The following is a 57671-nucleotide window of genomic DNA, read 5'->3' on the forward strand; positions in this document are numbered from 1 at the left end:
GTGCGGCGGGCGGCGGGCGGCGGGCGGCGGGCGGCGGGCGCGCAGCGCGGCGGGCGGCGCGGCGGGAGTGGGTGGCGGACCGGGGCGGACGGTGGGCGGCGTGGCGGTGTCGGCGGGTGAGTGGCGGGCGGACCGGAAAGCGGCGATGTGGGTGAAGCGGAGTGGCGGTGGGGTGTGTGCGGCGGGTGGTGGTGAGGGGTTGGGAGGGGCTGAGCGGGGTCGGGGGGGTGACCCCGCTCAGCTTGGGTGGGGGTCAGGCTGCTGTGGGTAGGGGTTCGGTGGCGTGGGCCGGGGCCAGGGATTCCCGGGTCGGTTCCGTGGGCAGGTCCTTCGCCAGTTTGCGGATGTTGCGGGCGTTGGCTTCCAGGATGTCGATCGGCTCCAGGGTCGATCCCAGCACGATCGGGTTCGTGTGGGCCGCCGCGTCGATGTTGGCCAGTGCGGTCGGCAGGCAGCGCGGGAACAGGGAGCGGATGAAGCCGGCGCGCCGGCGGGCTCGGCGGGTGCTCGACAGCGGGTGCTTCCAGTCGACCTCGGCCAGTCGCACGCGGTTCGCGCGGATCAGGTCGCGGCGGAACGTGCGCCACGGCACCGTTTCCAGGTCGAACCTCGTCGCCAGCTCCGCGTTCGTCACCGGGGTCACCGGGTAGGTGATGGCGCGCGGAGCCTCGGAGAGGGCGTTGTCCAGGACCGTGCGGGCCAGGACGTCACCGGCGACCATCGGGATCCTCGCGTCGGACTCCCACGTCCGGCCCTGCTGCACCATGTGGCCGATCATGTTCCAGAACGAGTACTCCATGCCGGGGTCCTTGAACGACGTCAGCGGACCGCCCAGCGCGAACGGCGCCTGGTACAGGTGGATCGGCACGCCGTCGCGGTTCGCGCGCAGCGCCAGGTGCTTCACCACGTACTTCATCCGGCTGTACCCCTGGAAGAAGAAGCTGCGGCGCAGGAAGTCGCGCCGCTGCCGGTACACCTCGCTGCCCACCGAACCGATCACGTGCAGCGTCTTGAACCGCTTGGTCAGGCAGAACTCGGCCAACGCGACCGTCGGCACCACCTTCTCCGCCCGGTACCGGGAGTACGGGTACTCGTGCGTCGTCGCGCCGGCACCGTCGACCACCACGTCCACCGACGTCCGCAGCTCCTCGTACCGCGCGTCGTCCAGGCCCAACCGCGGCTCGACGTAACCGGCCTCGAAGACGACCAGCTTGTCCATCGAGGGCAGTGCCATCTTGTACTTGCGGGCCGTGCGGGCTATGCGGGCCTCCCCGGTCTGGTCGCCCTTCGGGCGCACCAGCGCGTACACCTTGCCGACGCGCGCGTCCAGCAGCAGCTCGCGCAGCAGGTGCATGCCGATGAACCCGTTGGCCCCCAGCAGGAGCACGGTCTTGCGCTCACCGGCCGTGCGGCGCGGCAGGGACCGGGCGACGTCCGCCGGGTCCGCCGAGTAGTCGAGGGCGATCTTCGTCGGGTCGCCGGTCCGCAGGGCGTGGTAGTCGCTGTTGTGTCGCAGGGAGATGCGCATGGGCTCCGCCTGTCGTGGGAAGTGTCGGTAAGGGCTTTCCGCAGGCGGCTAGGCCACGCGGCGGTCGAGGTGCTGCCAGAACCGCTCCCTCAGGTCGCGGCGCAGGACCTTGCCGCTGGGGTTGCGGGGCAGCGCGTCGAGCAGCTCGTAGCTCGACGGGAGCTTGAAATCGGCGATTCGGCCGCGCAGGAACGCCGTCAGCGCGCGGGTTTCCGGGGCCGCGCCGGCGCGCGGCACCACGAAGCAGTGCACGACCTCGCCCCAGTGCGCGCTGGGCACGCCGACCGCGGCGACCTCCAGCACGTCCGGGTGCGCGGCCAGCGCGTTCTCGATCTCCGCCGGGTAGACGTTCTCCCCGGCCACGATGATCGTGTCCTTGATCCGGTCCTGGATGAACAGGTAGCCGTCGTCCAGGAAACCCGCGTCACCGGTGTGCAGCCAGCCGTCCACGAGCGTCTCGGCGGTCGCGTCGGGCAGGCCCCAGTACTCCAGCATCGCGGCCGGCGACCGCAGGCACACCTCGCCGACCGCGCCGGGCGGCAGGACGTCCCCGTCCTCGTCCACGACCTTGATGTCCACCCCGGGGTACGGGCGGCCGGCGGCGCGCATCCGGGGGCTGCCCACGACGTGCTCGGCCGGCGGCAGGCACACCGCGGTGTTGCCGCTCTCGGACAGCCCGTAGATCTGGGCCAGCTCGCAGTCGAACGTGTCCAGGCACCGCGCCAGCAGCGCCTCGGAGATCGGCGACCCGCCGTAGACGACCTTGCGCAGCGTGGCGAAGTCCTCGCGCCGGGGCCGCGGCGGGGCGAGCATCATCTGCATCTGCGCCGGCACCACGCACGCCGTGGTGATCCCCAGTTCGCGCACCTGCCGCACGGCCTGGTTGCCGGCGAACACCGGCACCGACACCATCGTGATGCCCGCGCCGAACCCCTGGATCGCCCACCACAGCCCGCCGATGTGGAAGCCGGGGATGCCGATGAGGCTGATGTCGTCGGCGCGCCAGTCGATCCAGTCCAGCCCGGCCGACGCCAGCGCGGCCTTCACGGCGAAGAAGCTGCGGTGCGCCAGCACGACACCCTTGGGGTTGCCGGTGGTGCCGCTCGTGTAGACCTGTGCGACCGGGTGGTCCGGGCTCCACGTGGGGTCGCTGTCGGTGTCGTCCGCGCCGCGCCACCCGGGCACCGACGCGATCGGCACGACGTGCCGCAGCCGCGGCAACCCGTGCAGCCCGTCGGCCACCGCGGCGTCGTCGGCGAACAGGACGACCGAGCCGGAGTCCGACAGGACGTGGTGGATCTCGGCGGGCGTCAGCCGCCAGTTGATCGGCACGACGACCGCGCCGGCGATGGCGCACGCGAACAGCACCTCGTAGTACCGCTCGGACTCCTTGCCCAGGTAGGCGACCCGGTCGCCGGGCCGGACGCCGTGCGCGACCAGGGCGTTGGCCAGGCGGTTGCTCCACGTCGCCAGCTCGCCGTAGGTGACCCGGCGGTCCTCGCAGACCACGGCCACGTGGTCGGGCCGCTGCCACCCGTGGAACCCGATGACGTCGTAGACGGTGCGCAGGTTCGCGTAGAACGTCCCGTTCATGCCGCCGCCTCCGCCAACATCTCGACTATCGCCCGCTCGGACACCAGGTCCGGGACGAGCGTCGGGTCCACCTCGACGCCGAACTCCTGTTCCAGCGCCAGCACCAGCTGGACCTGGCGCAGGGAGGTCCACCCCGGCAGGGTGTCCGGGTCGAGCCGCGCAGGCAGCTCGTCCGGGTGGACCGAGAACACCGATGCGATCACGTCGCGGACGCGCCCCTCGATCATGTGGACTCCATTCACGCCTGATTTCCCGCTGTGCCGTCGCGGCGATCCAAACAGGCCCGGGTAATCGCGGAGGAAGTCGATCGCGACCGGATGCGCCCATTTTCCGGTAATCGGACGGGACAACGCGGGACGCGGGGTGTTGAGCGGCCGGGTCGGCGAATGCACGATGGCGGTGTGGGGCATGGCGAAAGCGACTCCGGGTGGGCGGCGGGGGGCGTCGGCGATCCCGAGCGCGTGCGCGACGCGGTGCGCGCCACCCCGGGCGCGTGGCCGTTGGCGCAGGTCGCGGCGGTGGTGGGGCGGACGTGCCGGATCGCGGACCTCGCCGAGCTGACCGGGCAGCGGGTCGCCCAGCTCCTGGGCGCGGTGGACGCGCTGCTCGCCGCGGACGTCCTCGAATGGGCCGGTGACGACCTGCGGTTCCGGGACGAGCGGGTGTGGACGGCGGTGCTGGACGGCATGCCCCGGGCGCTGCGGGACGCGCTGGCCGCCGACTGCGCGCGGCTGCCCGCGGGACGGGTCGCGGCGGACCGGTCGGCCGACGAGCTGACCCGGGCGTTGGCCCTGGTGCGCGGCGCGCTGGCCCGCCCCGGCGCCGCCCGGCACGCCGACGACCTGCACGGGCTGCTCGCGAACCTGCTCCTGCTCCAGGGCGACGCGACCGCCGCGCGAGCCGCCGCCGAGCGGGTCCTGGCCGCACCGGGCCGGCCGGCCGACGAGGCGACCGGCACCCGGCTCGCCGCCCTGGCCCTGGCCGGCGACCGCCGCGCGGAGGCGCTGGCCGAGGCGCTGCTGACCGCCGACGAGGGCGCCGGGGCAGGGGTGTCGGCCAGTGTGGCGGCGTTGGTGTTGTCCGATCTGCGGTGGCGGCGCGGGCGGGTCGCCGAGTCGCTGCGGCTGGCCCGGGCCCAGGAGAGCCCGGCGCCGCACTGGCGGTTGTGGCAGCGGCTCGCGCTCGCCGACAAGCTGGGCAGCCTGCGCCGCCTGGACGAGGCCCACGCCCTGCTCCGCGCCACCCGCGACGACCTCGACCCCCGGCGACGCGACTGCTACGAGGGCTGCGTCGACATCGCGGAGGCGGCCGTCCTGCTCGTCGCGGGCCGCCTGGACGACGCCGCCGCCCTCGCCGAACGCGGGCTCGCCGCCACCCGCGAAGCCGGCGTCCTGCTGCTCGTCCCGCACGCCCTGGCGGTCCTGGCGGCGGTGGCGTTGCGGACCGGGGACGTCGACCGCGCCGCGACCCTGCTGGCCGGGACCGTCCCCGGCCACGCGCTCCGCTCGACCTTGCACGACTGGGTGTCCCTGCTGGTCACCGCCCGCCGGTACGGGCCGGAGCGCACGGCCGCCGCGGCGGCGTCGGCCGGGTCGGTCCTGCTGCTCGCCGAACCGGCCGCCGCCGCGTGGCTGGTCCGCACCGCCACCGCCGCCGACGACCCGGACCTGGCCCGCCGCGTGGTGACCGCGACCGAACGGCTGGCCGCCGCGAACCCGGCCGTGCCCACGGTCGTCGCCGCCGCCGCGCACGCCCGGGCGCTGCTGGACCGGGACGCCGCCGGCCTGGCGGCGGTCGCGCACACCGACCCGTGGGCGGCGGCCCTGGCCCGCCGGGACCTCGCCGACCTGGGCGAACCGGCCGAGTCGCCCCAGGCGTGGGACTCGTTCAGCGGTGTCGAGCGGGCCATCGCGCGGCTGGTCGCCGAGGGCATGACCAACCGGCAGATCGCGACCCGCGTCCGGCTGTCCCCGCACACGGTGAACTACCACCTGCGCGGCCTGTTCCGGCGGCTGGGCATCTCCTCGCGCGCCGAACTCGTCCGGCACGTCCCCGCGGTGGCCTGAGGGTTCCGAGGGAAATCGCCGCGCCGGCCGCGCTCAAGGGCGATTCCAGTGGAATTCCACAACGCCCCGGCGACTACTCCCATGAGTAGTGGCCGGCCCGGGAACCGGACCTGAGCGTGGCTCATTCTGGTAGTCGGGGGAACCGGCCCCCGTCGCTAATGTCGAGGTCATCGAGAATTCGGCGGCACCCCGAGGGAACCCATGAACATCCGTAGGCAACCGCGTGTCCACGAACTGTTCGCCACCCGTGCCGCGTCCCAGCCCGACCGGACCGCGGTCGTCCACGGCGACGCGACGATCACCTACGCGGAACTGGAGCGCCGTGCGAACGGCCTCGCCCGCTTCCTCGTCGGCCAGGGCACGGGCCCCGACTCCGTGGTCATGGTCCACCTGGAGCGCTCGGTCGACGCCATCGTGAGCCTGCTGGCCATCTGGAAGGCCGGCGCGGCGTACCTGCCGGTCGAGCCGAGCGCGCCGGACGGCCGCGTCGAGGCGTTCGTGAAGGAGACCGGCTGCGGCGTCGTGCTGACCCACGACGTCGCCCGCTTCACCGACCTGCCCGTCACGGCGGTCACCCCGGGCTCCGCGCCGGCGGCCGGCGCGCTGCCGGTGGCGGTGCACGGCGCCGACGCCGCGTACATCATCTACACCTCCGGTTCGACGGGCACGCCCAAGGGCGTCGTGGTCGAGCACGAGTCGTTGAGCTACCTGTGCGCGGAACTGGAGGGCCGCTACGGGATCACGCCCGACGACCACGTCCTCCAGTTCGGCGCGCTGTCCTTCGACACCTCCATCGAGCAGATCACGACCGCGCTGCTGGCCGGCGCGACCCTGGTGCTGCCCGAGACCGTGTGGGCGCCGAGCGAGCTGCCCGAACGCCTGCGCCACCACGGGATCACCGTCATGGACCTGACCCCGGCCTACTGGCGGCGGTTCCTGTCCGAGGTCGAGCGCGGCGCGGGCGACCTGCCGGTGCGCCTGGTCATCGTGGGCGGCGAGGCGGTCAACGCCGAGGACTGCCGCCTGGCGCTGGAGCTCATGCCGGGCGTGCGGCTGGTCAACGCCTACGGCCTCACCGAGACCACGATCACCTCGTGCGTCGCGGACCTGACCGCCGACGTCCTGCCCGAGCGCGGCGCGGCCCCGGTCGGCGCGCCGCTGCCCGGCACCGTCGTGCAGATCCTGGACGAGCACGGCGACCCCGCGCGGCGCGGCGAGATCCACATCGGCGGGCGGGGTGTGGCGCGCGGCTACCTCACCGAGGACGCCGACCACCGGTTCCGGTCCACCCCGCACGGGCGGGTGTTCCGCACCGGCGACCTGGGCGCGTGGACCGCGGACGGCCAGGTCGAGGTGCTGGGCCGCATCGACCGGCAGCTCAAGATCCGGGGCTTTAGGGTGGAGCCGGGCGAGGTGGAGACGACGCTGGCCGCGCACGACGCCGTGGACACCGTCGCCGTCACCGCCTACGAGAGCAACGGCCAGAAGCGCCTCGCCGCCTACTTCACCTCCTCCCGGCCGGTGGACGCCAAGGAGCTGCGCGAGTTCACCGGCCGCCACCTGCCCGACTACATGGTGCCCACGGCGTTCGTCGCGCTGCCCGAGCTGCCGTTGAAGACCAACGGCAAGGTGGACCTCGCCGCCCTGCCCGCCCCCGAGACCACCCGGACGACCTCGGACGACGGCCCGGTGGACCTGGTGGAGCGCGGCGTCGCCCGGCTGTGGCGGCAGGTGCTCAAGGTGGACCGGGTCGGCGCCGACGACAACTTCTTCGAGCTGGGCGGCAACTCGATCCTCGCCGCCGAGCTGATGGCGAAGGTCCGCGGCTCGCTGGGCGTGCTGATCACGCAGGTCCGCCCGCTGATCCGGCTGCTGCTGGAGGACGCCACCCTGCGCAGCTTCGCCCGCGCCGTGCGGGCCGCCCGCGAGGGCACCCTGGCCGGTGACGACACCCGCCGCAAGGTCGACTTCGCGGCCGAGTCGGAGCTGGACGTCGAGGTCCGCCGGGAGGTCGAGGACCCCGCGGACTGGCAGGACCCCCGGCACGTGTTCCTCACCGGCGCGACCGGGTTCCTCGGTGTCTACCTGCTGCGGGAGCTGCTGGAGAAGACCGACGCGACCGTGCACTGCCTGGTCCGCGCCGACGACCCCGGGCACGGGCTGTCCCGGCTGCAGGCCGGCGCCGCGCACTACTTCGGCGACGACCTCGGCCGGTTCCGGTCCCGGATCGTGGCCGTCCCCGGCGACCTCGGCGACCCCGGCCTGGGACTGTCCGAAGAGGACTTCGACCGGCTGGCCCGCACGGTGGACGTCATCCACCACCCCGGCGGCCGGGTCAACTTCATCTACCCGTACTCGCACATGAAGCCCGCCAACGTCGACGGCACCCGCGAGATCATCCGGATGGCCGCGCGGCACCGCAACATCCCGGTGCACTACACGTCCACCATGGCGGTCATCGCGGGCTTCGGCACCGCCGGTGTCCGACACGTCACCGAGACCACCCCGTTGGGCTACGCCGACCACCTGTCCGTGGGGTACGTGGAGAGCAAGTGGGTCGCGGAGGCGTTGCTGTTCCAGGCCGCCGAACGCGGTCTGCCGGTCGCGGTGTACCGGGCGGCCGACATCTCCGGCGACCGCGTCAACGGGGCGTGGAACATCGCCACCGAGATGTGCGCGATGAAGAAGTTCGTGGTGGACACCGGAACCGCGCCCATCGCCGAACTGCCGCTGGACTACACCCCGGTGGACGTGTTCGCCGCCGCCGTCGCGCACATCGCCGCCACGCGGCGGCCCTCCGGCGAGGTCTACCACCTCACCAACGCGGGCAAGGTCAACATCTCCGTGCTGGTGGACCGGCTGCGGGCGCACGGGCACGACGTGCGCGAGGTGTCGTGGAGCGAGTGGCTGGACGAGATGGTGCGCGTCGCCGTCGAGCAGCCCGACCACCCGATGACCCCGTTCGCGCCGCTGTTCATCGACCGGTGCGCGGCCGGGTCGATGAGCGTGGCGGAGATGTACCTGGAGACGACGTTCCCGGTGTTCACCCAGACCAACGTGACCGAGGCGCTGCGCGGCAGCGGCATCGAGATCCCGCCGGTGGACGAGGCCATGCTGGACCGCTACATCGGCTACCTGACCGCCATCGAGTTCCTCGGGGCGGCGTGATGTCCTGGGACTTCCTGGACCTCGCGGACGCGCCCGCGGACGGGCCGGTGGCCTTCCGCGACGACCTGTCGCCGCGGACCCTCCTGGACGCCTACCGGCACGGGCTCTACCCGTTCCCGGCGGACACCGAGGAGCAGAAGATCGTCAACGAGCTCGCCCACGGCGAGGTGCCCGCGCTGGGCGAGGACCCGTACGCGGTCGCCTGGTGCTCGCCCGACCCGCGCCCGGTGATCTTCGTCGACCGGCTGCGCGTGCAACGCAGCCTGCGCCAGCAACTGCGCAACAAGGTCGAGTGGACGACCACCGTCAACGCGTGCTTCGAGCAGGTCGTCCAGCACTGCCGGGTCGGCCGCGAGCCGCGGTGGCTCACCGACCGGCTGGTGCGCGGCCTGGTCGCCCTGCACGAGGCCGGGTACGCGCACAGCGTCGAGGTGTGGGAGGGCGACGAGCTGGTCGGCGGCACGTTCGGCGTCCGCATCGGCGGCGTGTTCAGCGCGGACTCCCAGTTCACCAAGCGCAGCGGCGCGGCGAAGGTCGCCGTGGCGTGCCTGGTGCGCCGGGTCGCGGAGAGCGGCGGCGTGGCGGTGGACGTCCAGCACGACGGCGACCACGCGAAGCTCATCGGCGCGGTCCCCGTGCCGCGCGCGGAGTACCTGGCGCTGTTGCGCTCGCACGCCGCCCACAACGGCGACATGCCCACCCGACCGCTGCCCGCGCGCAGCCTGGCCGCGTGAGGGAGGCGGACATGCGTGTCGTGACGCTGAAAGAACGCCCGGACCTCACGGACGCCATGCTGCACATGGAAGCCGAGTGGCCCGCTTACATCGCGCCCGAGCCGATGCTGATCGGGTGGGCGTTCGACCGGTACCCGCAGCACCAGATCGTCGTGGTGGACGACGACGACACCGTGGTGGCACGGGCGGCCGGCGTGCCGTTCTCGTGGGACGGCTCGGTGGACTCGTTGCCGGACAACGGGTGGGACGCCTCGCTCAAGCTCAGCATGATGGACACCTACGACGGCCGTCCTCTCACGACGCTGTGCGCGTTGGAAGTCGCCGTGGTTCCGGGCAAGCGCGCGCAGAACCTGTCCGCGTTCACCCTGGCCGCGGTCGCCGACAACGCCCGCGACCACGGCTACCGGGACGTCGTCGTGCCGGTCCGGCCCAGCGCCAAGCACCACGAGCCGCACGTGCCGATGACCGAGTACGCGGCCCGCACCCGGGACGACGGCCTGCCGACCGACCCGTGGCTGCGCGTCCACGTCCGGGCGGGCGCGGAGGTCCTCAAGGTGTGCCCCGTGTCCATGACCATCTCCGGCAGCCTCGCGCGGTGGCGCGAGTGGACCGGACTCCCCTTCGACACCAGCGGACCGGTCGTCGTGCCGGGCGCGCTGACCCCGGTCCGGGCGGACGTCGTCCACGACCACGCCGTCTACCTGGAACCCAACGTGTGGGTCCGACACCCCCTCACCGAAAGGCATGCCCGATGACCAGCACCCTGCCCGCCCGGATCGACCAGACCCGCATCGCCAACCGCGCCGCGCTGATCGAGGTCATCGGCGGTTACATGGCCTCGCAGGCCCTGGCCCTGGCCGCCGAGCTGAAGATCGCCGACCACGTCCACGCGGGCGTGACCGCGAGCGCGGACCTGGCGTCGGCCACCGCCACCCACGCCCCGTCCCTGCACCGCCTGCTGCGCACCCTGGTGGCCATCGGCCTGCTCGCCGAGCCCGAGCCGGACCGGTTCGCGCTGACCGAGGTCGGCGAGCAGCTGCGCACGGACTCGCCGAACTCGTTGTGGGCGTTCACGCGGTTCTTCACCAACCCGACGCTGTTCTCGTCGTGGCAGGAGGTGAAGCACACGATCACCACGGGCGAGTGCGCGTTCGACCACGTGCACGGCAAGAACATCTACGTGCACCTGGCGGAGAACCCCGAGCTGTCGGCGTTGTTCAACGTGGCGATGGGCCAGGAGTCGCGGGTCTCGGCGGAACTGGTCGCCGACGGGTACGACTACGCGGACGTCCGGCGGGTCGTCGACGTGGGTGGCGGTGACGGCACCCTGCTGTCGGCGATCCTCGGCGCCCACCCGCACCTGTCGGGCGTGTGCTTCGACAGCGCGGCGGGCGTGGCCGAGGCGGCGGGCGTGCTCGCGGCGGCCGGCGTGTCGGAGCGCTGCGAGGTCGTGGCCGGCGACTTCTTCGAGTCCGTGCCCGGCGGCGGTGACCTCTACATCATCAAGAGCGTCTTCCAGGACTGGGACGACGACAACGCGCGCAAGCTGCTGCGCACGGTGCGCGCGTCGATGCCGGCGGACGCGACGCTGCTCATCGTGGGGTCCGTGCTACCGGACCGGGCGAACACCGACAACCCGGTGATGTTCTACACCGACATCAACATGCTGGTGACCGCTGGTGGGCGGGAGCGGACCGAGGGGCAGTTCCGGGCGCTGCTGGCGGACACCGGGTTCGCCGTGGAGTCGGTGGGGCACGGCGCGGCTGGGCCGTTGTCGCTGATCACGGCGCGTTCGGCGGGGTGAGGCGGGGTGGGCGGCGGCCTCCGGCCCCCGGTTCGAGTGTCTCACGGGGGTACGACAGTTCCGGGCTGACCGGCTGAGGTGACTGGTCGGGGTGGCGGCTCGGGGCATCGGCCGCTTGCGCGGTGGCTGGTTCGGGTGGCGGTTCGGGATGGCGGTTCGCGGGTGGCAAGTGTCGAAGCGTCCGCCCGCCTTCCCACCGCCGCGCTCCCCGCCTGCCTTCCCACCGCCGCGCTCCCTGTCCGCGTTCCCAGCCCCGCCCTCGGGGTTCGTGAAATGCCGCCGGCCGCCGCCAGCCGCCGCCAGCCGCAGCCGCCGGCCGCCAGCCGCTCGCCGCAGCCGCCGGCCACTGGCCGCTACAGCCCCGGTGTGCTGGGGCTCCAGCGTGGAGTTACCGCCGGATTGCCGCCGAATGGTGGTCACCGGGTGCGACGGCATACCCCCTCCCTGTATGGTCAGGAACACTCACCGATACCCCCACCCGGTATCACCGCCGACGGAAGGGATGGGTCATGTCCACCGCGAACCAAGCACCACCACGAGCCGGACGACGGGAGTGGCTGGGACTGGGCCTGCTGGTGCTCCCGTCCCTCCTGCTCTTCATGATGCTGACGATCCTGTTCCTCGCGATCCCGCACATCTCCGCGAGCCTGCGCCCCGACGGCACGCAGATGCTGTGGATCGTCGACATCTACGGCTTCCTGATGGCGGGCTTCCTCGTCGCCATGGGCACGCTCGGCGACCGGGTCGGCCGCCGCAAGCTGCTCGCGCTCGGGTCGGCGGTGTTCGCGATCGTCTCGGTCGTCGCCGCCTACACCAGCGACCCGTCCATGATGATCTTCTGGCGGGCCGTGCTCGGCGTCGCCGCCGCGGCGGTCATGCCGGCCACGCTCGGGCTGATCTTCTCGATGTTCCTCGACCCCAAGCAGCGCGGCGTGGCGATCGGCGCGTGGGCGGCGGGCATCTCGGTCGGTGTCGCGCTCGGACCGCTGCTGTCCGGGTTGCTGCTGGAGGTCTTCACCTGGCGGGCGACGTTCCTGGTGGCCGTGCCGGTCATGGCGTTGGTGGCCATCGCGGCTCCGTTCGTCCTGCCCGAACACAAGGACGCGAACGCGGGCAAGCTCGACGTGCTCAGCGTGGGACTCCTGCTGGTGACCCTGCTGCCGCTGATCTACGGCGTGAAGGCGTTGGCGAAGGACGACTCGCTGGTCGAGGCGTTGGGCGCGATCGTCGTCGGTGTCGCGTTCGGCGTGTGGTTCGTGGTGCGGCAGTTGCGGATCGACGCGCCCCTGCTCGACATCCGGTTGTTCGCCAACCGCACGGTGTCGGGCGCGCTGTCCGTCTACGTCCTGGCGGCGCTGGCCATGGGTGGCATGTACCTGATGTTCACGCAGTACCTGCAACTGGTGGCGGAGCTGTCGCCGCTGCAGACGGGTCTCGCGATCCTGCCCGCCGCGCTCGTCCTGGTGGGGGTCTCGATGTCCACGCCGATCCTGGCGCGACGCGTCCGGCCCGGGTTCATCATCGCGGGCGGGTTGGCGATCCAGGTCGTCGGCTACCTGATGCTCACGCAGGTCGAGAGCACCGCCGGCCTGCCGCTGCTGATCGCGGGCTTCATCGTGCTCTACCCGGCGGTCAACCCGGCGATGGCGCTGACCACCGGCCTCGTCGTCGGCTCGGTGCCGCCGGAGAAGGCGGGCGCGGCGTCCGGCCTGAGCACCACGGCGAACGACCTCGGCCTGTCGCTGGGCGTGGCGCTGATCGGCAGCATCGGCGTCGCGGTCTACCGGGGCGGCGTCACCCTGCCCGGCGGCCTGACCGACGAGGACGCCGCGGCGGCGCGCGACAGCCTCGACGGCGCGGTGGCGGTCGCCGGGCGCGTGTCCGGTGACCTGGGCGGACAGGTGCTGGAGACCGCGCGTGCCGCGTTCACCAGCGGGCTCAACACCGGTGCCCTGATCGCGGCCGTGATCGCGGCGGTGGGTGCGGTGCTGGCGGCGACCCAACTCCGCCACGTGCCCCCGACCAGCGGCAACGACTGGGGCGGCGGCGCGGATGAGTCGGCCGATGAGGCCGCGCCCGCGGACGGGGCCAAGGCGGCTGAGGCGGCTGAGGCGGCGAGTCCGAAGTAGACGGATGCGGGCGGGCGTCCTCGCCGGTCTGACCGGCCGGCGAGAACGCTCCGGTCGCACAAGACAGCCGCTCCGGTCGCACAAGACAGCCGCACCGGTCCAGAGCGGCTCGGCGCGTGCCGGGCGGCAGCGCGGGTGCGGGGAGCCGCTGGGCAGGCGCGGCGGTGACTGCGGCGTGGTGGCGCTGGCGGTGCTTTGGCGTCGGCGGTGTGGCGGCGGCGTTCGGGTCGGCTTTGAGCGGTTTGAAGTAGGCGAAGGTTGGGGGAGGCGACGGTGTCCAGTCCGAGTTTCGGCAGGGAGCTCTTCCGCGGCCGGCTGCGGCTCGACCTGGTCGAGCCCCCGCCCGGCAGCGGTCTCACCACCGAGGAGAAAATTTTCCTTCAGTCAATTGAAAATTTCTGTCGGCTGAAGGTGTCGGGGGTCGTGATCGAGCGGGAGGATCGGATTCCGGACGACGTGGTGGACGGGCTGCGTGACCTCGGGGCGTTCGCCGTCAAGTTGCCGCGTGAGTACGGCGGGCTCGGGCTGTCGAACCTCTGCTACCTCCGCACGCTCATGCTCGTCGGCTCCGCGCACTCCTCGCTGGCCGAGCTGCTCGCCGCGCACCAGGCCATCGGGCTCACCCAACCCCTCCTCCTGTTCGGCACCGACGAGCAGAAACGCGAATTCCTGCCCCGCTGCGCCCGCGAGATCTCCGCGTTCACGCTCACCGAACCGGACATCGGCAACGACCCGTTCCGCATGCGCACCACCGCCACCCCCATCGCCGACGGCTACCTGCTCGACGGCCTCAAGCTCTGGGTCACCAACGGGACCATCGCCGACCTGCTGGTGGTCATGGCGATGGTCCCACCCGCACCCGGCCGGCCCGGCGGGATGTCGGCGTTCGTGGTCGAAGCGGACGCGCCCGGGGTCACCGTCGAGCACCGCAGTGCGTTCCTCGGGCTCAAAGGCCTCGAAAACGGGGTCGTGCGGCTGCACAACGTCCTCGTCCCCGAGAACCGGCGGATCGGGCCCGAAGGCCAGGGGCTGGAAGTCGCACTCGCCGCGCAGGACACCGGCCGCCTCTCGCTGCCGTCGGTGTGCGCGGCGTCGGCGAAGTGGAGCTTGAAGATCGCCCGCGAGTGGTCGCGGGTGCGGGTGCAGTGGGACAAGCCGATCGGGGCGCACGAAGCCGTCGCCGCCAAGGTCGCGTTCATCGCCGCCACCGCGTTCGCGCTGGAGGCCGTCGTGGAGGTGTCCGGGCGGCGGTCGGACGCGGGTGTGGACACGCGGGCCGAGGCGGAGTTGGCGAAGCTGTTCGCGTCCGAGCAGGTCTGGCGGGTCGCGGACGAGTTGTTGCAGGTGCGCGGCGGACGCGGGTACGAGACCGCCGAGTCCGCCGCCGCGCGCGGGGAACGCGGTGTGCCGGTCGAGCAGCTGCTCCGCGACGTCCGGATCGGGCGGATCTTCGACGGGTCCACCGAGGCGTTGCGCGTGTTCATCGCCTCCGACGCCCTGGCCGACGACGACGCGCCCGACTGGGCGCCGGCCGCCGAGCCGGACTTCGGCGACCTCACCGGGCACGTGGTGTTCGCCGCGAACACCGCCCGCGAACTGGCCCGGCACCTCGACCGCGGGCGCAAGCGGTGGGGCGACGCGGTGCTGGAGCGGCAGCTGTTCGTGGGGCGCGTCGTGGACATCGCCGCCGAGCTGTACGCGATGACCGTGAGCTGCGTGCACGCCCGGTCGCTGGGCGGGTCGGCGGTCGAGCTGGCCGACGCGTTCTGCGGGCAGTCGCGGCGGCGCGTCGCGCGGCTGTGGGACCGGCTGTGGGTCAACACCGACGAGCGGGACGTGGCGCTCGCCGCGCGCGTCTTGGACGACGCCTACACGTGGCTGGAGGACGGCGTCCTCGACCCGTCGATCGAAGGACCGTGGATCGCCGAGGTGGCGCCGGGGCCGTCGGCCCGGGCGTCCGTGCGGCGCGAGAGGGGATGAGGGTGGACGTCGCGGACTTGGTGGCGCGGGGCCGGCGGTCGCTGGTCAAGGCGCCGAACCGGTTCCTGGAACTGGTGGAGGGCGGCCCGGTGGAGACCGCGCGGCTGCGCGGGCTGGCCGGGGAGCTGTACCACCTGGTGGCGAGCGACCGGCAGAGCTTCGCCCTGCTGGCGGCCCGGTTCCCGGAGCCGCTGTTCCTGGCCATGGCCGGCGCGGAGGACGAGGCGCTGGCGCTGCTGCTCGACTTCGGCGCGGCGGTCGGCGCGGGCGAGGACGACCTGCGGGCGCACGAGCCCCGGCCGCTCGCCCAGGCCTACCCGGCGTTCCTCGCGCGGACGGCCGTGTTCGGGCCGCGCGGGGCGGTGCCGTTGGCGCTGCTGGTCAACGTCGAGGCGTCCGGCGGCACCTACGCGCGGCTCGCGGACGCGTTGCGGGCCCAGGGCTTCTCCGACGAGGCCGTGGCGCACTTCCGGTTCTTCGCCGAGACGCCGCGGGAGGTGCTGGACCAGGCCGCGGAGGTGGTGGCCAAGGGGCTGGCGGCCGGTGACGACCCGGTGGAGCTGCTGCGGGCGGCCCGCATGGTCGACGCCTACGAAGCGGCGTTCTGGTCCGTCATAGCCGAGTGAGACCCCGCGCCGCCCGGTGCGGGGCGGGGAGGGGAGCGCGGACATGGCCGGATTCTTCGTGGACCCGCCGTCGGTGGCGGGTCTGGGACGGCTCGTCACGCGCAACGGCGAGGCGGTCGGGCGGTTCGTCCAGGAACTCGAACACCGGCGGCCCGACGGCTACCAGGAAGGGCTGCTGGGCCTGCTCAACGAGCCGTTGAACGAGGTCCAGCGGGTCGGCGAGGCCAACACCCGGCACGCCGCCCACCTGGCCCGGACGTCCGGCGCGGAGATCACCGCGCTGGCCGCCCACTACGTCCGGACGGACCTGGCCAAGGCGCGTGACCTGGACGCGGTCCACCCCGGCCCGACGCCCACCCGCCTCGCCGCCGCCGACGTCGTCACCCCGGACGCGGGCTTCGACGGCGGTCGCGACCCGGCCGCCGACCCGGCGAACCCCGCCCGGCCCTACCCGGGCGTGCCGCCGCACCCCGACGAGAAGGCCGTCGCCGAGGGCTGGAACGTCGACTTCGAGAAGGGCGTGGACGAGCTGCTGGCCCGGTGCTCGGTCGCGCAGCACGTCCGCGACCTCATGCGCGCCCTGACCGGCCGGGACGTCTTCGAGGAGCTGACCCGGCTGGTCGGCGGCGACTGGAGCAACCTCTACCGGCAGGGACAGGCGTTCGAGGACACGGCCTACGCGTGCACGATCGTGGTGGAGAACGTCGACCGCGGGCGCTACCTGGTGCAGGACAAGTGGGACGGCAACGCCGCGAACGCGGCCGAGAGCTGGCTCGCCGAGTACGCCGCCGCCTGCCGCGGGCACGTCGAGTTCATGACCGGGGTCAGCGGCCGGATCAAGAAGTTCGCGAGCGCGGCCTACCACGCCGTCGCGGCCCTGACGATCCTGGTGGACACCCTGCTCGACGCCCTGGTGGACCTGCTCACCCGCAACGCCGGGGCGTTCATCGGCGGGGCGATCAGCGTCCTGCGCGGGCAGAACCCGCTGCACGGCGTCGTGTCGGTGCTGTTCGCGGTGTCGAAGATCTCCAGCGCCATCGACGCGCTCCGGGCGGCGGCGCACGTCGCGGTGTCGGGGTTGCAGGTGCTCGTCGCCAACGGCGAGGTCGTGGCCAAGCAGTGGCCGTGCACGCCCTACGACCGCAAGGAGGTCTAGCCGTGGAGAACCCGTGGAGCACGCCGGCCGGTCGGCGGGCGCAGGAGCTGCGGACGACGGCCCTGGCCGCCGGGTCGGGGGAGGTGGCGGAGTTCGCGCGCGAGGTGGTGGCGGGGCGGGCGTCGAGCCGTGACCTGCTGTTCACGTCGGCGTTGAGCGACCGGGCGTTGCAGCCGGTGCGCGACCTGGTCGAGCGGTGGCACCGGCTGCCGCCCGCCGACCGGGCCCGGCTGGAGGCGGAGGCGGCGAACGCCACGGCGGACCGCATCGCCGCCCTGAACACCCTGCCCACCGACCCGGCCGAGACACCGCCCGCCGACCAGCCCCACGCCGGCGAGCGACCGCCCGCCGACCAGCCCCACACCGGCGAGCGACCGCCCGCCGACCAGCCCCACGCCGCCGAGCAGCCCCATGCCGGCGGGCCGCCGACCTCCGCCGGTCGGTCTTCGCGGCCCCGGGCGGCGCGGCGGGCGGACGACACCGATCCGGACGAAGGGCGCACTTTCCTCTCCGACGCCTGGTGAGGGCCCCGCCGCGGGGCATCGGCCGTGTGAACTTCGGATTGGCCCTTGTGCTGGAGTGCACTCCAGTTCCTAGGCTGGCGGGGTGCGCTTGGGAATCCACGTCATCGAATTCACCGTCCCCGACGGCGCGGCCGGCATCGCGCCCGAGTTGGCGAAGGTCGGCCGAGCGGTCGAGGCCGCGGGTGTCGCCCGCCTCTCCGTGATGGACCACTTCTTCCAGATGGACGGGTTCAAGCCCGCCACGGACCCGATGCTGGAGGGCTACGCGACCCTCGGCTTCCTCGCCGCCCACACCTCCGCCGTGCAGCTCGGCCTGCTGGTCACCGGCGTCACCTACCGCCACCCGGGGCTGCTGGCCAAGACCGTGTCCACTGTGGACGTGCTGTCCGGCGGCCGGGTCGAGCTGGGCATCGGCGCGGCCTGGTACGAGCGCGAGCACCTCGGCCTGGGCGTGCCGTTCCCGCCGCTGTCGGAGCGGTTCGAGCGGCTGGAGGAGGCGATCCGGATCTGCCTGCAGATGTGGGACCCGGACGACAACGGCGGGTTCGAGGGCAAGCACTACCAGCTCGCCGAGACCCTGTGCTCGCCGCAGCCGATCCGCCGGCCCCCGATCATGATCGGCGGCGGTGGCGAGAAGAAGACGCTGCGGATGGTCGCCCAGTACGCCGACGCCTGCAACCTGTTCGCCGGCGACAAGGACCAGGTCCGGCACAAGCTGGACGTGCTGCGCGGCCACTGCGACAAGTTCGGCCGCGACCTGTCGTCCATCGACAAGACCCTGACCTACCGCGCGGCGCCCACGGTGGACACCATCGACGAGTTCCTGCGGGACATCGCCGACTACGCCGAACTGGGCATCGACACGGTCATCCTGGTCCCGCCGGGCGACGCGCCGGCGGCGTGGATCGAAGAGGTGGCCGCGCCCCTCGTGCCGCGCCTCGCGGAGCTGTAGCTCGACGCCGCCCGGCGGGCTGGACGACGTCCGGCCCGCCGGGCGGGTGCGCTACCCTGCTTGGCGCTCGAAGACCTTGGGGGGTTGGCGGGAAGTGCTGTACTTCGGTGGTCTCTTCGGACTGCTCACGTTCGGCCTGTGGCTGTTCTGCCTGGTCGACGTGATCACCTCGGACGAGGGCGACATCCGGCACCTGCCCAAGGTGACGTGGCTGTTGGTCGTCCTGTTCTTCCCGCTGGTCGGGTCGATCGCGTGGCTGGTCGCGGGCCGGCCGGCGCGGGCGCACGCCCGGCCGCGCGCGTTCGAGCGGAACACGCCCGCGTACCCCGAGTACGACCGGCCCGGGCGCTTCGCCGCCACCGACCCCGCCGCGGACGAGGAGTTCCTGCGCCGCTGCCGGGAGCGGGCCGAACAGCAGCGGCGCAAGGCCCGCGAGGACTAGGGCAACGGCACTTCCACGCGGCGGTCGATGCGGTCCTCGATCCACGTCGTCGTGTCGATGAGCCAGATCCGCTCGACCGCCACCTGGTAGATCCGGTGCTCGGCGGGGGCCAGCAGGGCGTCGACCGGCAGGGTGTACTCCCGCCGGGACGCCTCGTCCGGCAGCAGGGCGTCGTAGAACGCGGCGTGGTGCTCGCGCACCTCGTCCTCGGTCAGCTCGCGGCACGTGCCGCTGAACTGCGCCCCGTCCACCTCGGTCAGCGCGCTGCCGGTGACGAACAGGGAACCGCTCACCGCCGGCCGCGCCGCGACGTGCCGGCTGTGCCGCGACCCGGTCGCCGACCCGAACAGCAGGCGCAGCGGATCGCGCAGGACGGCGTACTGCAGCACCGCCGACCAGGGCTCGCCCGCCGCGGACACCGTGGCCAGCGACAGGTACTTGGCCTCGTCCAGCACGCGGGCCAACCGGGAGGCGAGCATCAGCCGGCCTCCGCCAACGGCGCGCCCGCGATGTCCTCGACCCGGGGACGGGCCAGGCGGGCGTAGTCCGCGGTGTCCAGGGCGACCGACACGTCCAGCCGCGCCGCGTTGAAGAACATCTCCGGCTCCTCCAACAGGGTCCGGTCGACCACCAGCTCCAGGTCGTCCCGGAACGTGAACGGGGTGATGGTGCCGCTGACGCACCCGGACAGCTCCTCCGCCGTCTCCCGCGTCGCGAACGACACGTACGTGCCGCCCCACAGCTCGCGCAGCGCCTCCAACGACACCAGGCGGTCGCCGGGCACCACGGCCAGCACGAACCGGTTCACCTTCTTGCCGTGCTTGACCCGCGCCACGATGCACTTCGCCGCCTGGGACAACGGGTGCCCGCGCAACCGGCTCGCCGGTGACGTCACGCCCTCCGGGGCGTGGTGGATCAGGCGGTACCGCGCGCCCCCGGCCGTCAACCGCGCCAGCAGCTCCTCGTACGACGTCATCGCGGGTACTCGTAGAACCCTCGACCGGTCTTCTTGCCGAGCAGGCCGCCCGACACCATGCGCGCCAGCAGCGGCGGCGGCGAGTAGTGCGGCTCGCGGTACTCCCGGTACAGCGACTCGCTGATCGCCGCCACGATGTCCAGCCCGATGAGGTCGATCAGGCTCAGCGGACCCATCGGGTGCGCGCAGCCCAGCGTCATCGCCTTGTCGATGTCGGCGATCGGCGCCATCCCGGACTCCAGCATCCGCACCGCGGACAGCAGGTAGGGGATCAGCAGGGCGTTGACCACGAACCCCGCGCGGTCCTTGGTGCGCACGACCTGCTTGCCCAGCACGTCCACCACGAACGCCTCGGCGCGGTCCACTGTGGACGCGTCGGTCAGCACCGACCCGACGACCTCCACCAGCGGCAGCACCGTGGCCGGGTTGAAGAAGTGGAGGCCGACCACGCTCTCCGGCCGGCTCGTCACCCCGCCCAGCTGCACGATCGGGAACGACGACGTGTTGGACCCGAGGATGGCGTGCTCGTCCTCGACCACCTTGTCCAGGGTGGCGAAGACGTCCAGCTTCACCGACTCCTGCTCCGACACCGCCTCGACGACCAGTTGGCGGTCGGCGAGGTCGCCCAGGTCCGCGGTGAACGAGATCCGCGCCAGCGCCGCGTCCCGCTCCGGCCCGCTGAGCTTCCCCTTGCCCACCAGGCGGTCCAGCGACCCGGCCAACCGCGCCCGCCCCCTGTCCACCGAGGCCGGCCGCGACACCGCGACCACCACGTCCAGCCCGGCGCGGGCGCACAGCTCGGCGACCCCGGCGCCCATGACCCCGCACCCGACCACGCCGACCCGGCTGATGCTCTCCATTGTTCCCAGCTTCCTCACGTGAATGCGTGGAATACGACGAGCAGGACGGGATCACCGCCACGAAAATACTGCCAACCTGTACTGAAAACCCTAGGACACGGCCTCCGTGCACGGCAATGACCTGCACGTTCGCCCAATCGATGCTCAAGCGCGCAATTACCTCGCGATTTCTGCCCAGCGGTAACTTCGTGGACATCCAGTCATCATTTCGGGAGGCGCACGATGATCGACTTCAGCGCTGCCACCACCGCGAAGATCGACAGCCGGGGTGGCAAGTGCCTGTACGCCCAGATGGACGAGTTCCGGGCGGCCGGACCGGCCGTGGCCGTCGAGCTGCCGGAAGGCATGTCGGCCTGGTCGGTCTCCCGCGGCGACGTGGTCCGCACGCTGTTGACGCACCCCGGAGTCTCCCGGAACGTCAAGAAGAACGTGCCGAGCTACTCGCCGGGCGTGGTCCAGTGGCTGTCGCCGTGGGTGGACGTGGAGAGCATGTCCACCGCCGAGGGCCGCGAGCACCAGCGCCTGCGCCAGCTCGTCGCGCCGGCCCTGACCCCCAAGCGCATCGACGCCATGCGCCCCCACCTGGAGGCCATCGCCAAGCGGCTGCTCGACGAGCTGGCCGAGCACCCGGCCGACCAGCCGGTGGACCTGCACACCGCGTACTCGCAGCAACTGCCCACCCGCATGATCTGCGACCTGTTCGGCGTGCCCGACGACCTGCGCCCCGAGGTCCTGCGCATCCTCCGCGTCGTCCTCAACACCGACGACGTGCCGGAGGAGGAGTCGGCCGCGGTCTTCACCGACATGAACGTGGCCATGCGGCAGCTCATCGACCTCAAGCGCCGCGAACCGGCCGACGACCTGACCAGCTTCCTGCTCGCCGCCCGGGTCGTGGGCGAGGAGCCGCTGGCCGAGCAGGAGTTGGTGGACATGCTCCTGCTGCTGATCGGCGGCGGCAGCCAGACCACGGTCTCCCTCATCGACCACACCGTCCGGGAGCTGCTGGCCAACCCCGCGCAGCTCCGGATCGTCCTGGACGACCCGAGCCGCTGGCCGGACGCCGTCGAGGAGTCGCTGCGGGTGCACTGCCCGGTCGGCTCCCTGCCGATGCGCTGGGCCAAGGAGGACATCGACCTGGGCGAGGGCGTGGTGATCCGGGCGGGCGACGCGATCCTGATCAACTACCTGGCCCACGGCCGCGACCCGGGCGTCCACGCGGACCCGCAGACCTTCGACGTGGACCGCGCCGACAAGGACCACCTGGCCTTCGGCCTGGGCCCGCACTTCTGCCCCGGCGCGCGGCTGGCCCGCCTGGAGGCGAACGTGGCCGTGCCGGCCCTGTTCGCGAGCTTCCCCGACCTGGCGCTGGCGGTGGCCCCGGAGGACATCGCCCCGCTGCACTCCTTCATCGCCAACGACGTGGCCGCCCTGCCGGTCCTGCTCAACCACCGCTGAGCCCCCGCACGGACGAGAGGCCCGACCGGACCATCCGGTCGGGCCTCTCGTCGTCGTGCGGTCTCAGGCGATGTCGAGTTCGTTGTCGAGGATGTCGAAGATGTCGTCGGCGGTCGCCGCGTCGAGGTCGGCTTCCTCCGGCTGGGCGGCGGACTTGTCCCGCCACTTCGTCACCAGCCGTTGCAGCGCGGCGGCGACGTCGGTGTCCGCGTTCTCCGCCTCGACCAGTTCCAGCGTCGCCTCCAGCTTGGCGATGCCGTCGACCAGGGCGCGCATCCGCAGGGCCGCCTGGCTGCCGCCCAGCTCCTGGAGCAGGTGCTCGACCAGCGCCACCGGCGACGGGTGGTCGAAGGTCAGGGTCGCGGGCAGGCGCAGGCCGGTCACGGTGTTCAGCCGGTTGCGCAGCTCGACCGCGGTCAGCGAGTCGAAGCCCAGCTGCTTGAACGCCGTGTCCGGCGGGATGGTGTCCACCGAGGCGTGGGCCAGCACCGTCGCCACGTTGGCGCGCACGACGTCCAGCAACACCTCGCGCTGCTCGGGCTCGGCCAGGCCGGCCAGGCGGTCGCGCAGGGCGACGGTCGGCGCGGCGCCGGTCTTGCGGGTCCGGGTGAACCCGCGCAGCGGCGGCGCGACGACGGCGGCGGCGCGCAGGGCCGCCGGGTCCAGCTTGATCGGCACCAGGCACGCCTCGTCGGCCCGCACGGCCGCGTCGAACAGCGCCAACCCCTCGGTCACCGAATGGGCCAGCACGCCGCCCCGGCCGATACGGGCCAGGTCGGCCTCGGTCAGGTGCCCGGCCATCGCGCCGTCCTGCCGCCACAGGCCCCAGGCCAGCGACACCGCCCGCCGGCCCGCCGCTCGCCGCCGCGCGGCGAGAGCGTCCAGGAACGCGTTGGCCGCCGCGTAGTTCGCCTGACCGGCCGTGCCCAGCACGCCCGTGGCCGAGGAGAACAGCGCGAACAGGTCCACGTCCCCGACCAGCTCGTCCAGGTTCAGCGCCGCGTCCACCTTGGCCCGCAGCACCGCGTCCACCCGTTCGGGGGTCAACGACTCGATCGTGCCGTCGTCCAGGACGCCGGCCGCGTGGACCACGCCCGCCAGGTCCGGCAGGGTGTCCAGCAACGCGGCGAGCGCCGCCCGGTCCGCGGCGTCGCACGCCACGACCTCCACCACGGCCCCGGACGCACGCAGCTCCTCGGCCAACTCCACCGCACCGGGCGCGTCCGGACCTCGGCGGGACGTCAGCACCAGGTGCCGGGCACCGTGTCCGGAGACCAGGTGGCGGGCCAGGTCGGCGGCCAGCGCACCCGTGCCGCCGGTGATCAGCACGGCGCCTTCGGGGTCGAACAGGCGCTCGTCCGAAGCGGTCCGGACCTTGCCCAGCCGCGGCACGAACAACGCGCCGCCGCGCACCGCCACCTGCGGCTCCCCGGTCGCCACCGCCGCGCCGACGTGGGCCTCGTCCTCGGTGTCCACCAGCACGAACCGGTCGGGGTGCTCGGTCTGCGCGGACCGCACCAGCCCCCACACCGCCGCCCCGGCCGGGTTGCTCCCGTCGGTCGCGCCGCGGGTGACGAACACCAGCGGCGAGCGGTCGGCGGTCAGCGACTCCCGCACCGCCGCCAGGGCGTGGTGCACGGCCGACCGCACGGCCCCGGCGTCCACGCCGCTGCCGACCTCGACCACCTCCGGGGTGTCCACCGGACCCACCGGCGTGGCGACGGGAACCCAGTCGACCCGGTACAGCGAGTCCACAGTGGACAGGCGATCGACCGGGCGGGCCACCAGCGACCCGACCACCGCCACCGGCGCGCCGGACCCGTCGGCGAGCGACAGCGCGTACGTGTCGGACGGGCCGGGCGTGATCCGCACCCGCAACGCGGACGCGTCCCCGCCGACCACCCGCACACCGTGCCAGCTGAACGGCAGCCGCACGCCCTCGGCGTCGAGGAACAGCGCGTGCAGGGCGGAGTCCAGCAGCACGGGGTGCAGGCCGAACCCGGTCGGCACCCCCTCCGGCAACGCGACCTCGGCGAACAGCTCCTCGCCGGCGCGCCACACCGCCGTCAGGCCGCGGAACGCCGGCCCGTAGTCGACCCCGAGGTCGGCGATCCGCTCGTACAGCTCGTCCACGGCGACCGCGGCGCCGGCGGGCGGCCACTGGGCGGCCCACGCCGTGTCCACCGCCGCGTCACCCGCGCCGAGCAGACCGCTCGCGTGGTGGGTCCACTCGTCGTCGCCCTCGCGGCGGGAGTGCACGCGCACCGGCCGGGCACCCGCGTCGTCGCGGTCGCCCACCTCCACCTGCACCTGCACGGCGCCGTCGGCGGGCAGCACGAGCGGGGCGTGCAGGGTCAGCTCCTCCACGACGTCGAGGTCCACGTGCTCGGCCGCGCGCCGCGCCAGCTCCACCAGCGCGGCCCCGGGCAGCAGGACCGAGCCGAGCACGGCGTGGTCACCCAGCCAGGACTGGTCGCGCGCCGAGATCCGCCCGGTGAGCACCGCGCGCTCCGAGTCGGCCAGCCCGAGGACCGCGCCGAGCAGCGGGTGGTCCGCCGCGCCCAGGCCCAACCCGCTCGGGCTGCCCGTCGCCTCCTCGGCGACCAGCCAGTACCGCTGGTGCTGGAAGGCGTAGGTGGGCAGGTCCACGCGGCCCGCGCCGGCGAAGAAGGCCGGCCAGGCTACCGGCACGCCCCGCGCGTGCAGCCGGCCCAGCGCGCCGACGACCGCGGCGACGTCGTCCCGGTCCCGCCGCGTGGCCGCCACGACTTCGTCGGAGTCCACCATCGCGGTGAGCGCCGCGTCAGGACCGACCTCCAGGAATGTGCGCACTCCGTTGTCCCGCAGCGTTTCCACGGCTTCGGCGAACCGGACCGCTTCGCGTGCTTGGCGTACCCAGTAGTCGGGTGTGGGTGTGAAGGGCTGGCCGGTGACGGTCGAGATGAGCGGGGTGGTGGGGGTGTGGTGGGTGATGCTGTCGGCGACGGCCTTCAGCTCATCCAGCATCGGTTCCATGAGTGGGGAGTGGAAGGCGTGCGAGACGGTGAGCCGTTTGGTCTTGTGTCCCTGTGCTGTCAGGGTTTCGGCGGCTGCGAGGACGGCTTCTTGCGCTCCGGACAGGACCAGGGAGTTGGGGCCGTTGATCGCGCCGATGGCGACCTGGTCGGACAGCAGTCCGGTGACCTGGTCTTCGGTGGCTTGGACGGCGAGCATCGCGCCGCCGGTGGGCAGGGCTTGCATCAGTCGGCCGCGGGCGGCGACCAGACGGGCGGCGTCGTGCAGGGTGAACACACCGGCCGCATAGGCCGCGGCGAATTCGCCGATGGAGTGACCGGCGAGGAGGTCGGGTTTGACGCCCCAGGAGGTGTAGAGGCGGTGGAGGGCGGTTTCGAAGGCGAACAGGGCGGGTTGGGTGTAGCCGGTGTCGTGCAGTTCGTCGGTGTCGAGCACGTCGGTCAGTGGTTTGGGCAGGTGGGGGTCGAGTGCCGCGCAGGCCTCGGCGAAGGCGGACGCGAAGACGGGGAAGGCGTGCAGGTCGCGGCCCATGCCCAGGCGCTGCGAGCCCTGACCCGTGAACAGGAACGCCAGGCCACCGCCGCGCACCGCGTCCACGACGGCACCGGGAGCGTCGTCACCGGAGGCCACGGCGGCGAGCCCGCGCAGCAGGTCCTCCCGTGAGGTCCCCTGGACGACGGCGCGGTGGTCGAACGCGACCCGGGCCGTGGCCAGCGCGTGGCCGACGTCGGCGAGCGGCAGGGCGTCGTGCGCGGTCACGTGGTCGAGCAGGCGGCGGGCCTGGTCGCGCAACGCGGGCTCGGTCCGCCCGGACAGCACCCACGGCACGACCGGTGGTGTCTCGCCGCCCGTGGTCGGGGCCGTCGGCGGCTCCTCGATGATCACGTGCGCGTTGGTCCCGGACACGCCGAACGACGACACGCCGGCCCGCCGCGGGTGCCCGTTGACCGGCCACTCGGCGGCCTCCGTCAGCAGTTCCACAGATCCGGCCGCCCAGTCCACCTTCGGCGACGGCTCCTCGACGTGCAGCGTCTTCGGCAGCACGTTGTGCCGCATGGCGAGCACCATCTTGATCACGCCGCCGACGCCCGCCGCGGCCTGGGTGTGGCCGATGTTGGACTTCAGCGAGCCGAGCTTGAGCGGCACGGCCCGGTCCTGCCCGTAGGTGGCCAGGATGGCCTGCGCCTCGATCGGGTCACCGAGCACCGTGCCGGTGCCGTGCGCCTCGACGGCGTCCACATCGGACGGTTGAAGGCCCGCGTTGGCCAGCGCCTGCCGGATGACCCGTTGCTGCGACGGCCCGTTGGGCGCGGTGAGGCCGTTGGACGCGCCGTCCTGGTTGACCGCCGAACCGCGCAGCACGGCCAGCACGGGGTGGCCGTTGCGCCGGGCGTCGGACAGCCGTTCCACGACCAGCACGCCGACGCCCTCGGCCCACGCCGTGCCGTTCGCGGTGGACGAGAACGCCTTGCAGCGGCCGTCCGGCGCGAGCCCGCGTTGCTTGGAGAACTCCACGTACAGGCCGGGCGTGGCCATCACGGTCACGCCGCCCGCCAGCGCCAGCGAGCACTCGCCGGACCGCAGCGCCTGCGCGGCCAGGTGCAGCGCGACCAGCGACGACGAGCACGCCGTGTCCACGGTGACCGCCGGTCCTTCCAGGCCCAGCGTGTAGGCGACGCGGCCGGAGGCGACGCTGCCCGCCGTGCCGGTGCCCCAGAAGCCCTCGACGCCCTCGGGCACCGCGCTGGAGCGCGCCGCGTAGTCGTGCGTCATCAGGCCGGTGAACACGCCGGTCGCCGAGCCGCGCAGGCCGTCCGGCCGCAGGCCCGCGTTCTCCAGGGCCTCCCAGCAGGTCTCCAGGAACACGCGTTGCTGCGGGTCCATCGCCAGCGCCTCGCGCGGGCTGATGCCGAAGAAGTCCGCGTCGAACCGGGCCGAGTCGAGCAGGAACCCGCCCTCGCTGACGTAGCTGGTGCCGGGGGTGTCCGGGTCGGGGTCGAACAGGGTGTCCAGCCGCCAGCCGCGGTCGGTGGGGAACCCGGTGATGCCGTCGCGGCCGGTGGCGAGCATCCGCCACAGGTCGTCGGGCGACTCGACGCCGCCGGGGTAGCGGCAGGCCATGCCGACGATCGCGATCGGCTCGTCCACGGCCCGCGCCGCCACCGGGCCTGGCTTCGCCTCGACCCGTTCGCCGAACTCGCCCAGCAGGTGCTCGGCGATGGCCTCCGGGGTGGGGTGGTCGAACGTGAGCGTGGCGGGCAGGCGCAGGCCGGTGGCGCTGTTGAGCCGGTTGCGCAGCTCGACGGCCATCAGGGAGTCGAACCCGAGCTGCTTGAACGCGTTCGAGCCGCTGATCGAGGTCGGGTCGGGGTGCGCGAGGACGGTCGCGACCTGCGCGCGCACCAGGTCCAGCAGGATGCGGCGCTGCTCGTCCTCGGCCCGGCCGGCCAGCTCGCGGGCCAGCGCCGACCCGGTCGGCCCGGCGGCGGCCCGGCGGCGGCGGGGGACGCGGGCGAGGCCGTGCAGCGGTGGCGCGGGGTGGGTGGCGGCGCGCACGGCGGCCACGTCGATCGTGACGGGCACCAGGTGCGGCTGCCCGGACCGGCACGCGGCGTCGAACAGGGCCAGGCCGTCGGCGACGCTGTGCGCGAGGAGGCCGCCGCGGGCCAGCCGCGCCAGGTCGGCCTCGCCGAGGCTGTGGGACATCGCGCCGTCCCGGTCCCACAGGCCCCAGGACAGCGCGGTGGCCGCTTGACCGTGCGCGTGGCGGTGGGCGGCGAGGCCGTCGAGGAAGGCGTTGGCCGCCGCGTAGTTCGCCTGGCCGGCCGTGCCGACGATGCCCGCGACGGACGAGAACAGGACGAACAGCTCGACGTCCCCGGCCAGCTCGTGCAGGTTGAGGGCCGCGTCCACCTTGGGGCGCAGGACGGTGTCCAGGCGTTGCGGGGTGAGGGCCGCCAGCACGCCGTCGTCCAGCACGCCCGCCGCGTGGACCACGCCCACCAGGGTCGGCAGGGTGGCCAGCAGGGCGGCCAGGGCGTCCCGGTCGGCGGCGTCGCAGGCCACGACGTCCACGACCGCGCCGGCGGCGCGCAGTTCGTCGGCCAGGTCGAGCGCGCCGGGCGCGTCCGGGCCCCGGCGGGAGGTCAGGACCAGGTGGCGGGCGCCGTGCGCGGACACCAGGTGGCGGGCCAGTTCGGCGCCCAACCCGCCGGTGCCGCCGGTGACCAGCACCGCGCCGGTCGGGTCGAACAGGCGGGCGTCGGAGGCGGCGGGCTCGTACGCGGCCAGTCGGGGCACGGACACCGCGCCCGCGCGGACGGCCAGTTGCGGCTCCCCGGTGCCGATCGCGGCGGCCAGCGCCCGGTCGGACTGCTCGGCGCCGTCGGTCTCGATGAGCACGAACCGGTCCGGTTGCTCGGTCTGCGCCGACCGGACCAGGCCCGCGGTGGCCTGCCCGGCCAGGTCGCCGGTGGTGACGACGGCGAGCCGGCCGTCGGTGGCCTGGAGCTTGGCCAGCGTGGCGGCCAGGGAGGCGCGCACGGCCTCGGCGGTGTCGCCGGGCCGGACGCGGAACACCTCGACGTCGGTGTCGGCGGCGGAGGTCGCGACCGGCACCCACTCGGTCCGGTAGAGCGCGGGCGCCGGCCCGGACACGGCCGTCGCCACCGGCCGCACGGCGACCGCGTTCGCCGACAGCACCGGGCCGCCCTCGTCGTCGTAGGCGGCCACGCGGAACGCGTGCTCGCCCGCCGGGGTGAGGTGGACGCGCAGGGCCGACGTGCCGGCCCGGTGCAGCCGCACCCCGCGCCACGAGAACGGCAGCCAGGCCTGGCCGGGGCCGCCGTCGAGGTCGAGGACCATCGGGTGCAGGGCCGCGTCGAGCAGGGCCGGGTGGACGCCGAAGCGCACCGCGCCGACCTCCTCCTCCGGCCGCAGCGCGACCCGCGCGAACAGCTCGCCGCCGCGCCGCCACACCTCCTGCACGCCCTGGAACGCCGGGCCGTAGCCGAAGCCGCGCGCCAGCAGCCAGCCGTAGAAGTCGTCCACCTCGACGGGTTCCGCGCCGGCCGGCGGCCACTGCCCGACCGGGGCCGGGACCGGGGTCTCGTCGGGGGTCAGCACACCGGAGGCGTGCGAGGTCCACTCCTCGCCCGGGGCGTGGTCGGCGGGCTGGGAGTACACGCCGAACTCGCGCCGGCCGTGCTCGTCGGGCCGGCCGATCCACACCTGGAGGTTGACCGGGCGCCGCGCGAGGACCAGCGGGGCCTGGAGGGTCATCTCCTCGACCACCGCGCACCCGGTGTGCCGCGCGGCCTGGGCGGCCAGTTCGAGGAACGCGGTGCCCGGCAGCAGCACGGAGTCCGCCACGGCGTGGTCCGCCAGCCACGGCTGGGCCTGCGGCGACAGGCGGCCGGTGAGCACCAGCCGGTCGGTGTCGGTCACGCCGAGGACCGCGCCGAGCAGCGGGTGCGCGGCGGAGGTGAGGCCGGCCGCGCCGACGTCCCCGCCGCCCGCCGGGCGCAGCCAGTAGGAGCGGCGCTGGAAGGCGTAGGTGGGCAGCTCGACGGTCCGCGCGCGCGGGAAGAACACCGAACCGTCCACAGCGGACCCGGCGGCGAACAGCCGGCCGAACGCCTCCGCCGCCGTGCGCCGCTCGTCGCGCTTGGCCCGGGTGAGCGGGATCGCGGTGTCCGGCACCAGCGCCGACAGCACCGCGTCCGGCCCGATCTCGACGTAGGTGGTCACACCGGTCACCGCGGCCACGGCGTCGGCGAACCGGACGGCCTCGCGGACCTGGCGCGGCCAGTAGTCGGCGGTCGGGGTGTAGGGCCGGCCGGTGACGGTCGAGACCAGCGGGATCTTCGGCTCGTGGTGGGTGATGCCCTCGGCGACCGTCCGCAGCTCGTCGAGCATCGGTTCCATCAACGGCGAGTGGAAGGCGTGCGACACCGTGAGCCGCTTGGTCTTGTGGCCCTGTGCCGCCAGCTCGTCGGCCGCTTGGAGGACGGCCTCTTCCTCGCCGGACAGGACCAGGGAGGCGCGGGTGTTGACGGCGGCGACGGCGACCCGGTCGGACAGGAAGGGCGCGACCTGGTCCTCGGTGGCCTGGACGGCGACCATCGCGCCGCCCCGCGGCAACGCCTGCATGAGCCGGCCGCGCGCGGCGACCAGCTTCGCGGCGTCTTCGAGGGTGAACACGCCGGCGGCGTGCGCGGCGGCCAGTTCACCGATGGAGTGGCCGATGAGGTGGTCCGGGCGCACACCCCACGAGGTGACCAGGCGGTGGAGGGCGGTCTCGAAGGCGAACAGGGCGGGCTGGGTGTAGCCGGTGTCGTGCAGTTCCTCGGTGTTGAGGACCTCGGCGAGCGGCTTCGGAAGGTGCGGGTCGAGGGCGGCGCAGGCTTCGGCGAACGCCTCGGCGAACACCGGGAAGGCGGACAGCTCGGCCCCCATGCCCAGGCGCTGCGAGCCCTGCCCGGTGAACAGGAAGGCGGTCTTGCCGGGGTTCACGGCGGTCGACGGCTCGCTGCCGGACGCGACCGCGATGAGGGCGGCGACGAGTTCGTCCCGGTTCGCGCCCACGACGGCGGTGCGGTGGTCGAAGGCGACGCGGGTGGTGGCGAGGGAGCGGCCGACGTCGGCGATGTCCAGGTCGGGGCGGGCTTCGACGTGGTCGATGAGCCGGCGGGCCTGGTCGCGGACGGCCGCCTCGCTGCGCGCCGAAAGAACCCACGGCACCACCGCCGGCGAGGCTGCGGCCGGCAGCGCGGTTGCGGCCGGTGCGGCCGGGTCGGCTGCGGCCGGCAGTTCGGCGGTGGCCGGGGGTTCTTCGAGGATCACGTGGGCGTTGGTGCCGCTCATGCCGAACGACGACACGGCGGCCCGGCGCGGCCGGTCGGTCGTCGGCCACCGCACGGCGTCGGTCAGCAGCTCCACCGCGCCCGCCGACCAGTCCACCTTCCGCGTGGGCTCGGCGACGTGCAGGGTCCGGGGCAGGACGCCGTGGCGCAGCGCCATCACCATCTTGATCACGCCGCCGACACCGGCCGCCGCCTGGGTGTGGCCGATGTTGGACTTCAGCGACCCCAGCCACAGCGGGGTCTCGCGGTCGCGGCCGTAGGTGGCCAGGACCGCCTGCGCCTCGATCGGGTCGCCCAGCGTCGTGCCGGTGCCGTGCGCCTCCAGCGCGTCCACCTCGGACGGTCGCAGGCCCGCGTCGGCCAGCGCCTGGCGGATGACCCGTTGCTGCGACGGCCCGTTGGGCGCGGTCAGGCCGTTGGACGCGCCGTCCTGGTTCACGGCCGACCCGCGCAGCACGGCCACGACCGGGTGGCCGTTGCGGCGCGCGTCGGACAGCCGTTCCAGCACGAGCATGCCCGCGCCCTCGGACCAGCCGGTGCCGTCGGCGTCCTCGGAGAACGCCTTGCACCGGCCGTCGGCGGACAGGCCGCCCTGCCGGGAGAACTCGGTGAACGTCTCGGGCCCGGACATCACGGTCACGCCGCCGGCCAGCGCCATCCCGCACTCGCCGGACCGCAGCGCCCGCACCGCCAGGTGCAGCGCGACCAGCGACGACGAGCACGCCGTGTCCACGGTCATCGCCGGACCCTCCAGGCCCAGCGCGTAGGCGATGCGGCCGGACGCGACGCTGCTCGCGATGCCGGTGATCAGGAACCCGTCGACGCCGTCGTCCTCGCTGTGCCCGCCGCGCCCGTAGTCCTGCACCGGCACGCCCGCGAACACGGCGGTGTCGCTGCCGCGCAACGACCCCGGGTCGATGCCCGCCCGCTCCAGCGCCTCCCACGCGGTCTCCATCAGCACGCGCTGCTGGGGGTCCATCGCGAGCGCCTCGCGCGGGCTGATGCCGAAGAACTCCGCGTCGAACTCGGCCGCGTCGTGCAGGAACCCGCCCGCGCCGGCCGCCGACGTGCCCGGACCGTCGCCGGCGAACAACGCGGTGAGGTCCCAGCCGCGGTTGGTGGGGAAGTCGCTGATCGCGTCCACGCCGTCGGCGACCAGCCGCCACAGGTCGTCGGGGGAGGCGACGCCGCCGGGGAAGCGGCAGCCCATGCCGACGACGGCGATCGGCTCGTCGTCGCGCGCGGCGACCGCGACCGGCTCGGCCGGCGCGTCCTCGGGGGCCGCGCCCAGCTCGCGGAGCAGGTGGTCGACGACGGTGTCCGGGGTCGGGTAGTCGAAGACGAGGGTCGCGGGCAGGTCGAGGCCGGTCACGGCGCTCAGCCGCCCGCGCAGCTGCACGGCGGTCAGCGAGTCGAACCCCAGGCGGCGGAACGGGGTCTCGGCGTCCAGCGCCGGCGGGGCCTGGTCGCCCAGCACCTCCGCGGTCTCCGCGCGCACCAGGTCGAGCAGCACGTCCGCGCGCTCGGCCTCGGGCGTCGCGAGCAGGCGCGCGGTGAGGTCGGCGCGGACGGCGCAGGTGTCGGCGGCGGTGTCCTCGACCCGGGCCGCGACCACGCACGGCTCGTCGGCGGCCAGCGCCGCGTCCAGCGCGGCGGCCCGGCGTTCGACGGGCAACGGGGTGTGACCGGGCGCGGACCAGGCCAGGGACAGACCGGGCAGACCACGTTCGCGCCGGCGCAGGACCAGGTCGTCGGCCGCGGGGGAGTGCTCACCCGACAGCACGACGAGCCGGCCGGGGTGGTCGGCCAGCGGCGCGGGATCGGTGTCCACGGCGACCACGACATCGGCATCGCCCGGTTCGGCGCCCGGTGCGACGTGGCGGAACTCGCGGACGTCGTGGGCTTCGGCGAGGTGGCGGGCGAGCGCGTCGTCGTGCCCGACGAACGCGACGGCGCCGGTCAGCGCCGTGCCGGGCACCGCGCGCACCGGGCCGTCGGCCGTGTGCAGGGTGCCGTACTCGGCGGTCGCCACGCCCAGCAGGCGGGCGGGCAGGCCGGCGAGCAGGTGGCGGATCGGCGTGCCGGCGGTGGTGCGCGGGATCGCGGCCACCCGGTGGACCTCGGCGGGCAGCGCCACGCCGGCCGCGCGGCAGGCGTCCACCACCGCCGCGCTGTCCACAGTGGACCCGACGATGTAGGCCACGGGACCCTCGGCGGCAGCCGCGTCCACCACACCGGGCACCGCGCGCAGCACGGCGTCGATCTTGTCCAGCCGGACCCGGAGGTCGCCCACGGTCACCACGTCCGCCAGCCGCCCGGTCACCGCCAGGTAGCCGGACTCGTCGCGCCGCGCCAGGTCGCCGGTGCGCCACCAGCCGCCGCGCAGCGCGTCGGCCGTCTCGGCGGCCAGGTTGTGGTAGCCGCCCGACATCACGTTCGGCCCGGAGACCCAGACCTCGCCCTCCTGGCCCGGACCCAGGTCCGCGCCGGTCACCGGGTCCACGACCCGCACGCTCAACCCGGGCAGCGGCAGGCACCTCCGGCGCGGGTCGCCGTCGGGCCAGCTCACCGCGATCGGCCCGGACGTCTCGGTGGTCGCGTAGACGGTCAGCAGGGGCGCGGAGAACGCCTCCTCGAACACGTCGCGCGCCGCCGCCTCCACCGCGCCGACCACGAGCCCCAGCCGCACGCCCACCGCGCCGGGGCGCGGGGTGTCCAGCAGGGCGGCGTGGCTGAGCGGCGTGCCGGCGACCACGGTGCTGCGGTCGTCGGCCAACGCGCGCCGCAGCTCCTCCGGCCCCAGACCGGACGCCAGCCGCACCGACGCGCCCATGGCCGTCGCCGCCACCAGGAACGAGAACCCGGCGTGCACCGGCAACGGCCAGAACAGCCGGTCGTCCGGCGTCAGCCCCAGCTGCACCGCGTACGCCGTCGCCGCCGGCCACAACGCGTTGCGCTGCGTGGACAGCACGCCCTTGCGCGGCCCGGTCGCCCCCGCCGTGTAGGTCAGGAACGCCAGGTCGTCCAGGGTGAGGTCGTCGCGGGCCGGCGCGGACGGCTCGGTCGCCACCAGGCCCTCGAACGAGTGCGCGCCCGGGAAGTCACCGTCCACCACCAGGTTCAGCGGCGACACCCGCGCGGCGCCGGCCGCGTCGGTGATCACCGTGTCCGCGCCGGCGTCCTCGACCAGGCGGGCCAGCTCGGCGTCGGCCAGCGCCGGGTCCAGCGGCACGGCGATGCCGCCCGCCCGCACCACCGCCAGGACGGCCTCCACGGCCGACACGCCGTCGAGCAGGACCACGACCCGGTCCGACGGCCAGACGCCGAGGTCGGCGAGGTGGCCGGCGAGCCGTGCGGTCCGCACGTCCAGTTCGGCGTGGGTCACGCTGCGCCGGGCGTCGGCGTAGGCGGTCCGGGAGCCGGACCGGCCTGCGTTGGACCGGAGCAGTTCGGGCAGGGGCCGGAGCAGGTCGGTGCGCGGCATTGTTCAACAACCTCTTGTCGACAAGGCGAAGCGGGCCGGGGGACGTCAGACGGTGACGGGGAGGTGCATCACCGCGGGCAGCAGCGGGGAGTTGCGCAGGCGCAACGCCTTCGGGTCCGTGGCGAGCTTGATGTTCGGGAAGCGGGTGAACAGCTTGCGCAGCGCCACGGTGACCTCGATGCGCGCCAGCTCCGAGCCCGAGCAGAAGTGCGCGCCGCCGCCGAAGGCCATGTGGGACTTGTCGGCGCGGTCCAGGTCGAACCGCTGCGGGTCGGGGAACTTCTTCGGGTCGTTGCCCGCGGCGGTCAGGTGCAGGTACACCGTGTCGCCCGCGGCCACCTTCGTGCCGCCGATCTCCAGGTCCTCGGTGGCGAACCGGCGGAACCCGTGGTGCACCGAGCCGTGCATGCGCAGCAGCTCCTCGACGGCCACGTCGAACTCGTCGGGGTTCGCGCGCAGCCGCTCCAACGCCTCGGGGTTGTCCAGCAGGGCCAGCGCGCCCCGGCTGATCATGCCCGCGGTGGTGTCGTAGCCGCCCAGCAGCGTGAGCAGGGCGAGGCTCATCACCTCGAACACGGTCAGCTCCGGCTCGCCGTCGGCGTTCTTGGCGTGCACCCAGTACGACAGCAGGTCGTCGGTCGGGTTCTCCGCCTTCTGCTTGCGCACGTCGTTGACGAACATCGACAGCTTCTCGCGCGTGGTGGCGTTGATCTGCTCGTCGCCGCCGAACGCGAGGTCGCACCAGTGCTTGAGCTCGGCGCGGTAGTTCTCCGGGATGCCCAGCACGTCGCAGATGATCGTGATCGGCAGCACGGCGGCGTAGTCGTTGACCAGGTCGCCGCCGCCGGCCGCCTCGATCGCGTCCAGCCGCGCGTCCACGATCTCGTCGACCCGCGGCCGGAACGTGTCGACGTTGCGGGGCAGGAAGGTGAAGTTCACCATCCGCTTGAGGCGGGTGTGCTGCGGCGGGTCGGTGGTGACGATCGTGCCGGTCGCCTCGCCCTCCGGGAACCGCTTGGTGGTGAAGGTGTCCGGGTTGGCGTACTCGCGCGGCCGGGCCAGGCGCTTGTCGCGCAGGCCGGCGTGCACCTCGTCGTAGCCGGTGACGATCCACGCGGGGTCCTGGTCGTCCAGGCAGATCCGGTGGATCGGACCTTCCCGGTGCAGCGCGGCGTACAGCGCGTAGGGCGCGTACGGGGAGGAGTAGTAGTCGTCGTCGAGCGGCATTTCATGCCCGTGCACGGGGCACTTGTCCGTCATGTCATCCTCGCTAGGGAAGTCTTGGCCGGCGCGGACCGCGCGCGCAGCCCATGCTGCGCGCGACCGCTCCACGGTCGGGTAATCGCCGGGGTGGGCGGGGGCGGTCAGCCCACCAGCGCGGGGACCTGGATCGCGGCGTCGTGCTCCAGGATCCGTTGCTGGAGCTCCTGGAGGCCGCGCCCCGGTTCGAGGCCGAGGCCGTCGATGAGCGCCTCGCGGGTGCGGCGGTAGACGCGCAGCGCGTCCGCCTGCCGCCCGGACCGGTACAGCGCCAGCATGAACTGCAGGCACAGCCGTTCCCGCATGGGCTCGGTCGCGGTCAGCACCTCCAGCTCGGGGGTGATCTCGCGGTGCCGGCCGCAGGCCAGCTCGGCGTCGAGCCGGTCCTCCAGCGCGGAGAGCCGCTCGTCCTCCAGCGCGGTCAGCTCGGACCAGCAGATGCCGGTCTCCACGAGGTCGGCCAGCGCGCGCCCGCGCCACAGCGACAGCGCCTCGCGCAGCCGTTCGGCGCCGAGGGCGTGCGCGCCCTCGGAGATCGCGGAGCGCCCGTCGCGCACCAGCGAGCGGAACACGAACAGGTCCACCGCCTGGACGTCCACCCGCAGCTGGTAGCCGGGGCGGTGGGTGCGCAGGAGGGGTGTGGTGGTCGGATCGGTGTTGGCGGCGAGCATCCGGCGGATGCCCGACACGGCGTTCTGGACCATCTTCCGGGCCGTCGGGGGCGGGTTGCCCTCCCACATGGCCTGGAGGATCTGGCTGGTCGGCACGACCTTGTTCGCGTGCAGCAGGAGGTAACCGAGGATCGCGCGCTGCTTCACGCCGCCCAGTTCGAGCTGGGCGCCGCCGTCGACGACCTCGGTGCTCCCGAGAACGGAGAACTTCATGGACTCACTCCCGAGATAAGCCGGAACCGCGTAAGAAGCACATCGGAGCTTCCCACTTCCGGCAACTGCCGGGACACCCCTAGGTAGGTGGGGGGAATTCCTAGGGGCATGGCACGGGCATTCCGGTCGATCCGGCCGGCACCTGGTCAGCCATTGTGCGCCCACGGTCGGGTGTGACGGTTTCACATAAGCGCGGTGAGCGGGTCACGGTGAACTGGTGAGCGAGGTCCGGAGGGCGTTCGGGTTAATTAACGCGGCCGGTGGGAAGGGGCTTCGCGATAAGGGCTGAGCCGTGCACGCCACGTGCTGCGATGGTGCTCCGAACGGGTTACCGGGAGGTGCCGCGGGTGTCCTGCGGGAGTCCGGTAGGAGGCCGCCCGGGGATCCACGGAAAGTGACCGGGGTGATCGCTGGAGGTGAGTATGAGTATTTCACGGGTGGGCTGTGACGAAACGGCGGGTGATGGATGAGGGGCGGCCTTGTCGCGGAACCCGCCGATCGAGCACCTTTTGTGTCGAACGTCGCCCACCACACCGAGCGAACTTCCCCGCGAGGAGACTTCCCATGCCGATCATCGCGAATGAGATTGTCCGGTCGTTCTTCTTCGAGGGCGCCGAGGCGCCCGCGGCCGGCGCGCTCTCCGTGGACGTGCTGGACAGCTGGACCAACACCGGCATCGCCGCCGTCCGCCCGACCACGATCAGCTGGAGCGAGGGCCAGAGCGGCTCGTGCTACTGACCGCACCTCCCGGGCGCGCCCACCGCATGCCGCCGGTGGGCAGCGCCCCCGCAACGGCCACCCGACCACCACGCGAGCCGACCTCCGGGCGGCCTCGCCGCGACGCCGAGGGCGGCGCGATCCGACACCGCGGAGCAGACCTGATGTCCGAGACCGAGTTGTGGATCCGCCGGTTCCACCCCGCCGACGACGCGGCCACCCGCCTGCTGTGCCTGCCGCACGCCGGGGGCTCGGCCGGCTACTTCTTCCGCGTGGCGCAAGAGCTCTCCCCCGAGATCGACGTGCTCGCCGTGCAGTACCCCGGCCGGCAGGACCGGCAGCGCGAGCCCGGGCTCACCTCCGTCCACGAGCTGGCCGACCGCCTGGTCGCCGCGGTGCTGCCGCTGGTGGACCGGCCGGTCGCGCTGTTCGGCCACAGCATGGGCGCGACGCTCGGCTTCGAGGTCGCGCGCCGGCTGGAGGGGCTGGGCGTCCCGCCCACCGCGTTGTTCGCGTCCGGCCGGCGCGCGCCGCACCGGCGGCGGCTCGAACGCGTCCACCTGCGCGACGACGCCGGGCTGATCGCCGACGTCCGCGCGCTCGCGGGCACCGACTCCGCGCTGCTGGACGACGAGGACGTGGTGCGCATGGTGCTGCCCGCGATCCGTTCCGACTACACCGCGGCCGAGACCTACGAGTACCGGCCCGGCCCGCGGTTGACGTGCCCGGTCGTCGCGCTGGTCGGCGACGCCGACCCGAGGGTGACGCTGGAGGAGGCGGAGGGCTGGCGCGAGCACACCGACGCGTCCTTCGACCTCGCCGTCCACCCCGGCGGCCACTTCTACCTCAACGACTCGATGCCCGGGATCCTGCACCGGATCAGGGCCCACGCCCGTGCCACCGACCGCGAGGCCGTGTGACACCAGTCGCGCCGCCAACACAGGGGGTGAGCGGAGTGCCACTGATCGAGAGAGAACACCTGCTGTCCGAGCTGACCGCGCTCCACGCGACCGCGTCGGCGGGCCACGGCCGGGTCGCGCTCGTCGACGGCGGCGTGGCCAGCGGCAAGACCGAACTGGTCAACGCCCTGGCCGAGCGCGCCGCCGCCGACGGCGCGCTGGTGCTGACCGCGGCGTGCTCGCTCGCGGAGAGCGCCATCCCGCTCGGCGTGGTGAACCAGCTGTGCCACGGGGCGGACCTGCGGCCGGCCCTCGCGGCGCGGGACACCGACGCGCCCACGTTGCGCGACGACGACGCGCGGCTGCTGGAGAGCGTGTGCCGGCTGCTGCTCGACCTCGCCGCCGAACGGCCGCTGGTCGTCCTCGTGGACGACGTCCAGTTCGCCGATCCCCTGTCGCTGCAAGCCCTGCTGTACCTCCAACGGCGCATCCGCGCGGCCCGGGTGCTGCTCGTGCTCAGCGGCTGCGTGACCGCGCGGCCCGCCGGCGCCGCGTTCCACGCCGAGCTGACCCGGCAGCCGCACTGCCGGCACCTGCGGCTGCTGCCGCTGTCGCCCGACGGGGTCGGCCGGCTGCTCGCCGAGCGGTTCCCGCCCGAGGTGGCGCGGCGGCTCGCCGGACCCGCGCACGCCCTCAGCGGCGGCAACCCGATGCTGGTGCACGCGCTGGCCGACGACTCCCGCAGCGCGACGGAGTTCCCGGCGGTCGGGGACGCGTTCGTGCACGCGGCGCTGGCGTGCCTGCACCGCAGCGACCCCCGGCTGCTCGACGTGGCGCGCGCGGTGGCCGTGGCCGGCCCGCGGGCGTCCACCGGGCTGTGCGCCGCGCTCGCCGACGTCACGCCGGCCGCCACCCGCCAGGCCGTGACCGCGCTCGCCGACGCCGGCCTGGTCGACGGCCACGAGTTCCACCACCCCGCCGTGCGCGCGGCGGTCCTGGAGGACTGCCCGCCGGGCGTGCTGAAAGCGTTGCGGCACAAAGCGGCCCTGCTCCTGCACGATGACGCCGCGCCGGCCGTCGAGGTCGCCGAGCACCTGGTCGCCGTGGGCGAGCCGGTCGAGCCGTGGGCCGTGCCGGTGCTCGTCGCGGCGGCGGCCGAAGCCGCCGTGGAGGACGCCACCGCGCACGCCGTGGACTGCCTGGAACTGGCCCTCGCGTCCACCGGCGACCCGCGCGAGCGGGCGGCCGTCGAGGCCGGGCTGGTCCGGCTGCACTGGCGGTCCAAGCCGTCCAGCGTCCTGCGGCACCTGCCGTCCCTGCTGGACGCGGCCCGCGCGGACCTCCTCGACGGGCGGGACGCCCTGCTGCTGGCGCGCTCCCTGGCCTGGCACGGCCGGCCCGACGACGCCGCGGCCGTGCTGGCGGGCCTGGACGAGCTGGCCGAACACCCCGATCCGGAGGTCGCCGCCGACCACCGCGCCACAGCGGACTGGCTCCGCCACTGCGACCCCGACGGCCCCCGGACCCGCGCCGACCACCCGGCCGCCGACCGGTTCGCGTTGGACCGCGCCGAGGAGGTGCTCCAGCGCGCCCGCCCCGGCGACTCGGTGCTGGTCGCCGTCTGGGCCGCCCTGCGCGCCCTGATCACCGCCGACCGGCTCGACCGCGCCGAGGACTGGTGCGAGCGCCTGCACGAGGAAGCCGACCGGCGCGACCTCGCCAGCTGGCGCGCCGTGCTGTCCGACGTCCGGGCCGACACCGCGTTGCGGCGCGGCGACCTCGCGGCGGCCCAGCGGCACGCCCGTCACGCGCTGACGACCCTGTCCGCGGCCTCCTGGGGCGTCGCGATCGGGTCGCCGCTGCACCACCTCGTCCTCGCGGCGACCCTGACCGGCCGGCTCGACCAGGCCGACGAGGCGCTGCGCCACCCGACGCCCCCGGCGCTGCGCCGAAGCCTGTTCTGGCCGCGGTACCTGCGCGCCCGGGGCGTCCACTACGACGCCGCCGACCGGCGGCAAGCCGCCCTCGCCGACTTCCGCGCCGCCGGGGAGCTGGCCGTGCGCTGGGACGCCGACGACCCGGCCGACCTGCCATGGCGGGTGGACCTCGCCCGCGTGCACGTCCGCGCGGGCCGACCGGAGCCGGCGCGGGAACTGGTCACCGAGCACCTCGCCCTGCCCGGCGCGGACAGCCCGCGCGCCAGGGGCATGGGCCTGCGCGCGCTGGCGTCCGCGTGCGCGCCCAAGCAGCGCCAGGCGATGCTGTGCGAGGCGATGGACCTGCTGCACGCCAGCGGCGACCGGCACGAGCTGGCGCACGCGTTCGCCGACCTCAGCCAGACCGGCCAGGCGCTCGGCGAGTTCGGCCGCGCCAAGATGATGGGCAGGCGCGCCCTCCAACTCGCCGAGGGCTGCGCCGCCGGGTTGCTGCGGCAGAAGTTGCAACCGCTCCACGACGCGCTGGACGAGCGCGACGGAGGCGCGGAGGACGGGCTCGCCGCCCTGAGCGACGCCGAGCGGCGCGTCGTGAACCTGGCTGCCCGCGGTCACACCAACCGCGAGATCGGGCACAAGCTGTTCATCACGGTCAGCACCGTCGAGCAGCACCTGACCAGGGCCTACCGGAAGCTGGGGATCAGCAGGCGGACGGACCTGGTGCCGATCGGTCCGACCGAGGAGGTGTTCGCGTGAGGCGGCGCGAACGCGTGCTCGGGCGCGGCGACCCGTTGCCCGACAAGGAAACCACAATGCGATCGGACACGACATGACCGCAGTCGAGTACGAAGGAATCGGCAGGCAGGCGAGTCGACTGGCACACCGGATACTCGCGCTGACCTTCCGGTTCCGCCGCCTCGAACACCCCGACGACCCGTGCGGCGAGCAGCCGTGCGACCAGTGCTACCACACCCACGAGAACCGCGTGCTGCGCTACGTGCTGGCCGGCGAGCCGGTGCACTTCGTGCTGCCCGCGTTCCCCGCCAAGTCGCGCAACCCGGAGAAGGTCGTCGGCTCGCTGCCCGACCTCGGCGAGCGGATCTCCGTGGAGTTCCTTCAGTCGTTCTGCGAGCAGGTGAGCCACTACCACCCGCCGGGCGCGCGCATCCTGATCTGCTCGGACGGCCACGTCTTCTCCGACATCCTGGGCATCCCGGACGACGACGTGACCGCCTACCGCGACGAACTCCAGCGGATCATCGACCAGACCGGCGCCGGTTCGGTGTCGCTGTACTCGCTGGACGACGCGTTCGGCCTGACCGACTACGACCGGATGCGCGGCCTGCTGCTGGAACGGCACGCCACGCCGCTGGACGACCTGCGCGCCGAGGTGCGCATGGATCTCGCCGCGCGGTCGATGTTCAACGGCATGCACCGGTTCATGCTGGAGGACCAGTCGCCGCTGCACCCGGAGATGAGCCGCACCAAGCTGCGCGAGCACTGCAAGGACTTCGCTTACCGGATGATCCAGCGCAGCCGCGCCTGGGGCGACCTGGTGGCCGCGGAGTTCCCCGACTCGATGCGGCTGTCGATCCACCCGCAGCCCCGGCACGCCGAGAAGATCGGCTTCCACCTCATCCGCACCAGGGACAGTTGGCTCACCCCGTGGCACGGCGTCGTCGTGGACGACGGCACCACGATGACCCTGGTCAAGCGCGCCCAGGCGGAGCGCGACAACGCGTCGCTGATCTGGCGCAACGGCCGGCCGAGCCACTACGTCAACCCCGAGTTCCCGCCGGAGGAGATCGCGTCATGACCAAGGCACACGAGCTGCGCGTCGAGGAGACGCCGTTGTCGCCGTTCGGCCGGCTGGTGACCGCCGACGGCCCCGCGGACCTGCGCGACATCCACCCGTCGGTGCTGGAGCGCTGGACGGTCGAGTCCAAGGTGGTCGTCCTGCGCGGGTTCCCGTTGCTGGACAAGGAGGACCTCGTCGACTACTGCGCGCGGTGGGGCGAGGTGCTGCACTGGGACTTCGGGGCCGTGCTGGACCTGGTGGTCCAGGAGGACCCGAAGAACTACCTGTTCAGCCGCACCGACGTGCCGTTCCACTGGGACGGCGCGTTCGCCGAGCAGGCCCCGCGCTACTTCCTGTTCCAGTGCGTCGAGGCCCCGGTGGCCGGTGGTGGCGGCGAGACCGTGTTCTCCGACAGCGTCGAGGTGCTGCGGCGCACACCCGCCGACCTGGTGCGCGAGTGGGCGGGCACGCGGGTCACCTACCGGACGGAGAAGCTCGGCTACTACGGCGGTGAGACGGTGTCGCCACTGCTGGCCGAGCACTCCGGGACCGGCGAGACGATCCTGCGCTACGGCGAGCCGCTCGACCCCGAGCGCTACCGCAACCCGGTGTGGGTGGAGATCGAGGGCAAGTCCGATGTGGACGCCCGGGCGTTCATGACCGACCTGCGCGACCGCATGCACCACCCGGAGGTCTGCTACCACCACGAGTGGCGGGACGGCGACATCGTCGCGGTGGACAACCAGGCGCTCCTGCACGGCCGCAACGCGTTCCGCGGCAACTCCTCCCGGCACCTCCAGCGCATCCAGATCCTCTAGGAGCAACCCATGACCACGACCGAGAGCCCGCGCTCACCCGTCACCGAAGCCGTCCGGCGGCCCCGGCCCACCCCGCTGCGCAAGCTGGACTGGTCGCTGCGCATCCGCCGTGTCGAGTTCTTCCCGGTGTGGCTGTCGGTGATGCTCGTCCCGGCGCTGCTGTCGGTCGACACGGCCGCCGATCTGCTGTCCGGCACGTTCGCGCTGACCCTGGTCACCGTGCTGGCCGTCGTGCACGTGGCCGACATGGTGAACACGCTCGCCGACCGCGAGGTGGACGCGACCTACAAGTCGCGCCTGTCCGAGGCGGTCCACGGGCTGGGCGTGCGCAACGTCCGGTGGCAGATCGGCGTCACGGTCGTGGTCGGGGCGGCGTTGGCCGTCGCCCTCTCGGCGCGCACCGGGCACTGGGACCTGCTGCCGCTGATCGCGGCGGAGACCGTCCTGGTCGCCCAGTACTCGGTGCCGCCGCTGCACTTCAAGACCCGCGGCGTCCTCCAGCCGCTCATCGCGGTCGTCATCATCATCTGGATCCCGATGGCGATCGTGGTGCGCGCGCTGGGCGGCGACCCCGACTGGCCGCTGGTGGCCACCGTCGCCGGCGTCGGCGCCGCCCTGATCGGCGTCATCGTCGTGAACACGGCCGAAGACCTGCCCGAGGACCGCGCGCACGGCATCCGCACGTCGGTCATCGCCCTGGGCCTGCCCCGCGCGATGGTGTTCGCGACGGGCATGGTCGGCGGTGGCGGCGCGGTGGCCCTGCTGGGCCTGCTGGCCGAGGGCGGCCCGACGCTCGGCCTGCTCGCGCCGGCCGCCGCGCTGGGCTTCGCCGCGTCCCACGTGCTCGGCACCGCCCGCCTGGTCCGCCGGGTGTCCGAAGTGGACGGCCTGGCCCGGCTGCGGCCCCGGGCCAAGCTGGTCCCGGTCCAGGTGGCGACCACCGGCTGGGCGACCGTCATCGCCGCCGCTTTCGTGCTCGCCGGCCGGTAGAGCACCACAACACCCCCCCCGGAGGTAGACCCCCATGTCCGTCGAAGAGGTGCGCGCGCCCGCGGCACCCCCCACCCCGTTGTCGGCCGGCCGCCGGCTGCTGTACTCGATCCGCATCCGCCGCGTCGAGTACCTGGCCGTCATGCTGGCGATCTACTCGATCCCCACCCTGCTCTCGGTGGAGTCGGCGAGCACGCTGGCCACCCTGGACTTCGCGCTGGTCATCGTGATGGCCCTGTCGGTCATGCACTTCATCGACATGACCAACGCGTACGCGGACCGCGACGTGGACGCCGTCTACAAGACGCGCCTGTCCGAGGCCGTGTACGGCTTGGGCCTGCGCAACGTGCGGGTGCAGATCGCGGTGACCGGCGTCGCCGTCCTGGCCCTGGCGACCTACCACACGTTGCGCACCGGCAACTGGGACCTGCTGCCGCTGGTCGCCTTCACCCTCTACATCGGCGCCCAGTACTCGATCCCGCCGATCCACCTGAAGAACTCGGGCGTGCTGCAGATCCCCGGCCTGGCCGCGGTGCTGCTGTGGCTGCCGATGCTGATCGTCGTGCGCTCCATCCCCGGCGACCTCTCGTGGCCGCTGCTGGCCGTGATCGTCGGCTTCGGCCTGAACCAGGTCGGCATCGTCATGGTCAACACGGCCGAGGACTGGCCGGAGGACGCGGCCTTCGACATCAACACCTGCGTCCGGGCGCTGGGCCTGACCCGGGCGATGGCCGTGGCCACGGGCCTGATCGCGGTCGGCGGCACCACGGTGTGCGTGGCCGTGCTGTCGCTGGGCGGCTTCACCTGGGGCGCGGTGCCGATGGTCGCGGCCATCGCGTTCGCCCTGTTCCACGTGTCGGGCACCTGGCGAGGCGTGCGCGGCAAGTCCCTGGAGGACGCCCTGGCGTTCCTGCGCCCCCGGGCCAAGTTCGTCCCGCTCCAGGTGGCTTCCACCGGGTGGGGCACGGTGATCGCGGCAGCCTTCGTGCTCGCGGGCTGACCATTCTCGATGGAGGAACCATGGAGCGCTTGGCGTTCTCCTGCTACGTCTTCACCCCCGGCGGGCGACTGCTGCTGACCATGCGCGGTCACGCGAAGCGCACCTGGCGGGGCGTCTGGACCAACACGTGCCACGGCCACCCCGCCCCCGGCGAACCGGTCCCGGACGCGGTGGTCCGCACCCTGCGCGCGGAACTGGGCCTGGCGACCCCGGTCCCGGAACTGGTCCTGCCCGCGTCGAGGTACCGCGCGGTGCGGGAGGGGTCGGTGCTGGAGGAGGCGGTGACCCCGGTGTACCGGGTGGTCACCGACGCCCGGCCCACGCCGGACCCGTTGGAGGTGGGCGATTTCGAGTGGGTGGACTGGTTGGACTTCGTGTACGCGGTCCGGACGAACGAGGTGTCGGTGTCACCGTGGTGCAGGCTCCAGGTGGCCGAGCTGGCGGCGTTGGGCGACGACCCGATCCGATGGCCGGTGGCCGAGGTGGAAAACGCACTCAAAGCCGCCGGCTGACCACAGAGCAACCGGCACCTTTCCGCGCAAAGCACGACGCTCGTCGCCGCGCAAGCGGCATTCGCCGCGCAGCGGCGTGCTTTTGGTTCGGGCTCCCAGCCACAAGGGGCCTTCGTGTTCCCCACCGTATGACCTGCCCGAAGGGCTACCACACTTTTCGGGGGTCGGGCCAAAAAGTTTTGCGAGGAACGAGCAAAAGTTTTTCGACCGACCCCGGCAATCTGTGGTTGGCTCCGCCAGGTCATGCGGTGGGGAACACGCAGGCCCTTCCCCCCACTGGAGGCCTCCCGGCCGCTTTTATCTTTAGAGCGCTTCGCGCGACGCGCGAAGCGCTCTCAAGCGCGAAGCGCGTTCATCCTTAGTTAGCGCGGAGCGCGTCCTGCTAGGACCCGCGAAGCGAGGGCTTGAGAGCGTCAGCGTTCAGTCCAAAGCGAAAAGAGCCTCGCCGGCGGGCGAGCCACCAAAGATGACACAACTGCCAAAGCGGGGGCTTCCTGCTTGTGTCATCTCCGCATGGCCCGGCAAAGCCGACCACATTTTCCCGGGGTTGGTCGAAAAACTTTTGCTCGTTCCTCGCAAAACTTTTTGGCCCAACCCCGGGAAAATGTGGTAGCCCTTCGGGCGGGCCATACGGAGATGACACAAGCAAGAAGCCCGGCTTGGGTTGTGTCCTCTCCGGTGGACTGCCCGTTTGCGGCTTCGCCGCCGCCGGGGCGTTAGAGCCAGCCGTTGTCGTGAGCTACTCGGAAGGCTTCGGTTCGGGATGCGACTCCCAGTTTGCTGACCGCGGCTGTCAGGTAATTGCGGACCGTTCCCGCCGACAGGTGCGTCTTCGCGGCGATCGTGGAGACCGGGGTGTCGTATTCGGCGAGTCTGAGCACCTCGACCTCTCGTGGGGTCAGGGGGCACTCCGGCGCGGTCAGGGCGTCGGCGGCCAGGCCCGGGTCCACGTAACGGCCGCCGTCGTGGACCCGGCGGATCACGTCGGCCAGGGTGCCGCCGGGGGAGCCCTTGGGCAGGTAGGCCTTGGCGCCGGCGTTCAGGGCCACCTGGAGGTGAGTGGGTCTCGCGTGGCCCGTCAGGATGACGACCGCGCAGGTGGGCAGGGAGCGCTTCAGTTCCGCCGTCACCTCCAGGCCGTCCATCTTCGGCATCTCCAGGTCCAGCACCGCCACGTCCGGGCGGTGGGCGGCCGCGGCGTCCACCGCCGCTCGGCCGTCCTGGGCCTGGGCCACGACCTCGATGTCGTCTTCCAGGGACAGCAACGCGGCCAGGGCGGTGCGGATCAGGTCCTCGTCGTCCGCCAGCATCACCCGGATCACGTGTCCGCCCGCACGATCGCCTCCAGCGTGAACATGCCGTCCTCCCTCCAGGTGCGCAGCGTGCCGCCCACGTCGCCCAGCCGGTCGGCCAGGCCCCGCAGGCCGCTGCTGCGCTCGTCCGGGGTCGCGTCGGCGGCGCCGTCGTTCACCACGGTCAGGCGTGCGCCTGCATCCTCTCGGACGACCTCGATCGTGCACCAGTCGGCCTTGCTGTGGCGCATCACGTTGGTGCCCGCCTCCCTGAGCACCGAAACCAGCGGCGCGGCGAGGGACGGGGGCAGGTCCTCGTCCGGTTGGGTGACCGTGCAGCGGACGCCGGAGGAGCGCAGCACCTGGGCGACCGCCAGGACCTGGTCGCGCAGGTCGACCCGGCGGTAGCCGTGCACGACCTCGCGCATCTCGGTCAGCGCCGCCGCCGCGAGGGCGCGCACCTCGTCCGCCTCGCGGCTGGCCCGCTCGCCGTCCACCAGGGCCAGGCGCGAGGCCAGTTCCGCCTTCAGCGCGATGACCGAGAGGTTGTGCCCCAACAGGTCGTGCACGTCCCGGGCGAAGCGCAGCCGTTCCTCCGACGCCGCCAGCCGGGTCAGGGCGTCCCGGCCTTCCTGCGCCTGCACCAGGAACGTCCAGCCCCACAGGTGCAGGGCGTTCCACGCGGCGACCGACAGTCCCAACGCGACGGTCACGCCGACCTCGCCGAGCACGTCGCCGTCGAAGAACCAGGCGGACAACGCCGCGACGCCGACCGTGCCGGCCATCAGCGCCACCGCCGACCACGCGTGGAGCAGCAGCGGGGCCACGCCGACGATCGCCGCGCCGACGAACGTCCACGTCTGCCACTGCGGCACGCCCACCGGGCCCACCAGCGGGATCGACAGCACCGCCGCCGCGCCGAACGCCATGAGGAGCTTGTTCCCGGCCGCCGCGGGCAGGTTCGGGGTGACCGACCGGTAGAGGGCGCCGCCCAGCGCGGCGGTGAAGGCCAGGAGGCCGACCGCGCCGAGCACGTTGCGCACCAGGTCCGGTTCCCGCCGCAGACCCAGGCCCGCCAGCACCAGGCACACCGCGACCCCGCCGGCGATGCCGACGATCGTGAACAGCCGCGCCCGCCGCATGCGCGGGTTCGACAGGGCGTCTGCCGGAGCGGCGATCACCCGCATGAGGCTAGCGGACCGGAGTGCGACGACCATCAGTGCCGAGGCTCCCAGCGGAAGTACTTCGCGGTCACGGCCGCGCCGATGACCAGCCACACCAGCAGCGCGCCCAGCCACGGCAGCGCGTGCAGCGTGGTGCCCGCGAAGCCCAGCGCGGCGCCGTCGCCGCCGATCTCGTAGCCCAGCCAGCTCGTGCGCAGGATCTCGGTGAACGGGCCCATCGGCAGGAACGACGCGATCCGCTCGACGCTCTCCGGCAGCGCCCCCAGCGGCACCAGCACGCCCGGCGCCATCAGGAACACCAGCATGGACGGCAGGGTGGTCAGCATCGCGGCCTCGGAGCTGCGGGTCACCGCGGACAGCGCCGCGCCGAACGCGGCCAGCACGGCGGCCCCGAGCAGCATCGCCACCAGCATCGTCACCGGGTTGGCCGGCACCGGCATGTCCAGCACGACCACGCCGTAGGCCACCAGCAGGGCGGCCTGCACCAGGAACACCAGGATGGTCGCGCTCGCCGCGCCGATCAGGATCGTGCGGTCGGACGGGATGCCCGCCCGCAGCCGCTTGAGCACCATCTCCTGCCGCCGCGACGCGTACGCCGTGGTCAGGTGGTGGTGCACGCAGAACACCGCGACCATGCCGATCACGCCGGACATCCGGGCGACGCCGCTCTCCGTGTCGTACCCGCGCCCGCTGACCAGCAGGACGCCCACGACCAGCGGGGTCACCACGGACAGCATCGTCGCGGTCAGGTTGCGGCGCAGGAGCAGCAGCTCCATCCGCACCATCGTGGCCATCTGGGCGTACAGGCTCGGTCCGCCGGGCCGGGTGATCGTCTGGGTGCTCATCGGGAGGCCTCCGCGGGCTGGTCGGTGGTGGCGATGTCCATGAACACGTCCTCCAGGGACGCGGGCCGGGCGGCGAGGTCGGTCAGCGTGATCGCGTTGCCGTTCGCCCACGCCAGCAGGTCCGTCAGGTCGGACTGGAGGTCGGTGGAGTGGTAGGTGACGCGGTCGCCGTCCTGGCGCAGCGTCGCGTGGGACAGCTCGGGCGGCGTGCCCGCGGGCAGGTGGAAGGTGATCCGGGCGGGCAGGGCGCGGACGACCTGCTCGGGTGTGCCGACGGTGACGATCTCGCCCGCCTTCATGATCGCCACGCGGTCGGCGAGGTTCTCCGCCTCCTCCAGGTAGTGCGTGGTGAGCAGGACGGTGGTGCCGTCGCGCAGCAGCTCGCGCACGACCTCCCAGGTGCGGCGGCGCGACGCCGGGTCCATGCCGGTTGTCGGCTCGTCGAGGAACAGCAGCTCCGGGCGACCCAGCACGGCCAGCGCCAGCTCCAGCCGCCGGCCCTCGCCGCCGGAGAGCTGCTCGACGGCGACGCCCGCCTTGTCCGACAGGCCCACCATGTCCAGCGCCTCGTCCGCCGGGCGCGGGCCCGCGGTGAGGTTGCGCCACAGGTCGACGGTCTCCAGCACGGTCAGCGACCCGCTGAACCCGCCCTTCTGGAGCATCACGCCGGTGCGGGGGCGCAGTGCGGCGCGGTCCCGGATCGGGTCGAGGCCCAGCACCCGCACGGTGCCGGAGGTGGCCTTGTTGAGGCCTTCCAGCACCTCGATGGTCGTGGTCTTGCCGGCGCCGTTCGTGCCGAGCAGGGCGAACAGCTCGCCCCGCCGCACCTGGAGGGAGATCCCCCGCACGGCCTCGAAGGCGCCGTACCGGCACCGGAGGCCCTCGATGTCGATCACGTTGTCGGTCATGGTCCAAGCATGGCGGCGGGTGCCGACAAGGCCCAGAGTCGCGGTGTCACGTGTTGACCCTGAAGATCGCACGGGTCATATGTGAACCCGTTCGGGAATCGTTCGGGAATGGCCCGGTAATCGGCCGTGGTGGCGTGGGGTGGAGTTCCGGCGGTGGCCGTTGCGGGTCGCCGAAAACGCGGTCTAGTTTCGCGGCACGAAACGCCTCTCCGACTTGGAGGCCGCTGTGTCCACTTCCGTCGGAATCCTCGGCACGGGGTCCGCCGTGCCGGCGCTCGCGGTGTCCAACGAGGAGCTGGCGCGGCGCGTGCCGGGCGCGGAGCCGGACTGGGTCGTGCGCAAGACCGCGATCCGCTCGCGCCGGTTCGCCGCCGCCGACGAGGCCACGTCGGACCTCGCCGCGCGGGCCGCCGAACGCGCCCTCGCCGACGCCGGGCTCGGGGTGGACCGCGTCGACTACCTGATCGTCTCCACCTCCACGCCCGACCACCCGCAGCCGCCGACGGCGTGCCTGGTGCAGGACCGGCTGGGCGCCTACGGGGCGGCGTGCTGGGACGTCAACGCGGTGTGCGCCGGGTTCGTGCACGGCCTGGTCACGGCCCGCGCGCTGGTCGCGGACCGGCCGGGCGCGCACGCGCTGGTGGTGGGCGCGGACGTGTACTCGCGCATCCTGGACTTCGGCGACCGGCGCACGGCGGTGCTGTTCGGCGACGGCGCGGGCGCGGCCGTGGTGGGCGCGGTGCCCGCCGGGCGCGGGATCGTCGCGCACGAGCTGGCCAGCCGCGGCGACGCGGCCGAGCTGATCCGCGTGGAGGCGGGCGGGAGCCGGTCGCCGGCGTCCCCGGAGACCGTGGTCGCGGGCGAGCACTTCTTCCGCATGATCGGGCGCGGGGTCAGCGAGATCGTCCTGGCCGAGGTGCCGCCGTTCGTGGACAAACTGCTGGCCAGGGCCGGTGTGTCCGCCGACGAGGTGCGGCACGTCGTGCCGCACCAGCCCAACGGGGTGCTGCTCGGCGAGCTGGTGCGGGCGTGCGGCCTGACCTCGGCGACCACCCACCGCACGGTGGAGGAGTACGCGAACGTCGGCAGCGCCTCGGTGCCCCTCACGCTCGACCACGCCAACCGCGCCGGGCGGCTGCGCGCGGGCGACCTGGTGCTGCTGCTCGGCTTCGGCGGCGGCATGTCGTTCGGCGCGTGCCTGTTGCGCTGGTAATCCCGCAGGTCATTGTCCGGTAATCGCGCGCTGAATTCCGGCTGCGCATTACCGGGCAGTGGTCCTCCGCTGCGTAATGTCGCGACACGGGCTCGTATTCGCATCCCCCGTTCGCTCACCCCTTCGTCCCCCAGGACGGTGTTCATGAAGACTTTGACGAAGCTCGGGGCGTTCGCGCTCGCCCTGGCGCTCGTGTTCGGCAGCGCGTACGTCGTGGGCCGGATCGCCGGCCCGCCGCCGAGCGCGGCGGCGCCCGCTCCGGTGGCAGCGGCGGCGCCCGCGGAGGAGGGCGGCCCCGGCGGGCTGCGGATCTCCCACGAGAGCATGTACCTGAAGGTGCTCACCGACAACTTCCCGGCGGGCGTGCCGCAGACGTTCGCCTTCCAGGTGCTCCAGCACGACGGCACGCCGCTGGTGAAGTACCAGCCGCAGCACGAGAAGCTGATGCACCTGATCGTGGCCAGCCGCGACCTGACCCAGTTCCGGCACATCCACCCCAACCTCGGCCCGGACGGCGTGTGGCGGGTGCCGCTGACCATCCCGGTGGCCGGCGAGTACCGGGTGTTCGCGGACTTCAAGCCGCTGTGGGGCATCCACGGCGAGACGCTCGGCGCGGACGTGTCGGTGTCCGGCGACTACCGGCCGCAGCCGCTGCCCGCGGTGTCGGCCACCTCGGTCGTGGACGGCTACGAGGTGACGCTGGACGGCACCCTCAAGCCGGGCCAGGACGGCAAGCTCACCCTGAGCGTGAAGAAGGACGGCAAGCCGGTCACCGACCTGGAGCCGTACCTGGGCGCGTACGGCCACCTGGTGGCGCTGCGCGACGGCGACCTGGCCTACCTGCACGTGCACCCGGACGGCACGCCCGGCGACGGGCAGACCGCGTCCGGCCCGGAGATCGTGTTCTACGCCAACGCCGACTCCTACGGCGACTACCGGATGTTCCTGGACTTCCAGCACCAGGGCGTCGTGCGCACGGCCGCGTTCACGGTCCGGATCGAGGGCCCGAACCCGCCGCCGCACGGCCTGAGCGAGGAGGCGTTCGCCGCGGCCAAGGCCAAGAACGAGGAGGCCGTGCGCAACGGCGGCCACGGGACGCCCGCCGAGGGGACGACCGGCGGCAACGCGGAGGGGAAGCCCCATGGCCACGGCGGCTGACACGCGGCTGGAGCTGCTGATCGGTGGCATGACGTGCGCCTCCTGCGCGGCGCGCGTCGAGAACCACCTCAACGAGATCGAGGGCGTCGAGGCGACGGTCAACTACGCCACCGAGAAGGCGAAGGTGGTGCTGTCGCTGACCATCCCCGAGGCGGACATCATCAGCGCCGTCGAGGAGATCGGCTACACCGCCAAGCCCGTGACACCACCGGTGTCCACTGTGGACGCGGTGGACCCGGCGGAGGCGGAGGCGGCCGAGCACGACGCCGAGCTGGCGGCGGCCCGGAACCGGCTGTGGATCGTGGCCGTGCTGTCCGTGCCGGTGATCGCGCTGTCGATGTTCTCCCAGCTCCAGTTCGAGTACTGGCAGTGGGCGTGCCTCACGCTGGCCGCGCCGGTCGTGGTGTGGGGCGCGTGGCCGTTCCACCGGGCGGCGTTCGCGAACCTGCGGCACGGCGCGGCCACCATGGACACGCTGGTGTCGGTGGGCACGATCGCCGCGTTCGCCTGGTCGCTCTACACGCTCTTCCTGGGCACCGCGGGCATCCCCGGCATGAAGCACCCGTTCCGCATCACGCTGGAGCGCACGCCCGGCGAGGGCAACATGTACCTGGAGGTCGCGGCCGGGGTGACCCTGTTCATCCTGTGCGGCCGGTACTTCGAGGCGCGGGCGAAGCGGCGCTCCGGCGCGGCCCTGCGGGCGCTGCTGTCGTTGGGGGCCAAGGACGTCACCGTGCTGCGGGACGGCGTCGAGGCGACCGTGCCGGTGTCGGCGCTGGCCGTCGGCGACCTGTTCCTGGTGCGGCCGGGCGAGAAGGTCGCCACCGACGGCGTGGTGGTCGAGGGCTCGTCGGCGGTGGACGCGAGCATGCTGACCGGCGAGTCCGTGCCGGTCGAGGTCGGGCCGGGCGACGACGTGGTCGGCGCGACGGTGAACGCGGGCGGCCGGCTGGTCGTGCGGGCCGGCCGGGTCGGCGCGGACACGCAGTTGGCGCAGATGGCGAAGCTGGTCGAGGAGGCGCAGACCGGCAAGGCCGAGGTGCAGCGGCTCGCGGACCGGGTGTCGGCGGTGTTCGTGCCCGGCGTGATCGCGCTGTCGCTGGCCACCCTGGGCTACTGGATCGGCTCGGCGCAGCCGCTGCCCGCGGCGTTCACCGCGGCCGTGGCGGTGCTGATCATCGCCTGCCCGTGCGCGCTGGGGCTGGCCACGCCGACGGCGCTGCTGGTCGGCACCGGCCGGGGCGCGCAGCTGGGCATCCTGATCAAGGGGCCGCAGGTGCTGGAGTCCACGCGGGCCGTGGACACGGTCGTGCTGGACAAGACCGGCACCGTCACCACCGGCGAGATGACCCTGGTGGACGTCGTGCCGGCGGACGGCGTGACCGACGCCGAGCTGCTGCGGCTCGCGGGCGCGGTGGAGAGCGCGTCGGAGCACCCGATCGCGCGGGCCGTCGTCGCCGGCGCGCGGGACCGGGTGGGCGAGCTGCCGCCGGTCGGCGAGTTCACCAGCGAGACCGGCCTGGGCGTGCGCGGCACGGTGGCCGGCCGGGAGGTCGTCGTGGGCCGGGCCTCGCTCGTCTCGGCGGACCTGCCCTCCGAGCTGGTGTCGGCGCGGGCGTCGGCCGACGCCGAGGGCCGCACGTCGGTCGCGGTCGGGTGGGACGGCGCGGTGCGCGGCCTGCTCGTCGTGTCCGACCGGGTCAAACCGACCAGCAAGGCGGCCGTGGCGCAGTTGCGCCGGCTCGGGCTCACCCCCGTGCTGCTCACCGGCGACAACGCGGCGGCGGCGCGGGCGGTCGCGGCGGAGGTCGGCATCACCGAGGTGGTCGCCGAGGTGCTGCCCGCGGGCAAGGTCGACGAGGTCAAGCGGCTGCAGGGGCAGGGCAGGGTGGTCGCGATGGTCGGCGACGGCGTGAACGACGCCGCCGCGCTCGCGCAGGCCGACCTGGGCATCGCGATGGGCACCGGCAGCGACGTGGCGATCGAGGCGGGCGACCTGACCCTCGTGCGCGGCGACCTGCGGGTGGTGGCCGACGCGATCCGGCTGTCCCGCCGCACCCTGGGCACCATCAAGGGCAACCTGTTCTGGGCGTTCGCCTACAACGTGGCCGCCGTGCCGCTGGCGGCGAGCGGCCTGCTCAACCCGATGCTGGCCGGGCTGATCATGGCGGGCAGCTCGGTGTTCGTCGTCTCCAACAGCCTGCGCCTGCGGCGGTTCAAGGCGTTGGCGGGCAACGAGGTCCCCGCGCCGGCGCCGGCGTCGGCGCCCCGGCCGAAGGTGACCGCCTCTTGACGCGGCTCGCGGGTTCGTCGCGAGCACGTCGTCACCGGAGAGACGGGAACACCCCGATGGCCGAGGCCCCACGGCGGGCCGACGGCGAACCCCAGCTCGTGCTGCTCCACGGGGCGGGCCTCGGCCGCGCGAGCTGGGACGCCGTCGTCGAACGCATCCCCGGGTTCGTCCGGGCCCTCGCCCTGGACCTGCCGGGGCACAACGGCGTGCCGGGGGTCGCCTACGACCACGAGGTCGTGCCCCGCATCGCCGAGTACGTCGCCGAGCGCCTGGCCGCGCTCGGCGTCCACCGGCCGCACGTCGTCGGGCACGCGCTCGGCGGCGCGGTCGCGCTGGAACTGGCCCGGCGCGTGCCGGTCGCGGCGGTCACCGCGTTGTGCGGCGTCGGGTTCCGCACGGTCGGCCACGCGTCCCTGTGCGCGGCCAAGACGCGGGCGATGCTGCGGCTGGTGTCCGCGTTCGCGCCCCGGACGCGGGCCCGGCTGCTGGCGCGGCCGTGGGTGCGCGGGCTCGTCCTGGGCAGCCTGTCGGCCCGGCCGGCGGCGCTGAGCACCGCGGTGGCCGACGTGGCGTCGATGGTGGGCAGCGACCTGCGCGCGCTGGCCCGGTACGCGGGCCGCTACCGGTTCCGCTCGACGGAGGTCGGCGAGACCACGCCGGTGAACCTGGTGTGGGCGGGCCAGGACCGGGTCGTGCCGCGCGGTGACGCGGCGCGCGCCCGGCGCGTGCTGCCCGACGCGTGCCACCTGGTGATCCCCGACAGCGGGCACCTGGTGATGCGCGACGACCCGAACGCGACCGCCGCGGTGATCCACGCCTGCCACCTGAGGCTGTTGCGCGGTAAGCCGTGGCGCACCAACGGGTGCGCGTGAGCGCCAAAGACCGGTAATCGCAGGGGAATCCTTGCGCGAATGCGGTCCGGGAGGGGGAACCGTCCACAGTCGAGCGACGACTACTCAGGTGCCGGAAATCGCAGGAACACAAACCCGCTAAGAGGACTGCACATGGAAATCACCCCGCAGGCTGACAAGGCGTTCGGTGTGGTCGTGGAGGGGTTCGACGCCGAGACCGCGTCGGCCGAGGACATCGCGGCGCTGAAGAAGGCCGTCTACACCAACAAGATCGCCGTGCTCAAGCACCAGGACCTGTCGCCGCACCAGTTCCTGGCGCTGGGCAAGCGGCTGGGCCGCACCGCCGAGTACTACGAGCCGGTCTACCACCACCCGGAGGTGCCGGAGGTCTTCGTCTCCTCCAACGTCAAGGAGACCGACGGCTCGCAGATCGGCGTGCCGAAGACCGGGAAGTTCTGGCACTCGGACTACCAGTTCATGCCGCAGCCGTTCGACATCACCATGATCTACCCGCAGGTGGTGCCGTCCAAGAACCGCGGCACGTACTTCATCAACATGGCGGCGGCCTACGAGCGGCTGTCCGAGGAGCTGAAGCTGGCCGTCAAGGGCACCACGGCGACGCACAGCGTGCTGCGGTACTTCAAGATCCGGCCGACCGACGTCTACCGGCCGATCTCGGAGATCATCGACGAGGTCAACGCCAAGACCCCGCCGGTGATCAGCCCCACCGCGGTCACCCACCCGCACACCGGTGAGACGGTGCTGTACCTGAGCGAGGGCTTCACGCTCTCGGTCCAGGACGGCGACGGCAACGACCGCGCGGACCTGCTGCGGGAGCTGCTGGAGGCGACCGGCCAACTGGACCGGACCTACGAGCACGAGAACATCCACCTGCAGACGTTCGAGAAGGGCGACATGCTCGTCTGGGACAACCGCAGCCTGATCCACCGCGCCCTGCACACGGCGACGCCCGAGCCCGCGGTGTCCTTCCGCGTCACGGTCTACGACGACGAGAACACCGTGGCTTGAGCCGACCACCGGCTCGCTGTGTCCACCGCCCTCGGCGCGAGGCCGCCGTCGGCTTGTCGCGTCGCCTTTCCCGGCGATCGCGCTTTTCGATCGGCGGGAAACGCGGCGCGACGGGCCGACTCCAGGGCGGCCGAGCCGCGCGCCGGAGGCGCGCCATTGGACGCGGTGGCTGAGCCGACCACGGGCTCGCTGTGTCCACCGCCCTCGGCGCGAGGCCGCCGTCGGCTTGTCGCGTCGCCTTTCCCGGCGATCGCGCTTTCGATCGGCGGGATACGCGGCGCGACGGGCCGACTCCAGGGCGGCCGAGCCGCGCGCCGGAGGCGCGCCATTCAACGCAGTGGCTTGAGCGGGAACTCGCGGCGGAGATCCGGTGGTGTGGTGGCCGCCGGATCCCGCCGTGTCCCCGCACGTACCGAGAACTGGGGTGATGACGTGGCAGGGCAGTTGACGGCGGCGAGCATCAGGGCGGATGTCGCCGAGTTGCTCCACCGCAGCCCGGACGAGAGCTTCGACGCGGAGGACCTGTTCGCCGCCGGCCTCGACTCGGTGCGGTTGATGACGCTGGTCGAGCGGTGGCGGGAGGCGGGTGCGGAGGTCGACTTCGTGCGCCTGGCCGAGCGGCCCACGCTCGGCGAGTGGTTGCGCTTGTTGGTGGGTCGGGATGTCTGAGGTGCTGCGGTTGGGCGCCGCGCAGGAGGGGATCTGGACCGGTCAGCAGTTCGACCGGGACAGCCCCGCCTTCAACACCGCCGAGTACGTCGAGGTCCGCGGCCCGGTGGACGTCCCGCTGCTCGTGGCGGCCGTGCGCCGGGCGGTGTCCGAGGTCGAGGCGCTCAACGTCGTGTTCGGCGAGGACGCCGACGGGCGGCCGTTCCAGCGCGTCGTGGAGCGGCCGTGGTCGGTGGACGTGGTCGAGGTCGCCGGGGAGGCCGAGGCGCTGGCGTGGATGCGGGCGGACCTGGCCACGCCGGTGGACCTGGCCTCCGACGTCGTGTTCCGGCAGGCGGTCCTCCGGCTCGGGCCGGAGCACTTCCTGTGGTACCAACGGGTCCACCACATCGCCCTGGACGGGTACGGGCTCTCGCTCGTCGCCCGCCGGGTGGCCGAGGTCTACACGGCGCTGGTGGAGGGCCGTGAGCCGGCCGAGCACACGTTCGGCTCGCTCGCGTCCGTGGTCGCCGAAGACCAGTCCTATGTGGACTCGCCGAGGCTCGCCGCCGCCCGCGAGTACTGGACGGGCAAGGCCGAGGGGCGCGCGGAACCGGTCGTGCTGGCCCGGCGGGCGGGGAAGCTCGCCCGGTCGGTGCACCGCGTGACCGCCGACCTGGACGCCGCCGACATCGCCGCGCTCAAGGACGTCGCACGGCTCGCCGGCGCGATGTGGAGCGAGGCCGTCACGGCGACCTTCGCCGCCTACCTGCACCGGATGACCGGCGCGGCCGAGCTGACCCTGGCGCTGCCGGTGATGTCGCGGCTGGGCTCGGTGTCGCTGCGCGTGCCGTGCATGGTGACCAACGTCGTGCCGCTGTGGGTCACCGTCGAGGACAAGACCACCCTGACCGACCTGACCGCCCAGGTGGCCACCGAGCTGAGGGCCGCGCGACCGCACCTGCGCTACCGCTACGAGCAGCTGCGCCGCGACCTGAAGCTGGTGGCCAGCGAGCGCAAGTTGTTCGGGCCGTCGGTCAACATCATGCCGTTCGACTACGACCTGCGCTTCGCGGGCCACC

The 57671-nt window shown here is 73.3% G+C and carries 41 protein-coding genes (1 of these 41 running past the window's edge); 28 read left to right on the forward strand and 13 right to left on the reverse strand.

Annotation, left to right across the window (positions count from 1 at the left end):
• Positions 1-253 precede the first annotated feature (253 nt).
• From AB0A74_RS23745 to AB0A74_RS23755, 3 genes are read right to left on the reverse strand one after another with little or no spacing between them, the layout of a single operon-like run.
• Positions 254-1528, reverse strand: a complete 1275-nt coding sequence (locus AB0A74_RS23745) for an SDR family oxidoreductase (RefSeq protein ID WP_358252587.1) — start codon at positions 1526-1528, stop codon at positions 254-256.
• 48 nt (positions 1529-1576) lie between these two features.
• Positions 1577-3121 carry a long-chain-fatty-acid--CoA ligase gene (locus AB0A74_RS23750; RefSeq protein ID WP_358252589.1) on the reverse strand — a complete coding sequence of 515 codons (1545 nt, stop codon included), beginning with the start codon at positions 3119-3121 and terminating at the stop codon, positions 1577-1579.
• Positions 3118-3348, reverse strand: coding sequence for an acyl carrier protein (locus AB0A74_RS23755; protein ID WP_358252591.1), 231 nt, complete (start codon positions 3346-3348; stop codon positions 3118-3120). Before AB0A74_RS23755 ends, AB0A74_RS23750 begins: the two co-directional genes overlap by 4 nt.
• Positions 3349-3522: 174 nt before the next feature.
• On the opposite strand from AB0A74_RS23755, the gene AB0A74_RS23760 reads away from it, so the two are divergent.
• The 12 genes from AB0A74_RS23760 to AB0A74_RS23815 all read left to right on the forward strand — a co-directional run bounded on the left by AB0A74_RS23760 (position 3523) and on the right by AB0A74_RS23815 (position 18702).
• Entirely contained in the window at positions 3523-5187 is a 1665-nt protein-coding gene (locus AB0A74_RS23760; protein ID WP_358252592.1) for a helix-turn-helix transcriptional regulator, read from the forward strand.
• A 201-nt stretch (positions 5188-5388) separates the two neighbouring features.
• On the forward strand, positions 5389-8355 hold the full coding sequence (locus AB0A74_RS23765) for an amino acid adenylation domain-containing protein (protein WP_358252594.1): 2967 nt from the start codon (positions 5389-5391) through the stop codon (positions 8353-8355).
• On the forward strand, positions 8355-9089 hold the full coding sequence (locus AB0A74_RS23770) for a hypothetical protein (RefSeq protein ID WP_358252596.1): 735 nt from the start codon (positions 8355-8357) through the stop codon (positions 9087-9089). Before AB0A74_RS23765 ends, AB0A74_RS23770 begins: the two co-directional genes overlap by 1 nt.
• 11 nt (positions 9090-9100) lie before the next feature.
• A complete protein-coding gene (locus tag AB0A74_RS23775; protein WP_358252598.1) occupies positions 9101-9844 on the forward strand; it encodes an N-acetyltransferase in 744 nt (247 codons plus the stop codon).
• Entirely contained in the window at positions 9841-10893 is a 1053-nt protein-coding gene (locus tag AB0A74_RS23780; protein WP_358252600.1) for a methyltransferase, read from the forward strand. Before AB0A74_RS23775 ends, AB0A74_RS23780 begins: the two co-directional genes overlap by 4 nt.
• Before the next feature lie 509 nt (positions 10894-11402).
• Positions 11403-13022, forward strand: a complete 1620-nt coding sequence (locus tag AB0A74_RS23785) for an MFS transporter (protein WP_358252602.1) — start codon at positions 11403-11405, stop codon at positions 13020-13022.
• A 273-nt stretch (positions 13023-13295) separates the two neighbouring features.
• Positions 13296-15002 (forward strand): acyl-CoA dehydrogenase family protein, encoded by a 1707-nt coding sequence (locus AB0A74_RS23790; RefSeq protein ID WP_358252604.1) that lies wholly within the window; start codon positions 13296-13298, stop codon positions 15000-15002.
• Between the two features lie 2 nt (positions 15003-15004).
• Positions 15005-15628, forward strand: coding sequence for a hypothetical protein (locus tag AB0A74_RS23795; RefSeq protein WP_358252606.1), 624 nt, complete (start codon positions 15005-15007; stop codon positions 15626-15628).
• Between the two features lie 43 nt (positions 15629-15671).
• The gene (locus tag AB0A74_RS23800; RefSeq protein ID WP_358252608.1) at positions 15672-16784 is read left to right on the forward strand and encodes a hypothetical protein; all 1113 of its coding nucleotides are present in this window, start codon (positions 15672-15674) and stop codon (positions 16782-16784) included.
• Between the two features lie 2 nt (positions 16785-16786).
• Positions 16787-17308, forward strand: a complete 522-nt coding sequence (locus AB0A74_RS23805; protein ID WP_358252610.1) for a hypothetical protein — start codon at positions 16787-16789, stop codon at positions 17306-17308.
• Between the two features lie 82 nt (positions 17309-17390).
• Positions 17391-18260 (forward strand): LLM class F420-dependent oxidoreductase, encoded by an 870-nt coding sequence (locus tag AB0A74_RS23810; protein WP_358252612.1) that lies wholly within the window; start codon positions 17391-17393, stop codon positions 18258-18260.
• Positions 18261-18354: 94 nt separating this feature from the next.
• Positions 18355-18702: a PLD nuclease N-terminal domain-containing protein gene (locus AB0A74_RS23815; protein ID WP_358252614.1), complete on the forward strand. Its 348-nt coding sequence runs from the start codon at positions 18355-18357 to the stop codon at positions 18700-18702.
• Here AB0A74_RS23815 and AB0A74_RS23820 read toward each other — a convergent pair.
• From AB0A74_RS23820 to AB0A74_RS23830, 3 genes are read right to left on the reverse strand one after another with little or no spacing between them, the layout of a single operon-like run.
• Entirely contained in the window at positions 18699-19181 is a 483-nt protein-coding gene (locus tag AB0A74_RS23820) for a pyridoxamine 5'-phosphate oxidase family protein (protein ID WP_358252616.1), read from the reverse strand. The genes AB0A74_RS23815 and AB0A74_RS23820 overlap by 4 nt on opposite strands.
• Positions 19181-19678 carry a YbaK/EbsC family protein gene (locus AB0A74_RS23825; RefSeq protein ID WP_358252618.1) on the reverse strand — a complete coding sequence of 166 codons (498 nt, stop codon included), beginning with the start codon at positions 19676-19678 and terminating at the stop codon, positions 19181-19183. Before AB0A74_RS23825 ends, AB0A74_RS23820 begins: the two co-directional genes overlap by 1 nt.
• Positions 19675-20538, reverse strand: a complete 864-nt coding sequence (locus AB0A74_RS23830; protein ID WP_358252620.1) for a 3-hydroxybutyryl-CoA dehydrogenase — start codon at positions 20536-20538, stop codon at positions 19675-19677. Before AB0A74_RS23830 ends, AB0A74_RS23825 begins: the two co-directional genes overlap by 4 nt.
• Before the next feature lie 222 nt (positions 20539-20760).
• Here AB0A74_RS23830 and AB0A74_RS23835 point away from each other — a divergent pair, with 222 nt between their 5' ends.
• On the forward strand, positions 20761-21993 hold the full coding sequence (locus AB0A74_RS23835; protein WP_358252622.1) for a cytochrome P450: 1233 nt from the start codon (positions 20761-20763) through the stop codon (positions 21991-21993).
• A gap of 63 nt (positions 21994-22056) precedes the next feature.
• On the opposite strand, the gene AB0A74_RS23840 is transcribed toward AB0A74_RS23835, so the two are convergent.
• The 3 genes from AB0A74_RS23840 to AB0A74_RS23850 form a co-directional block, all read right to left on the reverse strand.
• Positions 22057-34356 (reverse strand): SDR family NAD(P)-dependent oxidoreductase, encoded by a 12300-nt coding sequence (locus AB0A74_RS23840; RefSeq protein ID WP_358252624.1) that lies wholly within the window; start codon positions 34354-34356, stop codon positions 22057-22059.
• Positions 34357-34401: 45 nt separating this feature from the next.
• A complete protein-coding gene (locus AB0A74_RS23845) occupies positions 34402-35616 on the reverse strand; it encodes a cytochrome P450 (protein ID WP_358252626.1) in 1215 nt (404 codons plus the stop codon).
• Positions 35617-35720: 104 nt separating this feature from the next.
• Positions 35721-36500 (reverse strand): AfsR/SARP family transcriptional regulator, encoded by a 780-nt coding sequence (locus AB0A74_RS23850; RefSeq protein ID WP_358252628.1) that lies wholly within the window; start codon positions 36498-36500, stop codon positions 35721-35723.
• 564 nt (positions 36501-37064) lie between these two features.
• Here AB0A74_RS23850 and AB0A74_RS23855 point away from each other — a divergent pair.
• From AB0A74_RS23855 to idi, 8 genes are all read left to right on the forward strand, one after another.
• The gene (locus AB0A74_RS23855; protein ID WP_343935741.1) at positions 37065-37238 is read left to right on the forward strand and encodes a hypothetical protein; all 174 of its coding nucleotides are present in this window, start codon (positions 37065-37067) and stop codon (positions 37236-37238) included.
• Between the two features lie 143 nt (positions 37239-37381).
• Positions 37382-38137, forward strand: coding sequence for an alpha/beta fold hydrolase (locus tag AB0A74_RS23860; protein WP_358252630.1), 756 nt, complete (start codon positions 37382-37384; stop codon positions 38135-38137).
• 35 nt (positions 38138-38172) lie between these two features.
• Positions 38173-40806 carry an AAA family ATPase gene (locus AB0A74_RS23865; RefSeq protein WP_358252632.1) on the forward strand — a complete coding sequence of 878 codons (2634 nt, stop codon included), beginning with the start codon at positions 38173-38175 and terminating at the stop codon, positions 40804-40806.
• Positions 40807-40879: 73 nt separating this feature from the next.
• Positions 40880-41866: an isocyanide synthase family protein gene (locus tag AB0A74_RS23870; RefSeq protein ID WP_358252633.1), complete on the forward strand. Its 987-nt coding sequence runs from the start codon at positions 40880-40882 to the stop codon at positions 41864-41866.
• Positions 41863-42666: a TauD/TfdA family dioxygenase gene (locus AB0A74_RS23875; RefSeq protein WP_358252635.1), complete on the forward strand. Its 804-nt coding sequence runs from the start codon at positions 41863-41865 to the stop codon at positions 42664-42666. Before AB0A74_RS23870 ends, AB0A74_RS23875 begins: the two co-directional genes overlap by 4 nt.
• A 9-nt stretch (positions 42667-42675) precedes the next feature.
• On the forward strand, positions 42676-43656 hold the full coding sequence (locus AB0A74_RS23880) for a UbiA family prenyltransferase (RefSeq protein WP_358252637.1): 981 nt from the start codon (positions 42676-42678) through the stop codon (positions 43654-43656).
• A gap of 34 nt (positions 43657-43690) precedes the next feature.
• Positions 43691-44656: a UbiA family prenyltransferase gene (locus AB0A74_RS23885; protein WP_358252639.1), complete on the forward strand. Its 966-nt coding sequence runs from the start codon at positions 43691-43693 to the stop codon at positions 44654-44656.
• Positions 44657-44676: 20 nt separating this feature from the next.
• Positions 44677-45168 carry an isopentenyl-diphosphate Delta-isomerase gene (gene idi / locus AB0A74_RS23890; RefSeq protein ID WP_358252641.1) on the forward strand — a complete coding sequence of 164 codons (492 nt, stop codon included), beginning with the start codon at positions 44677-44679 and terminating at the stop codon, positions 45166-45168.
• A gap of 716 nt (positions 45169-45884) precedes the next feature.
• Here the strand turns inward: idi and AB0A74_RS23895 are convergent.
• From AB0A74_RS23895 to AB0A74_RS23910, 4 genes are read right to left on the reverse strand one after another with little or no spacing between them, the layout of a single operon-like run.
• Positions 45885-46490, reverse strand: coding sequence for a response regulator transcription factor (locus AB0A74_RS23895; RefSeq protein ID WP_343940367.1), 606 nt, complete (start codon positions 46488-46490; stop codon positions 45885-45887).
• Positions 46487-47641 (reverse strand): histidine kinase, encoded by a 1155-nt coding sequence (locus AB0A74_RS23900; protein WP_358252643.1) that lies wholly within the window; start codon positions 47639-47641, stop codon positions 46487-46489. The genes AB0A74_RS23895 and AB0A74_RS23900 overlap by 4 nt, the downstream gene beginning before the upstream one ends.
• 35 nt (positions 47642-47676) lie before the next feature.
• The gene (locus tag AB0A74_RS23905) at positions 47677-48489 is read right to left on the reverse strand and encodes an ABC transporter permease (protein WP_358252645.1); all 813 of its coding nucleotides are present in this window, start codon (positions 48487-48489) and stop codon (positions 47677-47679) included.
• Positions 48486-49397, reverse strand: coding sequence for an ABC transporter ATP-binding protein (locus tag AB0A74_RS23910; RefSeq protein WP_358252647.1), 912 nt, complete (start codon positions 49395-49397; stop codon positions 48486-48488). The genes AB0A74_RS23905 and AB0A74_RS23910 overlap by 4 nt, the downstream gene beginning before the upstream one ends.
• A gap of 226 nt (positions 49398-49623) precedes the next feature.
• Here AB0A74_RS23910 and AB0A74_RS23915 point away from each other — a divergent pair, with 226 nt between their 5' ends.
• From AB0A74_RS23915 to AB0A74_RS23945, 7 genes are all read left to right on the forward strand, one after another.
• Positions 49624-50610: a ketoacyl-ACP synthase III gene (locus tag AB0A74_RS23915; RefSeq protein ID WP_358252649.1), complete on the forward strand. Its 987-nt coding sequence runs from the start codon at positions 49624-49626 to the stop codon at positions 50608-50610.
• Between the two features lie 144 nt (positions 50611-50754).
• Complete coding sequence (locus AB0A74_RS23920; protein ID WP_358252650.1) at positions 50755-51768, forward strand: hypothetical protein; 1014 nt, start codon at positions 50755-50757, stop codon at positions 51766-51768.
• A complete protein-coding gene (locus tag AB0A74_RS23925) occupies positions 51752-54061 on the forward strand; it encodes a heavy metal translocating P-type ATPase (RefSeq protein ID WP_358252652.1) in 2310 nt (769 codons plus the stop codon). Before AB0A74_RS23920 ends, AB0A74_RS23925 begins: the two co-directional genes overlap by 17 nt.
• A 56-nt stretch (positions 54062-54117) precedes the next feature.
• On the forward strand, positions 54118-54933 hold the full coding sequence (locus AB0A74_RS23930; protein ID WP_358252654.1) for an alpha/beta fold hydrolase: 816 nt from the start codon (positions 54118-54120) through the stop codon (positions 54931-54933).
• A 132-nt stretch (positions 54934-55065) separates the two neighbouring features.
• Positions 55066-55941, forward strand: coding sequence for a TauD/TfdA family dioxygenase (locus tag AB0A74_RS23935; RefSeq protein WP_358252656.1), 876 nt, complete (start codon positions 55066-55068; stop codon positions 55939-55941).
• Positions 55942-56373: 432 nt separating this feature from the next.
• On the forward strand, positions 56374-56610 hold the full coding sequence (locus tag AB0A74_RS23940; RefSeq protein WP_358252658.1) for a phosphopantetheine-binding protein: 237 nt from the start codon (positions 56374-56376) through the stop codon (positions 56608-56610).
• Positions 56603-57671, forward strand: the 5' end (the start) of a protein-coding gene (locus tag AB0A74_RS23945; RefSeq protein WP_358252659.1) for an amino acid adenylation domain-containing protein. 2684 nt of this gene lie beyond the right edge of the window; 1069 of the gene's 3753 nt are visible here — the first part of the coding sequence; the start codon lies at positions 56603-56605; the stop codon falls past the right edge of the window. The genes AB0A74_RS23940 and AB0A74_RS23945 overlap by 8 nt, the downstream gene beginning before the upstream one ends.

Source organism: Saccharothrix sp. NPDC042600, from assembly GCF_040647305.1.
In the GTDB taxonomy this organism is placed as follows: Bacteria; Actinomycetota; Actinomycetes; order Mycobacteriales; family Pseudonocardiaceae; genus Actinosynnema; species Actinosynnema mutabilis.

Bases quoted from the DNA above. Each gene is read 5' to 3' on its own strand.
- AB0A74_RS23745 (WP_358252587.1), bottom strand. From the start codon at position 1,528: ATGCGCATCTCCCTGCGACACAACAGCGACTACCACGCCCTGCGGACC.
- AB0A74_RS23750 (WP_358252589.1), bottom strand. From the start codon at position 3,121: ATGAACGGGACGTTCTACGCGAACCTGCGCACCGTCTACGACGTCATC.
- AB0A74_RS23755 (WP_358252591.1), bottom strand. From the start codon at position 3,348: ATGATCGAGGGGCGCGTCCGCGACGTGATCGCATCGGTGTTCTCGGTC.
- AB0A74_RS23765 (WP_358252594.1), top strand. From the start codon at position 5,389: ATGAACATCCGTAGGCAACCGCGTGTCCACGAACTGTTCGCCACCCGT.
- AB0A74_RS23770 (WP_358252596.1), top strand. From the start codon at position 8,355: ATGTCCTGGGACTTCCTGGACCTCGCGGACGCGCCCGCGGACGGGCCG.
- AB0A74_RS23775 (WP_358252598.1), top strand. From the start codon at position 9,101: ATGCGTGTCGTGACGCTGAAAGAACGCCCGGACCTCACGGACGCCATG.
- AB0A74_RS23780 (WP_358252600.1), top strand. From the start codon at position 9,841: ATGACCAGCACCCTGCCCGCCCGGATCGACCAGACCCGCATCGCCAAC.
- AB0A74_RS23785 (WP_358252602.1), top strand. From the start codon at position 11,403: ATGTCCACCGCGAACCAAGCACCACCACGAGCCGGACGACGGGAGTGG.
- AB0A74_RS23800 (WP_358252608.1), top strand. From the start codon at position 15,672: ATGGCCGGATTCTTCGTGGACCCGCCGTCGGTGGCGGGTCTGGGACGG.
- AB0A74_RS23820 (WP_358252616.1), bottom strand. From the start codon at position 19,181: ATGCTCGCCTCCCGGTTGGCCCGCGTGCTGGACGAGGCCAAGTACCTG.
- AB0A74_RS23825 (WP_358252618.1), bottom strand. From the start codon at position 19,678: ATGACGTCGTACGAGGAGCTGCTGGCGCGGTTGACGGCCGGGGGCGCG.
- AB0A74_RS23830 (WP_358252620.1), bottom strand. From the start codon at position 20,538: ATGGAGAGCATCAGCCGGGTCGGCGTGGTCGGGTGCGGGGTCATGGGC.
- AB0A74_RS23835 (WP_358252622.1), top strand. From the start codon at position 20,761: ATGATCGACTTCAGCGCTGCCACCACCGCGAAGATCGACAGCCGGGGT.
- AB0A74_RS23840 (WP_358252624.1), bottom strand. From the start codon at position 34,356: ATGCCGCGCACCGACCTGCTCCGGCCCCTGCCCGAACTGCTCCGGTCC.
- AB0A74_RS23845 (WP_358252626.1), bottom strand. From the start codon at position 35,616: ATGACGGACAAGTGCCCCGTGCACGGGCATGAAATGCCGCTCGACGAC.
- AB0A74_RS23850 (WP_358252628.1), bottom strand. From the start codon at position 36,500: ATGAAGTTCTCCGTTCTCGGGAGCACCGAGGTCGTCGACGGCGGCGCC.
- AB0A74_RS23855 (WP_343935741.1), top strand. From the start codon at position 37,065: ATGCCGATCATCGCGAATGAGATTGTCCGGTCGTTCTTCTTCGAGGGC.
- AB0A74_RS23860 (WP_358252630.1), top strand. From the start codon at position 37,382: ATGTCCGAGACCGAGTTGTGGATCCGCCGGTTCCACCCCGCCGACGAC.
- AB0A74_RS23870 (WP_358252633.1), top strand. From the start codon at position 40,880: ATGACCGCAGTCGAGTACGAAGGAATCGGCAGGCAGGCGAGTCGACTG.
- AB0A74_RS23875 (WP_358252635.1), top strand. From the start codon at position 41,863: ATGACCAAGGCACACGAGCTGCGCGTCGAGGAGACGCCGTTGTCGCCG.
- AB0A74_RS23880 (WP_358252637.1), top strand. From the start codon at position 42,676: ATGACCACGACCGAGAGCCCGCGCTCACCCGTCACCGAAGCCGTCCGG.
- AB0A74_RS23885 (WP_358252639.1), top strand. From the start codon at position 43,691: ATGTCCGTCGAAGAGGTGCGCGCGCCCGCGGCACCCCCCACCCCGTTG.
- idi (WP_358252641.1), top strand. From the start codon at position 44,677: ATGGAGCGCTTGGCGTTCTCCTGCTACGTCTTCACCCCCGGCGGGCGA.
- AB0A74_RS23905 (WP_358252645.1), bottom strand. From the start codon at position 48,489: ATGAGCACCCAGACGATCACCCGGCCCGGCGGACCGAGCCTGTACGCC.
- AB0A74_RS23910 (WP_358252647.1), bottom strand. From the start codon at position 49,397: ATGACCGACAACGTGATCGACATCGAGGGCCTCCGGTGCCGGTACGGC.
- AB0A74_RS23920 (WP_358252650.1), top strand. From the start codon at position 50,755: ATGAAGACTTTGACGAAGCTCGGGGCGTTCGCGCTCGCCCTGGCGCTC.
- AB0A74_RS23925 (WP_358252652.1), top strand. From the start codon at position 51,752: ATGGCCACGGCGGCTGACACGCGGCTGGAGCTGCTGATCGGTGGCATG.
- AB0A74_RS23930 (WP_358252654.1), top strand. From the start codon at position 54,118: ATGGCCGAGGCCCCACGGCGGGCCGACGGCGAACCCCAGCTCGTGCTG.
- AB0A74_RS23935 (WP_358252656.1), top strand. From the start codon at position 55,066: ATGGAAATCACCCCGCAGGCTGACAAGGCGTTCGGTGTGGTCGTGGAG.